The organism is Pseudomonas sp. YQ_5 (assembly GCF_043103305.1).
Lineage (GTDB): Bacteria > Pseudomonadota > Gammaproteobacteria > Pseudomonadales > Pseudomonadaceae > Aquipseudomonas > Aquipseudomonas putida_Y.
In genome coordinates this window covers 104,254-161,527 of sequence record NZ_JBICJS010000044.1, presented here as the reverse complement: position 1 = coordinate 161,527, position 57,274 = coordinate 104,254, and the positions used below count along the sequence as shown (strand labels likewise).

Here is a 57,274-nt window from a genome sequence, read left to right as displayed (position 1 = left end):
GCAGCAGTTCGAGGCTGCCACCGATACCGGACAGCAAGTTGTTCATTTCATGGCCCATGCCACCTGCCAACTGGCCAACCACCTCCATGCGCTCGTTGTTGCGCATCAGCGCCTCTGCCTGGCGCGCCGCCTCTTCACGGTCTGCGGTGATGTCCCGGCCAACCGCAGTCAGCAGGCTGCCGTCAAACCGCGCGCTCCAGCGAAACCAGTGGTAGTGGCCATCGAGGTGTCGCAGGCGGATCTCCAACTGCTCCGCCTGCCTGCATTGCAGCAGCCCGGACATTGCCAATTGGACTTCGGCACGCTCTGTCGGGTGCACCAGTTCCATCACCGACATTTCCTGCACCTGCTCTTGTGTCCAGCCCAGAATGCGGTACCAGGCCGGGTTGGCGGCATGCAGTTTCAATTCAGGGGTGAGCATCATCATCGCTTCGCGCGACAGCAACCAGAACTGCTCTCGCTCGGCCACATGGCGCTCGACCTGGCGCTCAAAGTTCTGCACCTGATCACGCCAATGGCGGTGCGCCTCGACGCTGGCTGTGGTCTCGATCACCGTATGCAGAAACCCGGCCACGTTACCGAGCTCATCGTGCAGGGGTGCATAACCGAATGCACACCATAGCGGTTCGGTGCCCTCACTGCGGACGATGCGCAGGGGTGGGTCTTCGACAAAATTCGAGTGGCCTTCCAGTGCCTTGAACACCCAGGGCCCCACTGCTGGCCAGATATCATTCCACAGGGTATCGAACGCCATACCCAGCGCATCCGGTAATGCCCGCAACGCCCGGTAGCCGTCGTTATGCACCACACACAGGTCTGGCCCCCAGACCACCGCACACGGGAAGGGCGACAAGTGCATCATGTCCACGGCAATGCGCAACGAGGCAGGCCAGCGCGACAATGGCCCAAGCGAGGTACGCCACCAGTCGAACTGGGCTATCCGCTCGCCCATCGGCTCGATCGATGGCAAAGCAGGCGAATGCAGGATGACCTGCGGTGCAGGCTCGCGTGGCGTACCGTTTGCGACCAATATCGTGACTCCAGCAATGCTCAGGGTTGACCACAGTGTCGCCAGGCCCAAGGCTCGCCCGTGGAATCTGTTCAAGTTAGCACAGCATATACTGCATGCCATGGCGTACTTGCAGGTGGCAGCTATGCTATTTAGGTTTTCCCTCGGGCCAGGGAGCACCGGCCCATTCAGGTTGCCGACGGGAGCAGGGTCATGAGCAAGAAAATTCTGGTGGTGTTGACCAATACAGCGAAGTATCCAACCCTCAAACGGGCAACCGGGTTGTGGCTGGGTGAAGCCGTTCACTTTGTCGAGAAAGTCGAAAAGGCCGGCTACACGGTCGATTATGTCAGCCCACAGGGCGGTTACGTTCCCGTCGACCCGAAAAGCCTGGAGATGGCCCCTGACCTGGACTGGCAGTGGTACGACGACAAGCGCTTCATGACGCGCCTGGGCAGTACATTGGCCCCAGGGCAGGTGAAGGCCGACGAATACAGCGTCATCTATTACACCGGTGGGCATGGGGTGATGTACGACTTCGCCGATAACCAGCCGTTGCAGGAACTGGCACGCAAAATCTACGAAAAAGGTGGCATTGTCGCAGCAGTCTGTCACGGCGTTGTCGGCCTGCTGAACATCAAGCTGAGTAACAACTGCCTGCTGCTCAAAGACCGCAAGGTGACCGGCTTTTCCAACATAGAGGAAAAACTGGTCGAATTGAACGACGTAGTGCCTTTCTTGACGGAGATCGAGCTTGTAGGTCGCGGCGGTAAGTACAGCAAACATGATGAGCCGTGGAAGCCGTACGTGGTCGACGATGATCGGCTGATCACCGGGCAGAACCCCGCTTCCACTGCCTTGCTGGCCGAAGCAGTGCTTAAAAAGCTCAACGGCAGTTAGCTACATCAATGCGCTCGATTTCCTACCGTTTCAACTGCAGCCGGACTACAGCAGCCCGGACAGCAAATACATAGGCTCAGGGCTCAGCTGTTCACCACGAACAGTTTCAGAGCGGAGAACTATTAGCCTATGTCGAAAATCATGCACGCAGGGCGCAGCATGGTGGAGCTGCTGCTGCTCATTGCAGTGGCGCTGGTGCCTGTGGTTTCCGGTTTGCTGGTAATGGCTTTCCAGCTGGAAGCGAAACTTGCGGAAAACGCCAGCATTTCCGTTCAGGAGGCGGTTTTCAGCGTCGATAATGCACTGGACAGAATGCACGAGACAGCCCTACGCACCCTGCCCTTTGCAGGGGAATCTTGCGATAGCGTCAAAAGTGCCTTGCAGGACCAGGTTGCCATTCGCTCCATGGTCAGGTCATTGACCTTACTCAAAGACAATCAACCTTACTGCAGCACGGCTTCAGGTTCGCTGGAGCATTATTCATCGTTCGCGTTGTCCGGCCAGCGGGTCGCACTGTCCTACGGCCCTCCTGACACGCGCCAGAAGCTGCTGGTCGACTTTCATCAAAAAGGCAAGAACAATGGCGTGATCGTGACAGCCTATGCCATGCAGATTCGCAACGAACTGGATGGCTTTCAGGATGGGCTGACACTGCTGGTCGAGTTTGGCGACCGCTACATATGGAGCAATGGTGACAGCCGCAGCCTTGAACGCCCTTCACAGGCCGAGTTTTTTACCAGCGCAATGTCGGCCAGATATGGCTACACGGTCAAAGGTGGCTACCCGGAGGGTTTCACCGCTCAGGAAATCCGCCAGTCGGTGCTGCAGATCGCGCCCTCGCTGATGCTGGTGGGGATCGTGACCGGCTCGATCGTTTATCTGGCCCTGTTCAGGGCACGTGCAAACAGGCGGGGTACCGCCGCCGAACGAGCATGACGACGACGGTACTCCAAGGCGGTCAGTCTGTGCTCAGCACGCCACGGCGTACCTGGTCACGTTCGATGGATTCGAACAGCGCCTTGAAGTTGCCCTCACCAAAGCCATCGTCACCTTTGCGCTGGATGAACTCGAAAAAGACCGGGCCAAGCAGGGTTTCCGAGAAAATCTGCAGCAGCAGGCGCTTGTCTTCGGGTTGCGAGGCGCCATCGAGCAGGATGCCACGCGCTTGCAGCTGGTCGACCGGCTCACCATGGCCAGGCAGGCGCTCTTCGAGCATTTCGTAGTAGGTTTGCGGTGGCGGGGTCATGAAGCGCATGCCCAGCCCCTTCAGGGCATCCCAGGTCTTGAGCAGGTCATCGGTCAGAAAGGCCACGTGCTGGATACCTTCACCGTTGAACTGCATCAGGAACTCTTCGATCTGCCCCGCGCCCTTGGACGACTCTTCGTTGAGCGGGATGCGGATCATGCCATCAGGAGCAGTCATGGCCTTGGAAGTGAGGCCGGTGTATTCGCCCTTGATGTCGAAGTAGCGGATTTCGCGGAAGTTGAACAGCTTCTCGTAGAACCCGGCCCAGTAGGCCATACGCCCGCGGTAAACGTTATGGGTGAGGTGGTCGATGATTTTCAGGCCAGCCCCCACCGGGTTGCGATCCACGCCTTCGATAAAGTTGAAGTCGATATCGTAGATCGAGCTGCCTTCCTCGAAGCGGTCGATCAGGTAGAGCGGTGCCCCCCCGATACCCTTGATCGCCGGCAGGCGCAGTTCCATCGGGCCGGTTTCGATTTCTACCGGCTGGGCGCCCAGTTCCAGGGCGCGGGCATAAGCCTCATGGGCATTGCGCACGCGGAAGGCCATGCCACACACCGACGGGCCATGTTCAGCGGCGAAGTACGAGGCGATGCTTTTAGGTTCATTGTTCAGGATCAGGTTGATGTCACCCTGGCGATACAGGTGCACATCCTTGGAACGGTGGGTGGCCACTTTGGTGAAGCCCAGTATCTGGAATACAGGCTCAAGTACGCCCGGGGTCGGCGAAGCCAGTTCGATGAATTCGAAGCCCATCAGGCCCATTGGATTTTCGAAGATATCAGCCATGTTCATGTTCTCATCTGCAGCGAAAATTATTGATTGCGTGGGATGTGGAACAGGAACGGCGGTGAGCACGGAATGCCCCGCACACTACGGGCGAGGTAGTCACCTATGATCAGCTTGAACCCATGGTATGTCATATGGACCCATTCTCGGCGGGCTTGATCCTTCGGAAGTGAAGGACCTTATTGTTGTATTCGTAAATCGATTCTACATTGCGTAAAATGGTTTGTCGCGTTTTAGTTACTCGTACGCGCCGACAAACGGCTATCCTCTCGTTTTACTTCATGATAGTCAGGTCAGCATGCCCCTTACCGTCAAACGCCGCGCCGCCCTCAGCTGGCGCACGCTGTTGCCCTGGGTCGTCGGCGTGCTGCCGGTCATGTGCGGCCTGGCCGTGATGAACTGGCAGGTCGAGCGTGAAATGCAGGCCAGCAGCCAGGCCACCACCCGCCAGGCACTGGAGCACGTCGAACACATTCTCGACGACCTGTCCCGTGCCGCCAATTCGCTGCTTCCACTGACTGACAGCCCATGCGAGCAGGTCAAGCTTATGCTACGGGCCCAGGTTACCCGCAATGCCTTCGTGCGCTCGACCAACCTGTTCAGGCACAACAACCTTTATTGCACTTCGCTGTTCGGCGAGTTCGAAGAACCGGTCAATCCTGGCGATTACGTCGACGGCAAGTTATGGCTGATGGACGGCAACTCGGTTACGCCGGGCCACCCGCTGCTGGTCTACCGTGCCAGCGACGGCGACCACGGTGCAATCACCACGGTGGATGGCGACCACCTGCTGACTGCACTACGCCTGATCGGCCCCGATGAAGAACTGCAGATCCGCGTGGGCGACGCCTGGATGGGCAAGGACGGGGTGGTACACAAAGGCGTCTCCCCCGCAGCACCCAGTGCCAACGTGCTGATTGGCTCAACCCGCTACCCTTTCAGCGTGCAGGGCGGCTACAGTGCCGACAAGCAAGGCCAACTGTTACGCAGCCACTACCCTGGCCTGCTCAGTCTGCTGCTGGTGCTGGGTGCCCTGGCGGCGCTGGTATGCCGCTGGCAGATTCGCCGCGCCACCTCACCGCGTGCCGAACTGGAGCGTGCCCTGCAGGCCGATGAATTCCTGCCGTATTTTCAGCCGGTGGTGCGCAAGGGCGATTACCGCTGGGCTGGCGCGGAGGTGCTGATGCGCTGGCACCACCCGCGAGAGGGCCTGGTTCGCCCCGACCTGTTCATCCCCTATGCCGAACACAGCGGGCAGATTGTCGCCATGACCCGCGCGCTGCTGACACATACCGCGCAAAGTCTGGCGCCCTACGCCGGCCTGTTGGAAGACGGCTTCCATATTGGTGTCAACATCACCGCTGACCACTGCCGCGACCTCAGCCTGCTGGATGACTGTCGCACGTTCCTGCAGCACTTTCCGCCTGGCCGGGTGGTGCTGACCCTGGAGCTGACAGAGCGCAAGCTGATCGAGCCCACGCCGGTCACCCTTGAGCTGTTCGAAAAGCTGCACGCCATGGGCGTGATGATCGCCCTCGACGACTTCGGCACCGGCCAGTCGAGCCTCAACTACCTGCGGCAATTCAAGGTCGACTACCTGAAGATAGACCAGAGCTTTGTTGCCATGATCGGCGCCGATGCGCTGTCAGTACACATTCTCGAGACCATCATCGAGCTATCAGGAAAGCTGGACCTGGGCATCGTCGCCGAGGGTGTGGAAACCGCCATGCAGCGCGACTACCTGGCCGCGCACGGGGTGGACTTCCAGCAGGGTTACCTGTTCGCCAGGCCCATGCCGGCCGCCCAGTTCCTCGAAGCCCTGGCCACTCACCCGGGCGCAACGCAGTTGCCGCAAGGCGCGCCCCCTGAGATCATGCGCGGCTGATCAACCCGCTCAATTCCCTTATTCGAGGCATTCGTGTCAAAAGGCATTGTTTCATCGGTCATGGCGTCCTGTTTGTTCGCTGTGATGTACTTCTATACCTCCCTGCTCAAGCCACTCGATGGCGAAGAAATCTTTGGCTGGCGTACCCTGCTGACACTGCCCTGCCTCACCTTGTTCATGCTTGTCTCGAAAGACTGGAAGCGGGTGGGCGAACTGATGGGTCGGGTGAAACGCACACCGGTGCTGTTGCTCGGCATGGTCGGCACGTCCTGGTTGATGGGGGTGCAGCTGTGGCTGTTTCTCTGGGCGCCCCTGCATGGGCGCAGCCTGGAAGTGTCGATGGGTTACTTCCTGCTGCCACTGGCCATGGTCCTGACCGGGCGGCTGGTATATGGCGAGCGCCTGTCACGCCTGCAGACGGTAGCCGTGGCCTGCGCCGCGCTGGGCGTGGGCCACGAGCTGTACCAAAATGGCAGTTTTGCCTGGGAGACCCTGCTGGTCACGATGGGCTACCCGGTCTACTTCGTGCTGCGCCGACGCTGCCGCACCGACCACCTGGGCGGTCTGTGGTGCGACATGTGCCTGCTGCTGCCGTGGGCGCTGTACTTCGTGATCCAGAGCCCACTGTCCAGCGCCGACCTGCAAGCACACCCGGGGCTCTACGTGTTGATCCCGATCCTTGGCGCGATCAGCGCTTCGGCGCTGATCGCGTACGTGCTGGCCAGCCGCATGCTGCCATTCAGCCTGTTCGGCCTGCTCAGCTACGTCGAACCCGTGCTGCTGGTGGGCGTGGCACTGCTGCTGGGCGAAACCATCGGCCCGGATCAGTGGCTGACCTACCTGCCAATCTGGGCCGCGGTACTGGTGCTGGTGCTTGAAGGCTTCAAGCACCTGCTACGTCAGCGTCGCGGTTCGGTGTGAGCCGAACCTGGCGCACCCGTCGCTCTTCAACCGCCTCTACGGTCAGCATCCAGCCATTCCAGGCCAGCCGGTCACCGACCATCGGCAGACGGTCGAGCAAGCTCATCACCAGGCCCGCAAGGGTCTGGTAATCCTCGGTAGCACGGGCACTGAAGCCAGTACGCGCCTGCACCTGGCTGAGGTTCAGCGCGCCGCTGACCACAAAGCCTTCCCCCTCCTGAACGATGCCCGGGCCTTCAACTTCGCTGGCATCCGGCAGCTCACCGGCAATCGACTCAAGGATGTCGGTCATGGTCAGCAGCCCGGTGAAGTCACCGAACTCGTTGACCACAAAGGCAATATGCGTCGACTGACCGCGCATTTGCTCCAGAGCATTGAGGATGCTGAAGCTCTCCAGTAGGTTCAACGGCGCCCGGGCCATGTTTTCCAGGTCGGGCTGGCTGCCCGAAAGCAGCTCTTTGAGCAGTTCCTTCTTGTGCACAAAGCCCAAGGGCTCGTCCACACGGCCATCGCGGATCAGCGGCAGGCGCGAGTACGGCGAATTGGCCAGGGCCTGGGCAATGGCGTCGGCCGGTTGCGCCAGGTCGATCACATCAACCTCGGCACGGGCAGTCATCACCGTACGAATCGGTCGCTCGGCCAGGTTCAGCACGCCGCTGATCATGACCCGCTCACGCCGGTCGAACAGCACCTGTTCCCCGCCGCCCTCGACCAGGTCGGCAATTTCCTCGCCTACCTCGTCAGCCTCGACCCGGCGGCCGCCCAGCAGGCGCAGCACGGCATGGGCAGTCCGTTCGCGCAACGGCCGATGCTGTTGCAAGCTGCGCTTGCGGCGGGCACGGGCCAGTTGGTTGAACATCTCGATCAGGATCGAGAAGCCGATGGCCGCGTACAAGTAGCCTTTCGGGATATGGAAACCCAGGCCTTCTGCGGTGAGGCTGAAACCGATCATCATCAGGAAGCCCAGGCACAGCATGATCACCGTGGGGTGGGCGTTGACGAAGCGGGTCAGCGGCTTGCTGGCAACGATCATGATACCGATCGAGAAGATCACCGCGATCATCATCACGGACAGCTCATCGACCATGCCCACCGCCGTGATCACGGCATCCAGCGAGAATACCGCGTCCAGTACCACGATCTGGGCAACGATCGGCCAGAATGCGGCATGGCGCAGTGTGCCACTGGCCTGGGTCACGTGACCTTCCAGGCGTTCATGCAGCTCCATGGTGGCCTTGAACAGCAGGAACACACCACCAAACAGCATGATCAGGTCACGGCCAGAGAAGCTCTTGCCGAACACTTCGAACAGCGGTGCGGTCAGGGTGACCATCCACGAAATGCTGGCCAACAGGCCCAGGCGCATGATGAGCGCCAGGCTCAGGCCAATGACCCGCGCGCGGTCGCGCTGGTGGGGCGGCAACTTGTCGGCGAGGATGGCGATGAACACCAGGTTGTCGATACCCAGCACCAGCTCGAGGACGATAAGCGTCAGCAGGCCTAGCCAGGCCGTGGGGTCGGCTAGCCATTCCATTAGCGGGTACTCACGAGGGAAACGTCACACGGACGGGGGAAGGATGGCCAGAAAAGCCGAAAACTGGGGGGCTCCGCGAAGGTGCTCATATAGACCTTGATAACAAATTGGGAGGACGATGCTACAAGCACAGCAGGTTTCTGTAGTAGCGCAAAACTATTACAAAACCTGTCCCCCTGCATCGCCATCAGCCTAGCAGGCGCGAGTTGTGCGCAGGTACTTTTGTTCAATACATCAGAACGCCAGCCACGCGAGGATAACGCCTCCCTAAACACCCGGATCTTCCTCATGAGCCTGTACTTGTCCATGGCCGCCTTCGCGCTTGCGGCTTCGATCTCCCCCGGCCCGGTCAACATCGTCGCACTTGGCAGTGGTGCCCGCCATGGCCTGCGCGCCAGCGTGGCACATGTAGCCGGCGCCACGCTGGGCTTCTGCCTGTTGCTGGTGCTGGTAGGGCTGGGCCTGCATCAACTGCTGTTGCGTTGGCCCCTGTTGGGCCTGATGTTGCACTGGGGCGGTGTGGCGTTTCTGCTGTACATGGCGTGGAAACTGGCCAGTGACGACGGCAACCTGAACAACGCACAGCCTACCCATGCCCCTTCAGCCTGGCACGGCGCAGCGATGCAGTGGCTTAACCCCAAAGCCTGGTTGGCAGCCGTTGCCGGGGTGGGAGCCTACACCGGCGGTGAACAGCACTTGCTGTGGCTGTTTACCTGGATCTACGGCCCAATCTGTTTCATCTCGGTGGCCTGCTGGGCCTGGGCCGGCAGCGTTATTCGCCAGTACCTGGACAACCCACGTCACCTGCGCATGCTCAATCGGAGCCTGGCCGTGTTACTGGTCGCCAGCGCGGTTTACCTGATCCTTTAAGGCTTGCCCGGCTCCTGCAGGAGCGCCCAGGCTAGCGACGGCGTTTCTGTAATGCCCCGGTGTCGCCGCCAGGTGCTGTTTGAATGCCCGCTGCAGGTGCGCCTGATCAGCAAACCCGGCGTCCTGCGCAACTTCAGCAATTGAGCGGCCCTGGCGCAACTGCGCCCGGGCCAGTTGCACGCGCTGGTCCAGCAGGTAGCCATGCGGCGTCAGGCCAAAGCGTTGGCGAAAGGCACGAATCAGGTAGGAACGGGACAGGCCACAGGCCCTGCAGATATCCTCAAGGCTGAGCGGGTCACTGCGATGGGCGCGTATGAACGCTGCCGCTGCATCCAGCCGTGGATTGCCCTCGCCACCCTCGCTGGCATTACCGCCAAGCATGCCCGGTAACGCGTGAAACAGGGCCGCCAGGCGGGCTTCGCGATCAGGCAGCCTGGCATCGAACAGATCGGCAAAGGCCTGCAACAGCCGCCCATACAACACAGGCGAGCGGCTCCAGGTCTGCGTGGGCAGGGTAAAACCCAATGCCCTCAACCAAGGCTGATCGACGAACAGCATCAGGTAAGACCAGGGTTCCCCGGCAATAGGGTTGCAGGTATGCACCACGCCCGGGTTCATCAACACCGTGGTACCCGCCCCAACCTCAATGCACTGGTCACTGTTGATGTAAGTGCTACGCCCCCCCGTGATGACACCGATGGAGAAGCTCTCGTGGGAGTGCGCGGCGTAGCACACCTTGCGCCCGTCCCCTACCCGTCGGGCTTCGACGAACGGCAAGGCAGGGTCGCGCCAAAACCGTGATACCTCGATCATCCTCTACTGCCCTGCCCGCCGCTGATCCATGCACGGATACTACACACTTATCGTGGGAACAGATCCAGCGTGCGCTCCACTTCGCCAATATCGATCCTGAAACCATCGCCTTCCGGCAGGCCAACCACAAAGCCGAAATGCTGGTGATCACGATCCGTCAGGTACTTGTAGTAACTGACGAAACGGTTCGGCGGCTGCAAAGTCAGCAGGCAGCCTCCAGCCTGCAGTACGTTCACGCCATGCACCAACTGGCTACCCTCCACCCCGATGACCACTTTAGCCCCGGCGCAAGCCGCGACAATACTCGGTACATCGGACTTCAGCGGGTTGACGATGCGAAAACCGCGGGTCGTGCGCAGGTGTTCGGCAAGCTCCAGCTCGTTGCGCAACAGGCGCAGGTCACCATCACCGCCCCGCAACAGGAAAACCCCCGGGTGCTGCGTGTACGACACATGCGACAGCAGTTTGTCACCCATGGCTCGGTAGCGAGCATGCCGGCTACGGTTGTTGCTCTGGTCATCGAACAGCACCAACTCGCGAAAGAACGCACTGCGCAGGCGCAAAGGCTTCATGTCCAGCCAGTCTTCATAGGCCGGTGCCTGGGTAAACAGCGGATACCTGGCAGAGGGAGCGGTGGTCACCGGGATGCCTTCGTTGCAGGCCAGCGCATAGGTCGGGCAATCTTCCATCAGCCAGGTGCCGAACCAGGCGTTACCGTTTTGTGTGCAATAGATCGCGGCGCGGTCGATTTCATTGTCGATGAGGATGGTCGGGAAGGTATTCGGCTTCTGTGACAGCCAATGGCTGGCCTTACCCTTGTACAACGCCCCATCGACCAGCCACACATCCTTGATCAGGTAGCCGCGGGTTGGTCCTTGCAACGCATTGACGCCTCCCGCCATGGTCTGCGCCGGGTGCACGTAGGGGTAAAACCGCTTGCCTTCCCAGCCCGTCACCCGCTCCAGCTGGCCGGGCAGGAAAATGGCCGGCGGCGAAACCGTGGCTTCGCCCGGGGCGATGTCCCAGCTCTTGGTGGCGAGGTTCTTGATGTCGATCGCCGCTCTTCTGCCAAGTCGTTTGCGCAGCATGTAGCGGTAGGCGGCCAAGGTCCAGGTGTGTTGCCTGGCTGCGGGCGATGCACTGAACTGCGAGATGTCGCTTCCCATGAAGCGTCCTCCCCTGATGACGAAGTCTGGACCCCGGCGCCAGGCGCCAGATCAATGCATCCCTGGCTGTCACTCAATCACTCGTGACTCTTTCCATGGTGGGCGGTGATTGCAAGTTGGCGTAACGGCTGCGCAACGTTTCCACGAACGGTTCGCCAGCCCCGCTGCCTCCATAGAGATAAATCTTGTGCAGGCCACCAAACACCATTTCGTGATAGCGGCTGGCAACTTCCTCATCGCTTGGGCCATCCGGCAGCCCCAGATGCAACGTCAGCTTGTCGCCTTCGACCGCGAACATCGGCGTATCCCACAAGAACTTTGCCGTACCGGTCTTGGGCAGACGGACAAACAGGTACGCATGGTTACCCAGCGAGTCGATATCACCACCGCGGCGGCGCTTCCACTTCAGCAGGCCGTCGTCCGGGCGCGCCAGACACAGGCCGATATCGTAATAATCGAAGCCCTGCTCCAATGCCCATTCGAGCGCCATGAAGGTGGTGATCGAATTCACCTCGCGCAATTTCTTCGCATCGGAAAACACCGCTTCACAATAACCAAAGCGCAACGTGCTCCAGTAACGCTTGCCGCCGCGCACCACTTCACACCCCAGGTGGCAGCCGATCACCTCATCGCCCAGCATGATCAAGTCAAGCCGGCCGACACTCTTGGCAATACGGAACACCTCTTCGGTAGGAAACTGCGCGGCATGAATGCCCTGCCGGGCCGAAGCATAAGGGCGCAGCAGATCCCGGTCGGCCATGGCGATTTCTTCGTCCGAAAGGGTTTGGCGCATGTGATAGAGCGGCCGGTTCTTGCGAATGCTGCGCCGCAGTTCGCTGTCGTAACGGGCAGTGATGTCTTCCAGCGAGCGCCCCAACGGCACCACGGCGCTCAGGTAATGCGGCACCGACAACGCCCCCGACGTGGGCATTTCGCTGATGACCACTACGTGGCTCGCAGCCGCCGTGGCATTTGCACCGTCTACGATCGATGCGCTGCCTTGGCCCTTGCCACCGATCAGCAGCTTGGCCATCTCCCGTTGCTGCTTGCGGCCGATGTAGAGGATTTCGTACGGGCTCTCCTGTTGCGGGCGAAACCTGGCAACTTCCCAACGCCAGAGACAGGCACGCGCCAACATTTCTCGCACTTTGCTGGACAGCAGCCTGATTTCGTAGCGCGTGGAGGGCGACAGGAGCTTGCGCGCCACAGTCGTCAAGGTCTTTTTCATTTCTTCTTCGACGTCCTTTTGAAGTGCACTATTGGCCAATCGGAACAAGAGAAAAAACCCGCAAAAACACTTAACACTTTGATTTTTATTGTTTTACTTGAAACTTAATTATCACATTCAGTAACAATTTAAGATGCCTGCAAACGCTTTGGCAAGCGGCTTCTGGCTGACTTTAGATCAAGTTTCATGGCGTCAAATTCCCCGCATCAAACCGATGCTCAGCAGCACTTTTGCTATAACCGTGCCCATCAAGCGTCCGCCGCCCACTTTGCTATCAATGAATAAGCTTTGGCGCCTTCTCTAGCATAAACGACCGTCAGGCCGCCGACTGCTTGCCGGTAGGCGTGGGCGGCCATGTTGAGCCAGACTGGTGTTTTTCCGGCAGCCAGTGCATGCTCTGGCTGAAACGATTCAACTGACTTGAAAACCGCCCTTTGATGTGAGGTGCAGTACCCATGGACCGTTTGCTCGATTCACTCTTCCCCAGCGCCGAGAACATCCCGGAAACCTGGCGCCTGGGAGCCCCACTGGAACAACGCGACTACCTGGTCAACGGTGAACTCAGGCGCTGGGACGGCCCGTTGGCCACGGTGCGCAGCCCGGTGTGGATCAAACAAGGCAACGAAGAGCATCAGGTCATATTGGGCAGCGCCCCGCTGCTGGATGCCGATACCGCGCTGACCGCCCTCGATGCCGCCGTGCAGGCCTATGACAAAGGCCGTGGCGCCTGGCCGAACATGCGCGTGGCCGAGCGTATCCAGCATGTCGAAACCTTCCTTGCACGCATGCGTGAACAGCGCCAGGCCGTGGTCAAGCTGCTGATGTGGGAGATCGGCAAGAACCTGAAGGATTCGGAGAAGGAATTCGACCGCACCTGCGACTACATCGTCGACACCATCAACGCCCTCAAGGACCTGGACCGACACTCCAGCCGCTTCGAACTGGAACAAGGCACCCTCGGCCAGATCCGTCGCGTCCCGCTGGGCGTGGCACTGTGCATGGGGCCCTACAACTACCCCCTGAACGAAACCTTTACCACGCTGATCCCGGCGCTGATCATGGGCAACACTGTGGTGTTCAAGCCGGCCAAGTTTGGCGTACTGCTGATTCACCCCTTGCTTGAAGCGTTCCGCGACAGCTTCCCGCCAGGCGTGATCAATGTCATCTATGGACGCGGCCGGGAAACGGTTAGCGCGCTGATGGCCAGCGGCAAGGTCGATGTATTCGCCTTCATCGGCACGCACAAGGCCGCCAGCGACCTTAAGAAACTGCACCCACGCCCGCATCGCCTGCGCGCCGCACTGGGCCTGGACGCCAAGAACCCGGGCATCGTGCTGCCCCAGGTCGACCTCGACAACGCTGTCGAAGAGGCCGTCACCGGGGCGCTGTCGTTCAACGGCCAGCGCTGCACAGCGCTGAAGATACTGTTCGTGCACGAGGATGTGGTCGAGGCCTTCCTCGACAAGTTCCAGCGCAAACTGGCCGCGCTCAAGCCCGGCATGCCGTGGGAGCCTGGCGTGGCACTGACGCCGTTGCCCGAGCCTGGCAAGGTTGACTACCTCGATGGCCTGGTAGCCGATGCGGCGGCCAAGGGTGCACGCGTACTCAACGAAAATGGCGGGCAAAGCCGTGGCTCATTCTTCTACCCGGCCTTGCTGTACCCGGTCAGCCGGGAAATGCGCGTGTACCACGAGGAGCAGTTCGGCCCGCTGGTACCGGTGGTGCCCTACCGCGACCTGCAGACGGTGATCGACTATGTGCTGGACTCCGACTACGGCCAGCAACTGAGCCTGTTCGGCAACGACCCGGCCACCATCGGCAGCCTCGTCGACATCTTCGCCAACCAGGTCGGGCGCATCAACATCAACGCTCAGTGCCAACGCGGGCCGGACACCTACCCGTTCAATGGCCGCAAGAACAGCGCCGAGGGCACGCTGTCCGTGCATGACGCTTTGCGTGTGTTCTCCATTCGGACGCTGGTCGCCACACGCTTCCAGGAGGCCAACAAAGCGCTGATCAGCGAGATCATTCGCAACCGCCAGTCGAGCTTCCTGACCACCGACTACATCTTCTGACCGCCGCACTTATAGACAATCGATCTAGCGTCACTGTCGATTTTCCATCTGGGCGAACGACTCTAAGCAACAGGGCGCCCTTCGGCGCCCATTGCACAGGAGAGTCGAACATGGCAGTCAAACCCATCCCCGAAGGCCAGCGCAGCATCACGCCCTACCTGGCCATCAACGACGCCGCCAAGGCCATCGAATTCTACAAGCAAGCTTTTGGTGCGAAGGAAATGTTCCGCCTCGATGCCCCGGGCGGTCGCGTTGGCCATGCCGAACTGAGAATCGGCGACTCTTCGCTGATGCTGGGCGACCCCTGCGACATGGAAGGCGGGCTCACCGCCAGCCAGAAACTCAGCGGTGCGGGTGTAGGTCTGCACTTGTATGTTGAAGACTGCGACAAGGTCTACGCCCAGGCCTTGGCCGCCGGGGGCATCCAGTTACATCCCTTGACCGACCAGTTTTACGGTGACCGCAGTGGCACCCTGAAAGATCCGTTTGGCAACATCTGGTTCGTTTCCACCCACAAAGAGGACCTGACCCCCGATGAGATTCGCGCCCGCGCCGCGAAGATGTTCGGCGGAAGCCAAGCGGCGAGTTGAAAGCCGCGCGACTTTGCTTGAAGCTTGAGGCTCGTAGCTTGGAGCTGCTTCATGCGAATCATCGACAAAACCGCCACTCAGGTGCGCAGCCTGACCCCTGCCGAAGAGGAACTGCTGGTCGGCTTTGCCACCGGCAGCCTCGCCGGCCCGCGCCTGCTACAGGCCAACCAGCTACTGATGAAAGTACGCAACGCCAACCAGTGGCTGGCTTGCGACTGCCGCAACGATGCCTTGCCGGTGCTCAATGTCACCCTCAACGGCAGCACCGGCACACTTTTCCTCAAGAACAACCCGGGCACCGCCGAGCACGCGCCTGGCTGCCCGTTCACCAAGGACGAGCGGGAAGCCGCCGAACGTGAAAACGACCCCGCACCACCCGCCGCCTGGCTGCCACCCGATACACCCTTGCGCCTGATCAGCGACTTCCGTGCTGGCCCGGCCGGTGGCGCCGGCGATGGCAACGACAAACGCGAACAGCAGCGCTTGCTGTCACTGCTGCTGACCTGGATTGAAACCAGCGGGCTCAACCTTTACGCCACCCACCTGAAAAAAGACCTGACCACACAGTTTGCCGAGTTGCGCAGCGTGGCCAGCCGCTATCCGCTGCTGGAGCGGGTGCCCGCCAGTAACTACCTGGAAACCCGCCTGGACATGAAGCACATGATGATGCTCAAGTCCCGTCTGCGCGAAGCCTCTGTGTTTGGCAACCATCGCCGCCACGGCCTGCTGCTGGACTGCGTCGACCAGATCAAAGGGCGCAAGCTGCTCAATAACCGCAGCGAGGAAGGCTTCGACTTCCAGGGGCATCACCTGTACTGGGGCGGAAGCCGCACCACCGGGCCGTTGCTGGCGCTGATGATCTACTCGCCGACCAGCGCCGGTAGCCATTTCTATGAGTTGATCCATGTGGCCAGTGTGCCCGTGCTGTCGCGCGCGCACCTGTTCCCGGTGTACCGCGATGAAGAGCGCGAACCGCTCAAGGCATTGGTGTCGCTGATCGACTGGATGGCCAGTAAAGGCGTGAAAGTGCAGATGCGTCGCCCCGTTATCGGTGGGCAGGTGATGGATGAGCTGGTGCTGACCTCGGACCAGGACCGGGTGTTGTCAGTGTCGCTGCTGGAACAACCCATCGGCCCCGAGCCGGATACCGAGAACTTCAAGCGCTACGCCGACTTCAAAAGCCTGGAAACGTTCCGCAAGTTCGTTGCCGGCTTTTTCATGCGCGAGCGCTGAAACCCGTTCATTGGCTCACGCAGCCCCTTGCAGGAGACCGCCCCGCCCTTTTTGGGGGGCGGCCACTCAGCAGACAAAGGCGGCAAGCCTTGCATTGGCCACACAGGTACGTCAGCCTAGAAACAGCTTGTACGCCGGGTTGTCAGTCTCGTCCCAATACTGATACCCCATTTCATCCAGCGTCAACGGCAAGCCCGCCAGCTCGTCCGCTGGCACTTCCAAAGCGGCGAACACCCGCGCCTGCGCCGCACCATGGTTGCGGTAATGGAACAGGCTGATGTTCCAGCGCTTGCCCAACCGCTCCAGAAACCCCAGCAACGCCCCTGGCCGTTCGGGGAACTCGAAGCGCATTACCCGCTCATCAGCCCCTGGCGCGGCATGCCCGCCCACGGTATGGCGTACGTGTAGCTTCGCCAGCTCATTGTCGGTCAGGTCCAGCACGCTGTACCCCTGCTCCCGCAAGCTGGCCAGCAACTGCTCACGTGGGTCGTGCACCGGGTGGGTCTGCACGCCCACGAACAGGCGCGCCTCCTTGCCGGGGTAGAAGCGGTAGTTGAATTCGGTGATCTGCCGCTTGCCCAGTGCCTGGCAAAAGGCCCGGAAGCTGCCCGGCTGTTCCGGAATTGTCACGGCGATGATCGCCTCGCGCTGCTCACCCAGCTCGGCCCGCTCGGCCACATGGCGCAAGCGGTCGAAATTGACGTTGGCGCCAGAGTCGATGGCCACCAGGGTCTGCCCCTGCACACCCTCACGCGCCACGTACTTCTTGATACCTGCCACAGCCAAGGCCCCGGACGGCTCGGTGATCGAACGGGTGTCGTCGTAGATATCCTTGATCGCCGCGCACAGCTCGTCACTGCTCACTGTCACCACCTCGTCGACGAAGTGGCGGCACAGCTCGAAGCAATGGGCACCGATTTGCGCCACCGCCACGCCATCGGCAAAGGTGCCGACCTGCGGCAGGATCACGCGTTCGCCGACGGCCATGGCAGCCTGCAGGCAGTTGGAATCCACCGGCTCGACGCCGATCACCTTCACTTCTGGACGCAGGTACTTCACATAGGCGGCGATACCGGCGATCAAGCCCCCACCGCCCACGGGCACGAAGATAGCGTCCAGCGCCCCCGGGCGCTGGCGGAGAATTTCCATGGCCACGGTACCCTGCCCGGCGATCACATCCGGGTCATCGAACGGTGGCACGAAGGTAGCGCCTTCGCTGTCGGCCAGCTTCAGTGCGTGGGCCAGCGCATGCGGAAAGCTCTCGCCATGCAGCACCACATGCCCGCCGCGCGAACGCACGCCTTCCACTTTCAACGATGGCGTGGTGGTGGGCATGACGATGGTTGCCTTGATACCCAGATGCGATGCCGCCAAGGCCACGCCCTGGGCATGGTTGCCCGCCGAAGCGGTGATCACGCCGCGCTGACGCTGCACATCGGTCAGACGCGACAGGCGGGTATAGGCCCCCCGGATCTTGAACGAAAACGTAGGCTGCAGGTCTTCGCGCTTGAGCAACACCTGGTTGCCCAGGGTGGCAGACAAGGCCGGAGCCGATTGCAGGGGCGTTTCGATGGCCAGATCGTACACCGGCGCGGCAAGAATGCGCCGCACCTGCTCCGACAGCAGTTGCTGAGGGGTGACGGTAGTACGAGGGACACTGAAGCTGGTCATCGATGACTCCTTGGCTATTTTCACGTTGCCCAGGAGTCAGAGAGAAGAAACCCGCCTCCAGGGCGGGTTCGGTGCACGTACGCGCTAGCCCGCCAAGCTGATAATGGCGGTAATAATAATGGCGTTCACGTGCGGGAATGTATTCATGGTGCTGGAACTTAGCCTGCCTCGCGGCCGAAAGTCAACACTTGGCCTGCTGCGCCGAAAGCGGCACATCGAACACCTTGTCGAAGCCCCACTGGAAGACAAAGGCGTAAACGAAGAAGAACACGAACAGCGCCAGGTTGGTCAGCAGTGCCGCCCACAGGCTCACATCCAGCCAGTACGCCACCAGTGGCAGCAGAATCACCACCAGCCCACCCTCGAAGCCCAGCGCATGCAGCAGGCGCCGCAAGAAGGTGCGCTCACGCTTGTGCTGACGCGCTTCCCAACGTTCGAACACCCAGTTGTAGCCCATGTTCCAGCTCATCGCGATGCCCGACATCAGCACCGACAACACGGTCGACTGCGCCATGCCGGCCCCGAACGCCAGCTCCAGCGCAGGCGCCACGCAGGCGACGGCGATGGCCTCATAGAGAATGGCCTGGACGATCTTGCGGGCCTTGCCTTGCATGTTCAGCTCCCTGAATGAACGACCTGTAAAGCTACAAGATGTAGCTCGCAAGAAAAAGCCCGAAATTTGGACAATCCTACGTTCGGCTGCTTGTATCTATTCCGTACCTGACAGTGACATCTCCTGCAACTTCGTCGAAGGAACGAGCGAGGAAAAGACGATGGCCCACTCTGCCCTGTCGGTGGCTGACACATGAGCCTGGCATTTATCGATTTTCTCACTTACGTGCTGTTCGGCCTGAAGCTCCTGGCGATCACCCTCGCCTCGCTGATGTTTCTGCTGGGCCTGGACGACCTGTTCATTGATCTGTGCTATTGGGGGCGCAAGCTGATCCGGCGTTTTCGCATCTACGACAAGTTCGAAAAGGCCGATGAGAAGCGCTTGTACGAAGTCCCGGAAAAACCTTTGGCCATCATGGTCCCTGCCTGGAACGAAGTCGGCGTGGTCGGTGAAATGGCCCGCCTGGCCGCTTCGACCATCGACTACGAGAACTACCAGATCTTTGTCGGCACCTACCCCAACGACCCGCAAACCCAGGCCGACGTGGACGCGGTGTGCCTGCACTACCCCAACGTGCACAAAGTGGTCTGCGCCCGCCCCGGTCCCACCAGCAAGGCCGACTGTCTGAACAACATCATCGACGCGCTGCTGCGCTTCCAGCAGGACGCCGGCATTGAGTTCGCCGGCTTCATCCTGCATGACGCCGAAGACGTGATCTCGCCCATGGAGCTGCGGCTGTTCAACTACCTGCTGCCGAACAAGGACATGATCCAGATCCCGGTGTATCCCTACGCACCGGAGTGGAAGGGCTTTACTGCCGGCCACTATGTCGACGAGTTTGCCGAAAACCACGGCAAGGACGTGATCGTGCGCGAAGCGCTGACCGGCCAGGTGCCCAGTGCCGGCGTCGGCACCTGCTTCAGCCGCCGCGCCATCAGCGCACTGCTCGAGGACGGTGACGGCATCGCCTTTGACGTACAGAGCCTGACCGAAGACTACGACATCGGCTTTCGCCTGAAGCAAAAGGGCATGAAGTGCATTTTCGCCCGCTATTCCATCACCGACCCAGCGCTGACACTGAAGCAGGAATGGCGCCCGGGCATGAGCCGCGAATTCTCCCAGGTGATCTGCGTGCGCGAGCACTTCCCACGTGACTGGCAGCATGCCATCCGACAGAAGTCGCGCTGGATCGTCGGCATCGTGTTCCAGGGCACCAGCAATCTCGGCTGGAGCCGAAAAGGTGCGCTCAACTACTTCCTCTGGCGTGACCGCCGCGGGCTGTTTGCCTACCTGCTGAGCTTCCTGGTCAACCTGTTACTGCTGGTGTTGCTGGCCATGTGGCTAGTCACGGTGCTTGCGCCGGAGTCCTGGCGCTTCATGTCGATCCTCAGCGACAGCTGGTTGCTGTCGAACCTGCTGTGGCTGAACGGCCTGTTGCTGCTCAACCGGCTATTCCAGCGCGCCTGGTTCGTCACCCGTTTCTATGGCATCGGCGAGGGCTTGCTGTCGGCGCCGCGGATGATGTGGAGCAACTTCGTCAACTTCTTTGCCAACCTGCGTGCCCTGCGCCAGGTAATGGAAATGGGAGATTCGCGGCGCGTGGCCTGGGACAAGACCACCCACGAGTTCCCCGCCATCGCCGCCCCGGCTCGCACACCACTGGGCCAGCGCCTGGTGGCCAAGGGCCTGATAACCGACGAACAGCTGCAGCAGGCGATCACCAGCCCGGTTCGTCGGCGACTGGGCCGCGAATTGCTACTGCGTGGCTGGCTGAACAGCGAGCAGTTGGTGGCTACCCTCGCCGAGCAACTGGATCTGCCCTGGGCACCGCTGAACCCCTTCAAACTCGACCCGCAACTGATCGCCAAACTGCCACGCAAGCTGGCCACCCATTATGGCGTACTGCCAGTGGACGAAGACGGCGACACGCTGATCCTGGCCAGTGAAAGCCCGGTCAGCCAGGTATCGCTGGGCGTGATCAGCCGCCAGCTGAAACGCCCGGTCAAGGCACGCCTGGCTCCCCAGGGCCGGGTAACGCTCGGCCTTCGCTACCACTACCCAAGCCGCTGGCAGCATCAAGAAACCCGAGACATGCTGGCCGTGCTTGAACGCCACCAGGACGACGAAGCGCTGCTGGAACGGGTCTGCCATCATCAAGTGATGCTAGGCGCGCTACTGCAGGTGCGCGGCATGGTCCCTGTCACCCTGTTCAACCAGGCGTTGATCGACTTCGACCCCGAACACCAAAGCCTCGGCGAGCACCTGATCGCCCGCGGCATCATCACCAGACAGGTGCTGGAGCAGGCCCTGATCGAACAGGCCAGTGAACAGCAAGTAGCGATTGATCTGACCCGGGAGGTGGCATGAAGCCGCGTTTTTCCCTCACCTTTACTGGCCTGCTGCTATGCTCCGCCGCCCTGCCCGTTGCCGCTTCGGCGCCGATGACCGACTTCCAGCGGTTCACCAGCTTTCCGTTCATGGACCGCAGTTATCGCGAGGCCAGGAAAGACAACTGGGCTGAAGTCGAGCGCCTGACCCGCCATGTGCTGGGCCGGGTGCCGAACAACGACGAAGCCCGCGCCCTGCTGGTCGAAGCGCTGGCCCACCAGCGCCGTTACAAGGAGGCCCAAGCGCTGGCCGAGCAGCTAGGCAACAGCCCCGAATACGCTGACGCCCTGCTGGAGCTGCGCCTGACCTGGATCGAGCAGGACCCGCCTCCGGCCAGCCAGGTGGAGCAATGGCTGGGCGCCAGCGACGGCAGCCACCGGATACACCTGTGGCAGGCCTACAGCCTGAGCCTGGCCAAGTTTGGAGGCGCTGCCAAAGCACTGGAATGGCTCAACCAGCTGCCGCCCGGGGAGGACGGCCAGGTACTGCGCCTGGCCCGGGCCAACTTTGCCGAACAGTTGCGCAACTGGAAAGAAACCATCGAGCAACTGCAGCCGCTGGCCGACACAGGCCAGTTACCTGCCGAAGACTGGCAACGCCTGGCCAATGCCTATATCCAGCAAGTCGACGAGAAGGGCCTGACTGCGCTGCTGGCCCACGCCCCCTCCGCCGCAGCGGCCAACCAGGCGCGGCTGGCCATGGCCAACCGCGCCATTGCCGTCGGCCACCATCAACAGGCCCAACGCTGGCTGCAGTCGCTACCGCCTGATCAGCTGCAGCACCCCGAACAGCGCCAACAACTCTGGCAACTGGCCCGCGAAGGCGACGATGCGGCGCTGGTACGGCGCCTGAGCAACGACCTGCAGCGCCCCTGCCTTGAAACGGTCGACTGGCTGTCACATCAAGACCCGGACCTGGCCCGGGACCAGTTCAAGGGCTGCTCCGCCAGTACCAACCCAAAGGCTTATGCCGTGCTCAGGCAGCGCCTGTATGGCGCCCCACCACCACCCCCGCAGCCGCGCACCGCCGCAGAATGGGAACAACGCTATCGGCAGACCGGCGACTTCGCCGCACTGGAGCAAACCACCTTCCTGTTGACCGAACAGGGCTACGGCGATCACGCACGGCAATTGCTGGAGCAGGCCTACGACCGCCACCAGGGCCGCCTCGACCCATCGCTGCTACAGCGTCTGGGCAACCTGTATGCCCGCAGTGACGGCCCACTGGACAGCCGCCGCATGCTCGGCCTGATACCCCGGGTAAACGCCAACACCCGCGCCCAGTTGCTCGGACGGCTGGCCGAGGCCGGCCAGTGCGATGCCGTGCGCCAGGCAGTGCCGGCCAGCCCGAGCGAACCGGGCCAGTACCGCGCCCTGGGCCGTTGCGCCATGCCCGACCAGCCGGGTGAGGCGGTGGTCTACTACCAGGCTGCCGAGCGCCTGGGCGGTCCTGGCAATCGTCTGCCGCTAGCCTACGCACTCGAAGCGGCCGGCGACTCCGAAACCGCCCGGCCCATCTGGCGCAGCCTGCCAGACAGCGCCTTTACCGATAATGCCCGCCTCACCGCCGCACGCGGCGCGCTGAATGCAGGCGACGCTGATGCAGCGCGCCGCTACTGGGACGCTGCCGCGCACCAAAGCGCCGACGACTGGGCGTTGGGCGCCGCCATCGCCCAGCGCCAAGGTGACCCGCAGACCGCGCTGGGCTTCCAGCGCCAGGCCCTGGCGCACAACCCGCGCGCCGATCACTACTACGCCGCATCCGGCACTGCGCAACTGGCCGGTAACAGTGCGCAGAGCACCGCCTGGCTAGCCGAAGCCGTGCGCCTGGCTCCCGACCAGCCGCGCTATCGCGCCGACTACGGCATGCGCCTGGCTGGCTCGACGGACAAGGCTCAGCGCATGCAATCGACCCCCTACCTTGAGCGCGCCACTCGCGACTTCCCCGAGGACTACCGCCTTGGCGAAACACTTGCCTTGCGCTACGACGAACATGCAGACAGCGCTGCGGCACGCCGCGAACTGCGCCGCATCCTCGACGTAGAGCAGAACCTGGTCGACGGTGATGACGAATACGGCAGCCTGGAGGCCCGCAAGTACCGCCAGCGCCGCGCCCACGAGAGCCTGTCGCGTCGCGACACCATTACCCTGGCCAGCACCTGGTCGCCGGCCGGCACCTCGACCAACGACAAATTTCTCGACAACGGCCAGCGCAGCGGCAGCTCGCGCCGGGCGCAATCGCAGAACGTGCAGTTGGCCATGTGGGACCATGCTCTGGGCGAGGAGCCCAGCCGCAATGGCAGCACCCTGTCAGTGTATGGCCGGGTACTGTTCGGTGGCCAAAGCCGCACCGACTATGCCCAGAGCATGGGTACCGGTGTCGGCCTGCGCTACAAACCGCTCGGCCAGGCCAACCTCAACCTGTATGCCGAGCTTTACCACCAGCGGCAGATCGACGAAACCCACTACCGCGGCCTCAGCCTTGGCCAGTTGCTGAGCCCGGCCAAGGTCGGCGGCAACTGGGGCGATTTGCGCCACCACGCCGAATCGAGCAATGACCTGCTGCTACGCGCCACCGCCTCGTTCCTCGACCAGGGAGGCTGGCGCAACGACTGGCGCATCGATGAGGACGACTGGAACGAACGGTTCCTCTACCTTGATGCTGCCTGGTGGACCCGTGCCGGCGATCATGCCTGGCTGTCGCGCTACCAGCAGGGCCACGCCTGGAAGCTGCCGGGCAGCTCGCCGCAAACCCTCATGCCCTACGGCTTTGTCGAGTTCTCCAGCCAGGACCCCAACAACGACTGGCGCCAGGACGCCCGCGCCGGGGTTGGCGTGCGCTGGCAATGGTGGTTCGACGACGACCGCTACAACGCCTACCGCGGCTCGCTGAAAGTGCGTGCCGAGTACCAGCAATCGTTGGGCGGTAACCTTTACGAGCGCGCCAACGGCGTGCTGGTCGGTGCGGAGATGACCTTCTGATGCGTGCGCTCATCGCCTTCTGCCTGCTGGCCCTGTGCCTACCGGCCACAGCTGACCAGCGCCTGTTCTACCAACCCCTGAACCGCGATGCCAGCGTCACGCCTGCCCAGTGGCAGCACCTGTGGCAAGCCACCGCGGCCCAAGGTGGCAAAACCCTGATCGTGCAATGGAGTGCCTATGGCGACAGCGATTTCGGCGGAGCCAAAGGTTGGCTGGCCAACAGCCTGCGCACGGCGCGTGCCGAAGGCCTGCAGTTGGTGCTGGGGCTGTACATGGACCCGGCCTACTACCAGCGCCTCGACGAGCTGGATGGCGAAGGCCTGAACAGCTACTGGAAAGCGCAGCTGGGGCGCTCGCTCAGCCAGTACCAGCAACTGCGCCAGGCCTGGCAGTTGCCAGTGGATGGCTGGTACCTGCCCATGGAACTGGACGACCAGCATCTACGCGAGGCCGAACGGCGTGATGCGCTGTACAGCCAGCTACAGGCCTTCAACCGCCAGTTGGACAAACCGTTGCATATCAGCGCCTTCAGCGCAGGCAAGCTGTCGCCGCGGGTCAATGCCGTCTGGCTGGATCAACTGGCCGGCTTGGGCTTGACTGTGTGGTGGCAGGATGGCGCCGGCACCGGGCGTTTGCCGGTGTTGGTACGTCAGGGCTATGAGCAGGCCCTACCGTGCCGGGTGGGAGTGGTGCGCGAGGCGTTCCGCCAGGTGAGCGCACCGGATCAGGCGTTTCGGGCGGAGCCTGCCGAGCCCAGGCTGGGTAGCGGGTGCCATGCCGAGGCTGTGTTTGCCTTGCGCTACCGGCCCTGGGCCCAAGGTGTCTTGCCACAGCAATGAGTCGCCAGGGCCGGCCTCTTCGCGGGTGAACCCACAGGCCCCCAAACCGTACGGTCCCTGTAACAGCGGGTTTGCCCGCGAAAGGTCCAGGCCTGAAAAAGTAGTAGCCTCAGGAGCCCCCGATGCTCAAGACCATCGAAGCACACGTACGCCAGCAGGTCGCGCCTGCGGCGCTGCGCGCCGAGTTCCGCCAGCACGAATTCGAGTCCATGCGCTCGTTCTGCCTGCTGGTGTTCTGCATCAGCGTCCTGATCTGGCTGGTCTTCGACCTGATCGTCAGCTTCCTCGGCGGCCAAGGCTTCACCTGGCTGTCCTTTCTGTTCATCACCCTGCTCGGCGGCCTGATCGTGGTGCTGCGTTTCACCCGCCGCAGCCATCACTTCGACGTGCTCAACCTACTGTTCATTACCGTCATCACCATGGGCATGCGCCTGGTGATCGAAGGCATCCCGATAGCCCTGCGCCCGGTGTGGTTGGTGCTTGGGGTATCCACCGTGCTGTATGCCATGTCGGTGCTGCCGGTGCGGCGTTGGTCATTCTTCTGCGCCATGGTCATCACCTGGGTGGTGCTTTGTCCGTTCTACCACACCCGCATAGCGCCCGACGGGCTCGAAGGCGCCATGCTGATCAGCTATGCCGTGTTTCTAAGCGGCCTGGTCAGCTACAGCTACCTGCAGATCCGCAAAACCAAGCTGCACAATTTCTACCTGTCCAAGGTGTTGCTGGAGCAAGCCTACGTCGATGCCCTGACCAACATTCCCAACCGCCGCTCGTTCATGGCCCAGGCCGACCGCCAACTGCGGATGGCGACGTCCGGGCAGTTCCTGGCGATGATCGATATCGACAATTTCAAGCGGGTCAATGACCGCTTCGGCCATGACGTGGGCGATGAAGTGCTCAAGCGCGTGGCCCTGCATATCAAGGCGAGCATGGCCGATCAAGCGTTTGCCCGGCTGGGGGGGGAAGAGTTTGCGATCTTCTTTGAAGGGCTGGATCAGCAAGGAGCCGAGCAGCGAGTGGCAGCGCTGTGCCAGCGCGTGCGCGAGGACGTTGGCGAGCACCCGGTCACCATCAGCATTGGTCTGGCCAGGGTTGACCGGGGAGAGAGCCTGACTACAGCACTGGTCCGCGCCGACCAGGCGCTATATGAAGCCAAACACACCGGCAAGGATCGCTTTGTATTGTGGTCCAGCCAACTGGCAGAGCAGGATTAGCAGGCCCGGTCCCTGCGCGGTTGCAGCCAACCTATCATCCGGCGGGCAAACGAATCCTGAACTGCGCCCCACCCAGCGCCGACTGCGCCAGAGTCAAGGTGCCACCCTGCCCCTCGATCGCCCGCCGGCTGATTGCCAACCCAAGGCCAAAACCACCGGTGTTGCGATCGCGGCTGCGGTCCAGGCGATAGAACGGCTGGAACACCCGCTCGCGCTCCTCCACAGGCACGCCAATCCCGTCATCCTCCACCGTCAGCAGGCAGGCGCCGTCGGCTTCCAGGCGCAAGCGCAGCAACAGGCTTTCATCGCAATAGCGCATGGCATTGCGCACCAGGTTCTGCACCGCACGCGCCGTCAGCCGCGGGTCCAGTACAAAGCGCGGCAACTCACCCTCGGCCCGCACTTCCCACTGGATACCCCGGCCATCGAGTTCCTCGGCGAAGCCGCCAAGCACACTGTCGACCAGCTCCAGCAGCGATACCTCCACCCGCTCCCGCGCCTGGTCGGCGTTGTACAACCGGCTGTAGGACAGCAGTTCCAGCACCAGCTCATCCAGCTCGCGCACATGCCCGACCAGCTCCAGCAGGCGCTTGCGGCTGGCTGGCGGCACTTCGTCGAACAGCAGCACCAGGCCGAAATCCAGCCGGGTCAGTGGCGTGCGCAACTCGTGCGATACCGCATTGAGCAGCTCACGCTGCTGGTTAACGTGGCGTTCAAGGTCACTGGCCATGGTGTCGAATACCCCGGCCAGTTCACCAATGTTGGAGTGAGGCGAAATGTGCGTGCGCTCGGCCATCTGCCCTTGGCCCAGGCGCCGAGCGGTCTCTTTGAGGCGCTCCAGATCACGCCAGTGCGGCCAAACCCACAGCAGCAGGCAGCCTAACATGGCTGCACCGATCAATACGGTTACGCCCCACGACAGCACGTTGATGTCCAGCGGGTCTGGCGGGGAATGCAGGCTTACCAGCCACTCCCCGTCCAGCGGCGCCAGCACCGTTTCGTAATAGCCCCACTCAGCAATACGCACTGCGTGCAGACCATGCTCCAGTCGCGCCTGCTCTTCATCGCTCAAACCGGCCTGGTCCATGCGCAGCAGCTGCAATTGCAGCGGCGCGAAATCACTGGCCAGCTCTTGCTCCACCGCTGGCCACTGCTCACGCGGGGCCTGGCGGAACTGGCGCACGATCAACGCTTGTACACCCTTGGCCTGGTCCAGGTTGTAGGCCATGAACCGGTCGCGGAACAGGCCGACGATGGTGTCAGGGATGAACAGCAACGCGCCAGCGTAGGCGACGATGATCACCAGGTACAGCCGCACCAGGATCTTGAGCATGGCCGGTCAGCACTCCCACTCGACACGGCTGAACAGGTAGCCCTTGCCCCACACGGTCTTGATCTTGCGCGCTTCGCCGGCGTTGTCGTCGAACTTGCGCCGCAGTTTGGAAATGGCCACATCAACGGAGCGATCGGTGCCATTGAACTCTATGCCACGCAACTGTTGCAGGATACGGTCGCGGTTCATCACCTCACCGGCATTGCGCGCCAGCACCACCAGCAGGTTGTACTCGCCGCTGGACAGCTCCACCTCTTCGCCGCGCCAGCTCACCGTACGCTCAGCCAGGTCGATGCGCAGGCCACCGATCAGGATCAGGTCGTTTTCCAGGCGCGGCTCGTGGACACTGCTGCGGCGCAGCAACGTGCGCACGCGGGCCAGCAGCACGCGTGGCTCACAGGGTTTGGTCACGTAGTCGTCGGCCCCCATTTCCAGGCCAAGCACCTGGTCATGGCTGTCGTCGCGGGCCGTCAGCATAAGAATTGGCAGGGTCTGCGACTCCTGGCGCAGCAGCCTGCACAGCTGCAGGCCATCGATGCCCGGCAGCATCAGGTCAAGGATGACCAGGTCAGGCCTTTGCCGACGGTACTCGTCCAGCACATGATCGCCCCGGGCGATCACCTGGACATGGAAGTCGTTGCGTTGCAGGTAGCTGGCGATCAGCTCGGACAGGGCGCTGTCGTCTTCGACCAGGAAAATGTTCGGCATAGGTGCTTGGGAGTCTGGGTTGAAATAAGCCTGTGCAGAATATAGAACCCGACCACTCGACAGGATCATTCTTCACACTTTTTCACACTCGCCCTACAGGTATTAACAGCCGCCCAGGCAGCGTCTGCCTTAGCATATACACGGTCATCATCGGAAGATCCGCATGCCTACTACCCTCTCCCCGTGCCTGCGCCCGTTGGCGCTCATGGCATTGCTGAGCCTGTCCCTGGCCGGTTGCAGCGACAGCGCCGAACCAGACGAACAGGCTCCCACTGCGCAGGTGCGCGTGGAAACCCTGCAACTGCAGCCACTGGCCATCAGCAGTGAACTCAGCGGCCGTATCCTCGCGCCACGCACCGCCGAAGTGCGTGCGCGGGTCGCAGGTGTGGTGCTCAAGCGGGTGTACCGCGAAGGCAGCGACGTCAAGCAGGGTGATGTACTGTTCCTGATCGACCCGGCGCCGTTCAAGGCCGACCACGACAGCGCCCGCGCCACGCTGGCCAAGGCCGAGGCCACCCGGTACCAGGCGCGCCTGCAAGAACAGCGCTACCGCGAACTGGTCGACGACAAAGCCGTCAGCCGCCAGGAGTACGACAACGCCAAGGCCAGTTTCTTGCAGGCCGATGCCGAAGTGGCCGAAGCCAGGGCGGCGCTGGAGCGCGCCCGGTTGAACCTCGGCTATGCCACCGTGACCGCGCCGATTTCCGGCCGTATCGGCCGCGCCCAGGTCACCGAAGGCGCGCTGGTCGGGCAAAACGAAACCACCCCGCTGGCGACCATCCAGCAGCTGGACCCGATCCATGCCGATGTCACCCAGTCTACCCGTGAGCTCAACGCGCTGCGCCGCGCCCTGCGCGCTGGCGAATTGCAACAGGTGGGCGACGGCCAGGCACGCGCCACGCTGATCCAGGATGACGGCAGCGCCTACCCGCTGCCGGGCAAGCTGCTTTTCTCCGACATCAGCGTCGACCCCAGCACCAACCAGATCACCCTGCGCAGCGAGTTCCCCAACCCGGACCTCGACCTGCTGCCTGGCAGCTACGTGCGGGTACGCCTGGAGCAAGCGGTGCAACCCAAGGGCCTGAGCGTGCCGCAACGCGCCATCCTGCGCGACAGCGCCGGTGTGCCCAAGGTGCTGGTGGTAGACCCGCAAGCCCGGGTCAGCGACCGCCAGGTTGTACTGGGCAGCGCCCAAGGCGACCGCTGGATCGTCAGCGAGGGCCTGGCGGCCGGCGAGCGGGTGGTGGTCGAGGGCCTGCAGCACGTCAAGGCCGGTGACCAGGTGCAGGTCGACAATACGCCCGCTGCCCCACCCATCGCACAGCATACCGGCCAGTGAGGGCCTGATTCATGCCGCAATTCTTCATCGATCGCCCGGTATTCGCCTGGGTGGTCGCACTGTTCATCCTGCTGGCCGGCGCGCTGGCCATCCCGCAGCTGCCGGTGGCCCAATACCCCAACGTGGCTCCGCCGCAGGTGGAAATCTACGCCGTGTACCCAGGCGCCTCGGCAGCGACCATGGACGAAAGCGTGGTCAGCCTGATCGAGCAGGAGCTCAATGGCGCCGACAACCTGCTGTACTTCGAGTCGCAGAGCAGCCTGGGCAGCGCCACCATCACCGCCACCTTCGCCCCGGGCACCCACCCGGACCTGGCTCAGGTCGATGTGCAGAACCGTCTGAAAGTGGTCGAGTCGCGCCTGCCACGCCCAGTCACCCAGCAGGGCCTGCAGGTCGAGAAAGTGTCCACCGGCTTCCTGCTGTTGGCGACCCTCACCTCCGAAGACGGCAAGCTCGATGAAACCGCGCTGTCGGACATCCTTGCACGTAACGTGATGGACGAAATCCGCCGCCTCAAGGGCGTCGGCAAGGCCCAGTTGTATGGCTCCGAACGGGCCATGCGCATCTGGATCGACCCGCGCAAGCTGATCGGGTTCAACCTCACGCCCAACGATGTGGCCGAAGCCATCGCCGCGCAGAACGCCCAGGTCGCCCCTGGCAGCATCGGCGATCTGCCCAGCCGCAGCACCCAGGAAATCACCGCCAACGTGGTGGTCAAAGGCCAGTTGAGCAGCCCCGAAGAGTTTGCTGCCATTGTCCTGCGCGCCAACCCGAACGGCTCCACGGTCACCATCGGGGATGTCGCCCGGGTTGAAATCGGTGCCCAGGAATACCAGTACGGCACGCGCCTGAACGGCAAACCGGCCACCGCCTTCAGCGTGCAGTTGTCGCCCGGCGCCAACGCCATGGAAACCGCCACCCTGGTGCGGGCGAAGATGCAGGACCTGGCGCGCTACTTCCCGGAAGGCGTCAAGTACGACATCCCCTACGACACCTCGCCGTTCGTCAAGGTATCGATCGAGCAGGTCATCAACACCCTGTTCGAGGCCATGCTGCTGGTGTTCGCAGTCATGTTCCTGTTCCTGCAGAACCTGCGCTACACGCTGATCCCGACCCTGGTCGTGCCGGTAGCATTGATGGGCACCTTCGCCGTGATGCTGGCCTTGGGCTTCTCGGTCAATGTGCTGACACTGTTCGGCATGGTGCTGGCCATCGGCATTCTGGTCGACGATGCCATCGTGGTGGTAGAGAACGTCGAGCGCATCATGGCCGAAGAAGGCTTGCCCCCCAAGCAAGCCACGCGCAAGGCCATGGGCCAGATCAGCGGTGCAATCGTCGGCATCACGCTGGTGCTGGTGGCGGTATTCCTGCCCATGGCCTTCATGCAAGGCTCGGTGGGGGTGATCTACCAGCAGTTCTCGCTGTCGATGGCAGTGTCGATCCTGTTCTCGGCGTTTCTCGCCCTCAGCCTGACCCCGGCATTGTGCGCCACCCTGCTCAAACCCGTGGCCAAGGGCGAGCACCATGAACGCAAAGGCTTCTTCGGCTGGTTCAATCGCCGCTTCGAAAGCATGAGCAACGGCTACCAGCGCTGGGTGGTGCAGGCGCTCAAGCGCAGCGGCCGCTACCTGTTGGTGTACACGGTGCTGCTGGCGGTGCTGGGCTACGGTTTCAGCCAGCTGCCTACGGCGTTCCTGCCCACTGAAGACCAGGGCTACACCATCACCGACATTCAACTGCCGCCGGGCGCCAGCCGCATGCGCACCGAACAGGTAGCCGCGCAGATCGAGGCGCATAACACCGAAGAACCGGGCGTGGGCAACACCACCTTGATCCTGGGCTTCAGCTTCTCCGGTAGCGGGCAGAACGCGGCGCTGGCCTTCACCACCCTCAAGGACTGGTCCGAGCGCAGCGCCGACGACAGCGCGCAGTCGATCGCCGACCGCGCGACCATGGCCTTCACCCAGCTCAAGGACGCGATAGCCTACTCGGTACTGCCGCCGCCCATCGACGGCCTCGGTGAGTCGACCGGCTTCGAATTTCGCCTTCAGGACCGTGGCGGCATGGGCCACGCCGAGCTGATGGCTGCCCGTGACCAGTTGCTCGAAAGCGCCAGCAAAAGCAAGGTGCTGACCAACGTGCGCGAAGCCTCGCTGGCGGAAAGCCCGCAGGTACAACTGGAAATCGACCGCCGCCAGGCTAACGCACTGGGGGTGTCGTTTGCCGATATCGGCACGGTGCTGGACGTGGCCGTGGGCTCCAGCTACGTCAACGATTTCCCCAACCAGGGCCGTATGCAGCGGGTGGTGGTGCAAGCCGAAGGTGACCAGCGCAGCCAGGTCGAAGACTTGCTGAACATTCACGTGCGCAACGACAGCGGCAAGATGGTGCCACTGGGCGCGTTCGTTCAGGCCCGGTGGGTCAGCGGCCCGGTGCAGCTGACCCGCTACAACGGTTACCCGGCGGTGTCGATCTCAGGCGAGCCAGCCGCCGGCTACAGCTCGGGCGAGGCCATGGCCGAAGTCGAGCGGCTGGTGGCGCAGCTACCGGCCGGTACCGGCCTGGAATGGACCGGCCTGTCACTGCAGGAGCGGCTGTCCGGTAGCCAGGCCCCCCTGCTGATGGCGCTGTCGCTGCTGGTGGTGTTCCTGTGCCTGGCTGCACTGTACGAAAGCTGGTCGATTCCGACTGCGGTGCTGCTGGTCGTTCCGCTCGGTGTGCTGGGTGCGGTGCTGGCAGTGACCTTGCGCGGCATGCCCAACGACGTGTTCTTCAAGGTTGGCCTGATTACCCTGATCGGCCTGTCGGCGAAGAACGCCATCCTGATCATCGAGTTCGCCAAGCATCTGGTTGACCAGGGCGTGGACGCCGCCGACGCCGCCGTGCAAGCGGCCCGCCTGCGCCTGCGGCCGATCGTGATGACTTCGCTGGCGTTCATCCTCGGCGTGGTGCCGCTGGCCATCGCCAGCGGCGCAAGCTCTGCCAGCCAGCAGGCGATCGGCACCGGGGTGATCGGCGGCATGCTCAGCGCCACCCTGGCGGTGGTGTTCGTGCCGGTGTTCTTCGTGGTGGTGATGCGCCTGTCCGGGCGACGCCAGGCGCATGACAGCGACGGGCAACCCGTGCCCCGCGAAAGCTGACTGGACAAGCCCCGCGTGAAATGGGAGGGTTCCCGGCAATGACTGCCCGGAACCCTTTTTCATGCCTGACGCACTCCCCCCCTGCTCCATCCTCATTCTCGCCGGTGGCCGCGGCCAGCGCATGGGCGGCCGTGACAAGGGCCTGGTGGACTGGCAAGGCGAGCCGTTGATTGCACATGTTCATCGAGTGGTGCGGCCACTGAGCGACGACCTGGTGATTTCCTGCAATCGTAACCAGGCGGCTTACCGGCCATACGCCGACCGGTTGGTGGGCGATGCAGAAGCCGACTTCCCCGGGCCGCTGGCGGGGGTGATTGCCGGGCTCAGGGTGGCGCGTCATGGGTGGGTGGTGGTGCTGGCCTGCGATGCGCCGCTGGTTGATCGCGAATTGATCGAGGGCCTGCTGCGGCTGGCAGTGACCGGTAACAGCGCGGCAATGGTGCGTCAGGGTGGTTTCTGGCAGCCGATGTTCAGCGTACTGCCCAAGCGGGTGTTGCCGGTGTTGGAGCAGGCCTGGGCAGCAGGTGAGCGAAGTTTGCAGAAGGCCCTGCTGCGCGAGGCGGTGCAAGGGCTGGAGTGCGCCGAGAGTGATCGCCGGCTAAGCAACTTCAACAGCCCGGAACGGCTGCAAGACTGAGGGCATGACACCGCACCCACAGGTAATACACAACACTTCAGGACTGTGGTGATCTTGTGGGAGCGGGCATGCCCGCGAAGAAACCACTGCGGTGGATGGCACCGGCTCTGCCGGTGTTCGCGGGTAAACCCGCTCCTACGACGGCCTGTGTCCAACCACCGATGTGTGTCCGCCACCGATCAGGTGTAGGAGCGGGTTTACCCGCGAATACGGTGGCGGCGGCAACAGTGAATGGCCAGGGATACGGGCTAGCAGGGCTGGCCCTTTCGCGGGTAAACCCGCTCCTACAGGCTACCGCGCACAAGGCTGTTGCTTTCACCTTGCGCGCGTAAGAAGGTCATCTGGAAGACAGCTCTTCGACACTGATCTCGCGCATCCGGAATTTCTGCACCTTGCCCGTAACCGTCATCGGGAACGCGTCGACAAAACGGAAATACCGGGGCACCTTGAAGTGTGCAATCCTTGCCCTCGCCCACTCACGCAATGCTTCTTCACTGGCAGTATGCCCCGGGTGCAGCCGCACCCAGGCCACGATCTCTTCACCGTACTTGCTGCACGGCACGCCAATCACCTGCACATCGGCCACCGCCGGGTGGGTGAAGAAGAACTCCTCCAGCTCGCGCGGGTAAATGTTCTCGCCGCCGCGAATGATCATGTCCTTGCTGCGCCCGACAATACACACATAGCCCTGCTCGTCCATCACCGCCAGGTCGCCGGTGTGCATCCAGCCGTCTACGTCGATGCTCTCGGCGGTGGCTTTGGGGTTGTTCCAGTAACCCAGCATCACGCTGTAGCCGCGGGTGCACAGTTCGCCAATCTCGCCACGCGGGACAGTGTTGCCTTCGGCGTCCACCACCTTGCTCTCCAGCCGGGGCTGGGTGCGACCGACGCTGGTCACGCGACGCTCCAGGTCGTCAGCGGCACCGGTCTGCAAAGACACCGGGCTGGTCTCGGTCATACCATAGGCAATCTGCACTTCGGCCATGTGCATCTCGCCAATCACCCGGCGCATCACCTCGATCGGGCAGGTCGCGCCGGCCATGATCCCGGTGCGCAGGCTCGACAGGTCGAATTCACCACGCTGCGGATGGTCCAGCTCGGCAATGAACATGGTCGGCACGCCATACAGCGCAGTGGCTTTTTCCTGCGCCACTGCCCGCAACGTGGCTAGCGGGTCGAAGGCATCGCTGGGGTAAATCAATGCGCTGCCGTGGGTCATGCAGCCGAGGTTGGCCATGACCATGCCGAAGCAGTGATACAGCGGCACCGGCACCACCAGCCGATCGTGCTCGGTAAGGCCCAGGCTTTCACCGACCATGTACCCGTTGTTGAGGATATTGCTGTGGCTAAGGGTGGCTCCCTTGGGGAAACCGGTGGTGCCTGAGGTGTACTGGATGTTGATCGGGTCGTCGCAACGCAGTTGTGCCTGGCGTGCGGCCAGGGCCTCGCTGCTGACGACCTCGGCAAGGGCCTGCAATGCGTGCCAGGCCATAAACCCTGGCGGTGGGGACAGCGCCAGGCTGACCACGCCACGCAGCTCGGGGAAGCGCTCACAGATCAGCGCGCCCGGTTGGCTGCTGGCCAGGCCCGGGAGCAGGCCCTGCAGCATGGCGTGGTAATCGGAGGTCTTGAAGGCGTCGGCACAGATCACCCAGCGGCAGCCGGACTGGCCAAGGGCATAGTCCAGTTCGCTGGAGCGATAGGCCGGGTTGATGTTGACCAGGATCGCGCCAACCTTGGCGCTGGCGAACTGGGTAATGCACCACTCGGCGCAGTTGGGTGCCCAGATGCCAAGACGGTCACCGGGCTGCACGCCCAAGGCCAGCAGCGCGCGGGCGTGCTGGTCGACGGCGTCGCCCAGTTGCCGCCACGTGTAGCGCAGGGCCTGATGGTGCACCACCAGCGCCTCACGGTCGGGGAAGCGGGCCACGGTGGCGTCGAAGGCGTCGCCGATGCATTGGGTCAGCAGGGGCTTGTCCTGGTTGCCCTGGGTGTAGCTTGGCTGGGGCATGGGCGTTCTCTTGTTGTTCTTGTGTTTTCTGTGCTGGCTTCTTCGCGGGTGAACCCGCTCCTACAAAAAGCTGCACCGGCCTCAAATGTGGCGCCGTCCTTTGTAGGTTTACCCGCGAAGAAGCACACACCGTTTTAGCGAACGAACACCTGCGGCGTCGTGGTAGACATGTCACCACCCGGCAACTTGATGTTCTTCACCTTTTCCAGCGTATCCGGGTTGAAAACCGCCAGGTCATTGAAGGTGCCACCCAGGTAAAGCTTGTCGCCCTTCTTGTCGAACGTCACGCAGTAGTAGGTGTGCTCCAGATTAGCCGCCTTGATCAGCTTGCGCTGTTTGATGTCGTACTTGGCCAGGCGGTTGAGCACGCCGTAGATCTGGTTCGGGTCCTTGGGCGAGCGCAGGCCGGTGAAGTACAGCTCGGTCAGGTCGGCGAACTCCTGGGTGTGGGTCTTGCCGGTCTTCAGGTCGATGCTCAGGTAGCCATACAGCGGTTCGGCGGTGGCCGGGTCCTGCTTGTCATCCTTGAACCTGGCAATGGTGTACAGCATGGTGAACTCATGGCGCGGGCTCTGATGCGGCCAGAAGTACAGCACATCCGGGGCGCTGTAACCTTTGCGGTTCCAGTTGCGCAACGGCAGGGCCACCGTGTATTTGCCGGTCTTCACGTCCATCTTGTAAATATCCGGCCCGGCAACGTACAGGCTGCCATCGTCGGAGGCGCGCATCAGATACACCTGGCGCGGCATCGGGAAGGTGCGTACGGGCTTGGCCTGAAGGCCATCAGCGGTGCTGAACACCTCCAGCCGCGGTGGTTTGACCACGTAATGGTCGTTCAGCATCTGGGTCGGGTTGACCGTGGCGTACACCTCTTTGCCATCGGGGCTGATGGCGAACGAGTATATCGACCGGCCAACTTCACCGGCTACGCTGGACAGGTTGGCGTGGAAGGTGTTCTTGCAGGTGTCCAGGTCAATGCCGTAGATGTCGCCGTAATGGTTGTTGAGCACGTAGGCGGTGCGGTTGTCCGGCGCCATCATTGCGGTGCCAGGGCCGAACTTGTCGGGCATCCGGCAGCTTTTGAAGACCGTGTCACTGGCCACATCGACCACATGCAGGTTGTTCGGGTAGTTGGTCACGATCATGTATTCGTGGCCAGCCTTCAGTGCCGGGCCAGTGTCGTCGGCCTGTGCCAGCCCGGCGCAAGCCATGGCGGCGATGGTGAGCGCCAATGGCGCGCAGCGTCCAGCTTTCATGCGGTTTCCCCTTGTCATTCTTGTTGGGCCGTCACTTGTCTTTCGGGAACACGGTGCCGAGGTTGCGCCAGTCCTCTGCCGAGTTGGTCGCCTGGGCGTTCCAGTCCTGGTAGGTGCTCATCATGTCCGGCACCTGGGCCGGCCACCAGCAAGGGTCCGAACAACCATAAAGGTCGGCCTCCATCGGCTGGCACAGCGAGCTCACGCCGCCAAAGGCGTCCACCTCCCAGCCCGGGTCGGTAGTGGCCGTGCAGCCTGCCACCGCGCTCATTGCCATCACTTCTTCGACACGGTCTTCGGCGGCGGCCTGCTCCAGGATGCGCGCCTTGTTGTTCAGGGGCTTCAAGTGCTTCATGTCAATGCGCCTTCCGCGGGGTGATGTAGCGATCGATGAAGGCCGGGTTGACGGCCATGATGCGGCTGTAGACTTCAATGCCGAAGTCCACCCAGTCGCGCATCAGTTCGCAGTAGTGGTAAGTCGGGTGCTGCGGGTCGCCGTAGCGCGCATAGCTTTCGTGGTAGCAGCCGCCGGAGCACAGGTTGCGAATACGGCAGCTTTCACAGCCGGTGTTGCTGCGGTCCAGGCGCTGCGACAGGAAGTCGTTGAGCTGCACCTGCTTCACGCCCTGGTGCACGTTACCGAAGGTGGGCAGGCTGGAGCCGGTGAAGCGGTGGCACAGGTTCAGCTCACCTTCGTGGTCCACCGCCAGCATCTTCAACCCGGCGCCACACGGCAGGGCCTTCTTGTGGCCTTCGTGGATGTCGGTGATCAACTGGTGCAGGTTGGAGAAGCCGATGTTGCGGTGCTCCAGTGCCGCCTCCAGGTAGCGCCGGCCGAGTGCCTTCATGTTGGCGAAGACCTGCACCAGCTCTTCGCCAGTGAGGTTGAAGTCGGCCATGTCGCCGGAGGTAACCGGGGCAAAGCCAACCTCGGCAAAACCCATTTCGTTGAACAGGTGGTTCCAGATGGTTTCAACGTCGGTAATGCCACGGGTCAGCGTAACCCGCGCGCCCACCGGGCGGCTGGTATAGCGCGACAGCAGCAGGTCGGCCTTGCGCCGCACTACGTCATAGGTGCCCTGCCCGCCCACGGTGATACGGTTGCGGTCGTGCACGGTCTTGGGGCCATCGATGCTGATCGACAGGCCGAAGCGGTGGGCGTTGAGCCAATCGATGATTTCTTCGGTCAGCAAGGTAGCGTTGGTGGTCATGATGAACTCCACCTGCTTGCCCGCTTCGGCGAAACGCCGCTCGCAGTAAGCCACCATGTGCTCGATCAACGGCCGGTTGGACAGCGGTTCACCACCGAAGAACACCACGCTGTAGCGCTGCTCGTTGGGTGATTCCTTGAGCAGCATCTCCACCGAGGCTTCGGCGGTGGCGGTGCTCATCTTTTTGCCGGCGGAAGGCTTGTCCAGGTCTTCCTTGTAGCAATAGGTGCAGCTGAGGTTGCAGCCGGTGTTGACGTTGAGCACCACGGTGTTCAGCGCGGTGCGCTCGACCTGCCTGAGGGCGATTTCCGGGGTCAGCGGCGAGCCGTCACTGACCAGCTCCAGCGCGATCAGCTCGCGCAGGGTGTCCTGGATATCGTCTCCGGCAAACTGCTGGCCAAGGCGCTGCATCAGCTCCTCGGCCGAGCAGCCTTGCTTGCGCAAGGTGTCGATGATGCCGCCGGTCACCGCATCAGCGGTGAACAGCGAACTGCTGGGGATGTGGAACAGCATGCGGTCGGCATCAACCTGTACTTCGTGCAGGTTGCGTTCGACCAGGTTCAGTAGTACGCCCATGGCGACCTCCCGATAATCGATCCGTTGGAAAACCGTTGCAGCCTGCCGTTATGGCAGCGGCGGGTTGTTCCAGCGCTGTACGGTGACGATCATGTGCCCTTCGCCGGTCTGGCCACCGTCGGCCAGCGTGGCGATGACCTTGAGGTTACCGGCGTTGTTGGTCATCATCTTGCGCTCCGGGTTGGGCCCGGCACCGCCTGGCACGAACACGCCATCGGCCTGCATCTGCCCGGCGAACTTGACGTCTTCATCCTCGACAGCACGCTCGTTGAACGGCTCGACCTTCCAACTGGCCGGCAGGTAGCCGATACGCAGCGGCTGGCCATCGGCATCCTTGCCCCAGGCTTCGGCCTCGAAACGCCCCTGCACTTTCGGCACGGAGGCGCCGTTCTCGCCAATGCGCGCGATGGAGAACGCCGGCACGACCTTCACTTCGTCGACTTTGTCGTAAACCGCCAGGTTCACGCCCTTGAGCGCACCTACCGCCACCTCGCGCAGGCCTGGCCTGGCATCGGCCGCGGCGCGGGCCTTGACCCTTACCAGGGTCGGGGTCTGCTCCAGCACTTCGGTCACTTCCACCCCGGCGCCCAGGTCCGGCTTGCCAGACAGGCCGCTGCCAACCAGGGTAATTTCGCTTTCGCCGCCGGCCTTGATGAACGCCGGTTGCACCGCCAGCAACTGCGCCTTGCCTTCCTTCACGGCGCTGAAGTCCAGGCCGCGCTCATCGTGATCGGCTTCGAACATACGGCCTTTCATTTCGCCATCCAGCGCAGCGAACACCTGGCGCAGGTTGGTATCGCCAACCTTCACATTGCCGCGCCATTCATAACCGTTGTACAGGATGGCCGAGCCGCTGCCGTTGAACGGTGTACCGTCGGCGTAAGCGCCCTTGACCTCGACCTTGAAGGTATCGCCCTCTCCGGCCGTGACGCTCATCACCCCACGTACATCGCCCTTGGCCAGCATATGGCCGCTGAATGCCCACTGCCCCGGCAGTACGTCCGCCTTGGGTTTGGCCTTCTGCCATTCGGCCCAGGCCGTGCTTTCCATCGGGTAACGCTTGGCAAGGTCCGGCACCACTTGCTGCAGGGCGATCGGCAGCCAGTCGCGGTCACGCGCCTGGGCCTGGTATTCAAGGGACGGCCATTGGCCAAGGTGGAAGTTGACCAAGTGTTCCCACTCCTTGGCCGGACGCCGTTGCAAGGCAACACGAGCACCCGAGTGGCAACGGCCACAGGTCTCGCTGAGCTGGGTGTCGAAGTGCTCGACGGTATTGAGCCGGCGCTCCATGGCGTAACGCACGCCATCGGTTTCGCTAGGCGCCAGGCCCTGCTTGTCGGCCAGGTATTTGACCAGCGTGCGACGGTCGTCGTCGCTGATCTGGAGGCCATGCATCACCTGCATGCGGGCGATGCTCATCAGCCAGCCTTCCGGCGTCTTGCGCTGGTGGCTGATGCGGCTATAGGTGTCGTTGCCTTCGGGGATATGGCACCCCATGCACTTGTTCTGCAACAGGCTCGGGCCCTGCTCGGCCGCCATGGCCTGGGTGCTCAGCAGCGCGGCGGCGACCAGCGCCAGTTTGCCCGCATGCCGCCGGAGTCGAGTCGTCTTCAAGGTCAGACCTCCACGGTTGTTGTTCTTATCGTTTTCGCACGCTTTGGTACAGCAGGTGTGCATGTGACGGTTGTGATACAGGAACTGTGCCAGTTGCGGTAAAAACGTTTCCTTTCAACCTTTTAAGCGGTTTTCGAGGTTTGGCCAGCAGCCGGGATGGCCATTTGCAGCGTGCCATTTCGCGACAGGGTGTTTCATGTTGAGACAGGGCCCGCGAAGACGCCGAACAGCCACTGTTTCACCACCGTCTCACATCGTCTCAATGTGCAACAGGGCAACCCGGCAATCGCAGCCTTGCGCTCAGACAAAACCCAACGCCCACAACGCTTTGCGGCCATCTGCCCACGTTGGCACGGCCATTGCGCCAGTGCCCGTCACATCCAATGACAAGAGGCACAGCCCCATGCTTTCCGAACTGCCCATCCTGCCTGCCACCCGCGCCTTTCTCGAACGCAAGCTGAAGATGCGCATCGGTGCCGACTGGCAGGACGCCGCCAGCGGTCGAACCCTGTCGTTCCGCAACCCGGCCACCGGCGAGGTGCTGGGTGAAGTGCCGGCCGCCGAGGCCGAAGATGTCGACCGCGCCGTGCGCGCTGCGCGCCAGGCCTTCGACGACTCGCCCTGGAGCCGCATGCGCCCACGCGAGCGGCAGAACCTGCTGTGGCGCCTGGCCGACCTGATGGAGCGCGATGCGCGTCAGCTGGCCGAACTGGAATGCCTGAACAATGGCAAGAGCGCCGCCGTGGCCCAGGTGATGGACGTGCAACTGGCCATCGACTTTCTGCGCTATATGGCGGGCTGGGCCACCAAGATCGAGGGTAGCACCGTCGAAGCCTCCATGCCGTTGATGCCCAACGACCAGTTCCACGGCTTCGTACGCCGCGAGGCAGTGGGCGTGGTTGGCGCCATCGTCGCCTGGAACTTCCCGCTGCTGCTGGCTTGCTGGAAGCTCGGCCCGGCACTGGCCACCGGCTGCACCGTGGTGCTCAAGCCTGCCGATGAAACCCCACTGAGCGTGCTCAAGCTGGCCGAACTGGTCGACGAGGCCGGCTACCCGGCCGGTGTGTTCAACGTGGTTACCGGTACCGGCCTGAACGCCGGCGCCGCGCTCAGCCGCCACCCCGGCGTAGACAAACTGACCTTCACCGGCTCCACCGAGGTCGGCAAGCTGATCGGCAAGGCGGCCATGGACAACATGACCCGCGTCACCCTGGAGCTGGGCGGCAAGTCGCCGACCATCGTCATGCCTGATGCCAACCTGCAGGAAGCCGCAGCCGGTGCGGCCACGGCGATCTTCTTCAACCAGGGCCAGGTGTGCTGCGCAGGCTCGCGGCTGTATGTGCACCGCAAGCACTTCGACAACGTGGTGGCCGACATCGCCGGGATCGCCAATGCCATGAAGCTGGGCAACGGGCTGGACCCGGCGGTGCAGATGGGCCCGTTGATTTCAGCCAAGCAGCAGGACCGCGTCACTGGCTACATTGAGCTTGGCCGCGAACTGGGCGCCACTATCGCCTGCGGGGGTGAAGGATTCGGGCCTGGTTACTTCGTCAAGCCGACGGTGATTGTCGATGTGGACCAGCGTCATCGCCTGGTGCAGGAAGAAATCTTCGGGCCGGTGCTGGTGGCGATGCCATTCGATGACATCGACGAAGTGATCGGCATGGCCAACGACAACCCCTACGGCCTGGGTGCAAGCATCTGGTCCAACGACCTGGCCGCGGTGCACCGCATGATCCCGCGCATCAAGTCCGGCTCGGTGTGGGTCAACTGCCACAGCGCGCTCGACCCGGCACTGCCGTTTGGTGGCTACAAGATGTCTGGCGTTGGTCGTGAGATGGGTTCAGCGGCCATCGAGCATTACACGGAGCTGAAATCGGTGTTGATCAAGCTCTGATCTTTTTCCTGTACCGGCCTCTTCGCGGGTAAACCCGCTCCTACACCAGGTATCACATGCCCTGTAGGAGCGGGTTCACCCGCGAAGAGGCCGGCACAGGCAACAAAAAAACAACAATAAAAACCATGGAGCAAACCCATGAGGCACACACTCGCCTGCACATTGGCCCTGCTGTTAACCGCACCCGCCACCCAAGCCTACGAGCTGTACAACCACGATGGCACCAGCCTCAACGCCGACCTCGAAGCCCTGTTCGGCGTCTTCCATAGCGACGAAAGCTTCAACCAGGCCGGCAACCGCCAACCCGGCAGCACCGCCTGGCAGGAAGGCTACGTAAAATACGGCCTCAGCGGCAGCCAGACCCTGGCCGATAGCGGCACCCTCTACGGGGCCTTCAGCCTGCTCAGTTCCGCCACCTGGGGCGATGGCGACGCCGCCGGCCTGACCTTGGGCGACGAACGTCGCACCGCCATCGAAGACCTGTACCTGGGCTGGCGCTCGGCCAACCTGTTTCCGGCGCTGGGTGAAGATGGCGTCGACATTTCCGGTGGCCGCCAGGTCGTCACCCTGGGCGATGGTTTCCTGATCCAGGGTGACCCGGTCAACCTTGGCAAGGTCGACCTGGGGGCCAACTTCGATCGCGGCGGTGCCTACTACCTTGCTGCACGCAAGGCCTTCGACCGCACCGCCGTGCTGCGCCTGGGTGGCAACCAGGGCTGGCGCGGTGACCTGATGTGGTTGAAGTCCGACAACCACTACCAGGCCGACACTTCCCTGGCGGTAGCCAACCTGGAGCACGTCACCGACACCGGTACCGTCGGCCTGAGCTGGATCCGCGGCCTCGACGTGGACCAGCGCTACGCGCAGATCATGGGTCTGGAACACCGCGACGGCATGGACACCGCCAGCCTGCGCGGGCGCGGCAACCTGGGCGTCAAAGACCTGGAGTTGGCCGCCGAGTACGTGACCCAGGACAAGACCGGCGGGCGCGAGAATGCCTGGTACCTGGAGGGCAACTGGACCTTCTCCCAATTGCCCTGGTCACCTACGGCCACCTACCGCTACAGCCGCTTCTCCGAAGGCTTCGACCCGCTGTTCTATGGCCTGAGCCGGGGTTACGGCACCTGGTTCCAGGGTGAAGTGGCAGCCAACTATGCCGGGCCGTTCAACAAGAACAGCCAGGTGCACCATGTAGCGCTGAAGGGCAAGCCACGGGACAACCTGACCGTCGGCGCACTGTACTTCGACTTCGACACGCTGGACACCGACCAGGGCAACCTTGGCGGGCGCGAGCTGGACCTGTATGTGGAATGGATGGTCAACGACCACCTGCTGATCAGCCCGGTGGTGGGGTTCTACAAGCCGGAGCGCAGTGCGGCCAATGGCGGCACGCAGCTGGGTGGGCGGGATACCGGGACTTACATGCAACTGGTCGTCGGTACCTTCTTCTGACCCATCCTGGGGCTGCTTCGCAGCCCCGACAATCTCAAACCAACCCCTGCTCCCCCAGCCACCGCCGCACTATCCTCTGCTGTTCACCCGCAAGCCCTGACAACACCGCCTCAACAGGCCGGCCACTGCGTATTTTTTGCACCACAGGTGCCAGTTCCACCCCCTGCAAATGCCACACCCCCAACGGCTGATCCGCTGTCACCACCACCTCTGCTGCATCCACCAGCCCATCACGCAGTACAGGCCGTCGCTCAACCCGCACCGCTTGCCAATCAGCCGCCTGATGCAGGGGGTGCGCATCCGGCCAACCCTGGCGCCGGGCCCAGAACGGTTGCCCCACCCGGCTTTGTTCCTGGGCATAGAAATCCCGGCCAATGCGGGCAAAACGCAGGAACAGCTGCTCGACCCGCTGCTGGTGAAACTGCCGCGCCAGCTCAGCCCGCTCAGGCCTGCGCAGCAACGTATTGATCACCACCGGCGCTTGTAATGCCGAAGAGAGCGACTGAAATATCCCGTTGCCCGACAGCGGGTCAACGGCCATGGCAGCATCCCCCACCCGGATCCAGTCCTGCCCGACACATTCACCCGCCAGAATGGCGGTACTGCTGCGTGCATGCACCTGTGCCGGGATCAATGCCTGACCGCCGAACAGCTCGGCTACCAACGCGCTGCGGCCCCGCAACGCCACGCAGTAAGCTGCCAACCCAGCTTTCCCCGGCAGCCCGGCAGCGTCCTGGGTGACTTGCCAGTAACAGCGGCCATCTTCCAGCCGTGCCATCCACGCCCAACCATCCTCCAGGCTCTCCACCGCCGACGCAGGCGCACCGGGGCTACCCTGCCAGACATTGAGCAAGCTGACCGTTTCCGGCCCACGCAGGCGGTCTGCGGCCAGGGGAGCCTGTCGGCCTCGGGCCTCAACCAGGAAATCAGCGGTCAGCACCTGCCCATCGTCCAGGCGCACATGATGACCGCCCCCCTGCACGACCTCACGCACCCGCCCCTCGACCACACGCACGCCTGCGCGCTGAAGGTCTTCGCGCAGCGCCTGGTCAAAACGTTGCCGGTCGAGCAGAAACTCCTGGTTCATGTGCAGGTGCTGGCCGTTCCAGTGCACCTGGCGGGTGGCCGGCATAGCCGCCTGGCTCAAGGCCCCGCCAAGGCCTGCGTGCCGCAAGCCCTCCAGCACCCGCTGCGAAACGCCTTCAACTGCCGCGAAACGGCGCCACTCCGACACCACCGTCACGGTGTAACCCAGCCGCCGCAAGCCAATGGCCGTGGCTGCACCCGCAGGGCCGGCACCCAGCACTACAATGCGCGGCTCAAGCATGGCTGGGCCCCCGTCGCTCTGGGCCGATGAACGCCGCGTGATCGCGCAACCAGTCATGGACCTGCTGGCGATCCCTGCCCGGCTCGTCACGCAGCAAAGCCGCAATCCTTCCGCTCAAAGCCGCACAGCCCAAGCTCGCACCCGCTCGGCCGCCCGCCCCCACATAACCGCCAAAGTCCGCCTGCCGGGTGCCAAGCCAGGACCACTGGCCGGGCGCACAACGCGCATCACCGGTCAGCCGAATCACACCCGGGTAGCTGGCCGGGTATACCGGCCCACCCTGTGCCGGGCTGGATGCACACAACAGCACGCCAGCCGCCAGCGCCTCGGCACAAGCCTGATGCAGCACGGGCCGGTCCTGCTGCAAGCCCAGGCTGAGATTGACCAGCGTGGCCCCCGATTCCACCAGCCACAGCAATGCGGCAGCCACCTGCAACGCACTGGTGCTGGCCTGGGCGCTGAACACCTGGGCCACCAGCACCGACACCGGACCGGCCTCGTGTTGCAAGCTGGCGAGCACCGCACTGCCGTGCCCAAGTTGGTCGGGGAGCATTTCACCTTCGCGCAACTGGCCGTCCTCCAGCCAGAAACGGCGGGCGCCCAGCAAACCGTTGGCCTGCGCCGGCGAGCAGCCGCTGTCGATGATGCCAACACGTACGTCAGTGCCCATGTTTGATCACCTCCTGCGCCAGATTCTGCAACTGGCCGTCATGCAGTTGCAGGTGCAGGTCGGCATCGGCCAGGGTCGAAGCCCGGTGGCTGATCAGAATACGCGTGCGGCCAGCGAACAACTGGTCGATGGCCGCGATCACTTCACGCTCGGTGGCTTCGTCCACCGCCGAAGTGGCCTCGTCCAGCACCAGGATCGCCGGGGCCTGCAATACCGCGCGGGCGATGGCAATACGTTGCTTCTGCCCGCCAGACAACTGCTGGCCACGCTCGCCCAGCAGGCCGTCCAGGCCCAATGGCAGGCTGTCGACCAGGCTGTCCAGCCGCGCCAGGCGCACCACCCGCTCCAGTTCGTCACGGCTGGCCTCGGGCACGCCATAAGCCAGGTTCTGCGCCAGGGTGCCACGGAACAACACGATGTCCTGGCTGACCACAGCGATTTGCCTGCGCAATGCAACAAGGTCAAGGTCGCGCAGGTCGACGCCGTCCAGCAGGATGCGCCCCGCGTCCGGGTCGTAGAACCGCTGCAGCAGGTCGATCAGGGTTGACTTGCCCACCCCGGAGGCACCGCTGATGGCGACTTTCAGGCCACCCGGGATGCTCACCTGCACGTTTTTCAGTACCGCACCCTGGCGCCCCTCATGGGCAAAGCTCAGCGCCTCGAGGCGTAACTCGCCGGGGCCAACGGGGATGGGCTGCGGGTTGGCGGTCTGATGTACCGCTACCGCTTCCTGCTTCAATTCCATCACCCTTCCCAGGCTGACAGCCATGCGCTGCACCGCCACGTACAAGCCCAACAGGCTCTGCACCGGCCCAACCGCCATACCCATGTAAGTAGAAAAAGCGATCAGCGCGCCCAACTGCCAGGTGCCTTGGATAACCCACCAACCACCCACCAGGAACGCGCAGGCGCGGCACCACGAGGTCAATGTGCCGGGGATGGCCTGGGTGAAGAATTCGGTCACCTGCACCTTCAGCAACTGGCGCATGTAACCTTGCCCAAGCTGGTCCAGGCGCCCTGCTTCCCGGCCTTGCTGGCCGGCCGCCTGGATGAACTTCATCGCCGGCAGGGTCTCGACCAGAAAAGACGACACATCCGCCGAGCGCTCACGCAAGTTGCGCACTTCGCGCTCCACCTTGCGCCGCATCCAGCGCAGCCACAGCACCTCGATCGGCACCAGCAGCGCCAGCAACAGCGACAACTGCCACGACAGCATCAGCATCAACGCCACCGCACCCACCAGGCCGATCACCGCCGACACCGCCGAGAACAGCGAGTCCACGGCAAAGCGCTGGATCTCTGCCACATCGCCATCCAGCCGCGAAAGAATGTCGCCGATACGCCGCCGCCCGTAGAAGGTTGGCGACAACTGCTGCAGATGGCGGTAAAGATCGTCGCGCAGGGCGAACAGGATGCGCCCCGACAGGCGCGTATGCAGGTAGCGGTTGACGCCGGCCAGCACCGTGCCCAGCAGGCCCGCGCCGATCATGATTGCCGCCATGTGCCAAAGCGTTTGGTAATCCTTGGCCAGCAGCCCTTCGTCGATCAGAGTCTTGACCAGCCAGGGTTGCGCCAGCGCCAGCAGCGATGCACCCAGCGACAAACCGAGCAACAGGCCGATGGCACGCCGGTGTGGGCGCACGAAACCATACAGCCAGGCCAACGCCTGGCGCATGAGTACAGGGTCGCTGGAGTCCACCAGCCTTGCGAACAGGCCGCCCACGTCAGCCGCGCAACTGCTTGAGCTTGCGGTACAGCGTCGCCCGGCTGATACCCAGCGTCTCGGCGGCGGCCGAGACGTTGCCCTGGTGGCGTGCCAGAGCACCGCGGATCTGCTCCAGTTCATTGTCCTTGAGGCTGCCGGAGGGCGCTGTGCTGCTCGCCAGCTCGTCCAACAGGCAGTCGGTAAGGTGATCGAGGGTCAGCACCTGCTCGTCGTCCTCGCGCATGGCCAGGGCGGTGCGCACCACCATTTCCAGCTGGCGGATGTTGCCTGGCCAGTCGAAGCCTTCGAGCAACGCGGTCAACGCCGGGTCAAGGGTTACGCCACGCGCATCGGCCTTGTCCAGCAGGCCCTGGATGATCGCCGCCAGGTCATCACGTTCGCGCAGGGCCGGCAGGCGCAACGACACACCGTTCACCCGGTAGTAAAGGTCTTCACGGAAGTGTTGTTCCTGGACCAGGCGCTTGAGGTCGCGGTGGGTGGCGCAGATCAGCGCCACGTCAATGTCCTGCTCGTCGCCCGCCCCCAATGGTGCTACGCGGCGCTCCTGCAATACCCGCAGCAGGCGTGCTTGCAGGGCCAGCGGCATGTCGCCGATTTCGTCGAGAAACAGCGTGCCGCCATGGGCCTGCATCAGCCGTCCGACCATGCCACCCCGGCGCGAACCGGTGAAGGCGCCCTCACGGTAGCCGAACAGCTCGGACTCGATCAGCCCTTCGGGAATGGCCGCGCAGTTGACTGCCACAAACGGTTTGTCGGCACGCGGGCTGGCCTGGTGCAAGGCGCGAGCGACCACTTCCTTGCCGGTACCGGTCTCGCCCAGCAGCAGCACCGGCAGGCCATTGCCCAGCCCCTGGCGGGCCATGCGCAAGTTGCGCGCCAGCCGTGGATCACCACCGGCCAGGGCGTCGAGTGCCGGCGACTGCTTGCCCAGCACCGGCTTGCTTGCCGGCGTGCTGCCATTGACCCGGCCATGGCGTGGCAACTGCAAGGCACGGAAGTGGAACTCGCCCTTGGCCGTCTGCACACTGCTCACTCCGCCCTGCCACAGGCGCGCAATGAACGCAGGTGACCGTTCACCGAGCAGGTCAGTGCTGCGCCGGCCAATCAGCTCATGGCGCGGCACCTGCAACAACTGGCAGGCACTATCGTTGGCGGCCAGCACTTCACCGTCCAGGCTCAGGGCCAACAGGCCGTGCCAGGCACTGTTGAGGTACTGCGGGCGGCTGTGGAAGGCCAGCACCAGCTGCTCCGGGTGGCACAGGCCAAACAGGCGGCTTTCAATGTTGCCGGCCGCCAGCATCAGGGTCGACAGGCTGTCCTGCGGTTGCGCCATCACCCCTTCGCGGGTGATGTCGAGCACGCCGATCACCTCGCCGCGCGGGTCGCGCAAGGGCACGGAAGTACAAGAGAACGGGCTTAGGCGGTCAAGGTAATGTTCGCCGCAGTTGATCAGCGTCGGCCGGCCTTCGACCACGGCCGTGCCGATGGCGTTGGTGCCACGCAGCGATTCGCTCCAGCAACTGCCCGGGTGCAGATCGCGCAGGCCCTCGCGCTGCAGCACGTGCTTCTGGCCTTCGATGGCCAGCACGTTGGCCTGGGCGTCGCCGAGGATGACGATGCCAGCCTTGCCCTGGCGCGCGACCAGGTAGTCAAGTTCAGGGGTGACGGCATCGATCAGCAGGCGGTTGCGCTCCAGCAGCAGGCGCAGGTCATGGCCCTGTTCCAAACCCAGGCCGACCTGTTCGCCCTGCAGGCAGTCCAGGCCGTGGCCCAGGCTTCGGCGCCAGGAGGCGTCGATCTCATCACGCAGCATGCCCAGCGGTAGTTCGCCTTCGCTGGCCAGCTTCAACCGGGCCTCGCGGGATTCGTGCAGCGGGTCGTGGGCGTTTGTTATTAGTTGTCGCGCCATTTTCTACTCCGGCTGTGCCCCGCAATGTGACGGGGTACGGGCTTGGGAATTTTCCGCAGTGTGCGGGAGAAATGGCTGGCCGTCATCTGGTTGATGGTTCGAGGGGGGTGACCAGAATCTTGGGTAGGAGCAACTGTCTTGCTCAATTTCTAAAAGCTGGCGCCATCCCTGTGGGAGCGGGCTTGCCCGCGAACAAGGGCGAAGCCCGTGCCATCCACGACGGCGACGGCAGGAATACTGCGACGATGAAGGTGCTCCTCGCCAAGACCCCGCCTTTCCTGTTTTCGGACACGGATCTGAAAGACGTGGTAATCCAGCGTGTTTCCAACGGCCTGGAGCATCTGCGTGTGAAACGCCAATTTTACCCTTGGGCAGATTCGTGAAAGCCAGCCAGGGCCAGAAGCGGGCGCTACTGGCCGGTAACTGCTGATTAATGAAGCTCTGGAGGCTAATCGCTTACCAACTGGATAACCGTCTTGCCCCTGCCACGACCTTCCGCGACCTGTCGGAATGCGTCGTTGACCTCGTCCAGTGCAAACTGGTGCGGGTCCACCCGGATCGCCAGTTGCCCGGCATCGGCCAGAACAGCTGCCTCGCGCAGGATACTTCCGTGGTGTTCGCGCCCCTTCCCGGTTAGTAGCGGTGCCAGGGTGAATACACCCGAGTAGGTGGCACTTTTGAAGGATAAAGGCGCGAGACTGTGCTGGCCCCAACCGAGGCAGCTGAGTACGTGCCCGGTATACGGTTTTACTGCCTTGAATGACGCATCCAACGTGCTGCCGCCGACGGTGTCATAAACGATGTCGAAACCTTCTCCAGCCGTATATTGTTCGACATAGGCCTCTACACCCTGCGCCTGATAGTCAATCGCCGTGGCCCCCAGCGAGCGGATGAAGTCTAGACTGCTCGCGGAGCCGGTGGCGCAGACTTCGGCACCGCGAGCCTTGGCCAATTGCACCGCAACTTGGCCGACGCCACCTGCGCCGCCATGAATCAGCACCCGCTGACCACTATGAACATTGGCGCGATCAACCAGACCTTCCCAGGCGGTGATGAAAACCAACGGCAACGCGGCAGCCTCACGCATGCCGAGCGCATGCGGCTTTGATGCAATCAGCCTGGCATCCACGGCGATGTATTCGGCCAGGGTGCCTTGGGCGCCGCCGATGCCGCCGGCCATGCCGAAGACCTCCTGGCCAGGCGTGAAACCATCAACCGCCTCGCCCAGTTCAACGACCGTACCAGCGAGATCCAGGCCGAGCACGGCCGGCAGCGCCTGGCGGGCATGAGCGCCTGCACCGACAGCGATCTTGGTGTCGAGCGGGTTGACCCCTGCGGCGTGAATCCGCACCAGGACCTGCCCCTTGCCGGGCACAGGACGGGCGATGTGGCGCACGGCCAGCGGGGTCTGGGCGGATTCGGCGATAGCGGCAAGCATGGTCTGATTCATGACGGGAACCTCTGAATGAGTGGACGCTTACAGGTTGCACCGTCTTCCTCATTCCGATAAGAAACTAAATTTGCATATTACTTATTCCCCCAAGAGGCCCAATAGCGATGGATTTGTTCGACAGCATGCGCATCTTCGTGCGCGTCGTGGAGCGTGGCTCGTTTTCGGCAGTGGCTCGGGAGCTGAACATGGGGCAGCCGGCAGTCAGCAAGCAGGTCCGTGCGTTGGAGCAGTACCTGGGCGGAGCCGTGTTTGCCCGCAGCACCCGGCACCTCGCCCTCACCGATCAAGGGCAACGTTTCTACAGCCACTGCCAGGAAATTCTCAGCCAGCTAGAGCATGCCACGCGCAGCTTCGCCAGCGGCCAGGAGCAGATCGCCGGCCCCCTGCGAATTGCCGCACCGGTCAGCTATGGGAGGCTGTGCATAGCGCCCCTGATCGGGACTTTTCTACAGCGACATCCCGATGTGCAGATCGACCTGCGCCTGAACGATTACAACGAAGACCTGCTCATGGAAAACGTCGACCTGGCCATCCGTATTGGCGTGGTGAAGAGCGAGGGACTGGTGGCCGTGCCCCTGGGCACCAGCACACGGCGAGTCTACGCTGCACCGGCCTATCTCGATCGCCATGGCCGGCCACGCGAGCCCGCCGAACTGGCAGGCCACAACTGCATCGCCTTCACCTTGCTTGAGCATTACGACCGCTGGCACTTCACCCGTCGTGGCGAAGCACTTGAGGTTGCAATCAAAGGCAACGTCACCAGCAACAACAGCGAGGCCATTCGTGAAATGGTCCTCGCCGGCCTGGGCATCTCCCTGTCTCCGCAATGGCTGTTTGCTGCGGACTTCGAGCAGGGTGGCGTGTGTAGCCTGCTCGACGAATACCAGACGACCGCGCTGCCGGTCAGCGCCGTGTTCAGCTGTGAGCGGCGACGCTCGGCAAGGACGATGGCGTTCATCGATTTTCTTCGGGAGAACGTATAAGCCACCCTGTTGGGGCACGGGACCTCGCTCATTGCCTCGCGCGCAAATCTGTCGAGCAGGCGTTATACCGCATCCTGCTGCAGCCATTGCGTCGGGCTTGCGCCCACCTTGCGGCGAAAGGTTCGGGCCAGCGCAGAAGGGCTTTCGTAGCCGACCTCATCGGCGATCAGGGCAATGGGGCGCCCTTCGCGAAGGCGTTTCTGCGTCAGGCTGATGCGCCAGTTCGCCAGGTAGTCCGCGGGGGTGATACCCACGATCTCGCGAAAGTGCGCGGCAAAGCTCGCCCGCGACATGCCCGAAAGATTCGCCAGTTCCGCCACGGACCAATTGCGCTGCGGCTCATCGTGGATCCCCACAAGCGCGCGGGACAGCTGAGTGTTGGCCAACCCGGCCATCATTCCCGAGGCGATGCTGCGGGTGGCGATGAGGTGGCGAAGCAGTTGAATGATCATCAGCTCGAACAAGCGATTGAGAATGACATCACGACCACACTCATCTCCAAAGGCTTCTTCGAACAGCCAGTGAAGGGTGCCATCAAGGCCTTGCAATTCGCCGAGGGGCTTGATGATGAAGTCCGGCAAAGCCAGGGTCAGCGGGTTGTTGGCGCCGCCATCGAAATGCAGGGTGGCGCAAACCAATTCCGCCTCATCGGCTTCGGTGGCCAGCAAGTGGTGCTCCTGCGGGCGCACCGCCAGAATCAGGCTGGGTTCGGTCAACTCGATCAGCTGGCCACGCTTGCCCCTGAAGGCCAGACGCCCCGAGCGCAGCAGGTGGGCGTGGCCGACACTGTGTTGCCCATAAAGGTGGGTTGTTCCGCAGAACCCACCCTGGTGAAACGTGGATGCGTGCAGGTTGAAGTGCTTGAGCAGTGTCGATAGTCGGTCCATAGCGCGCTCAGATTTAGACGATCTGTTGCATACCTTCGACGATCTGAAGCCGAAAGAAAAGTCTGCCTCCCTAGTATGGACTCCAGGCTTGATAGACAAGCCGTTTGATCAACCTAGTGGAGAACTACCATGACTCGCATCGCTACTCTCTCGCTGGACCAGGCCCCTACTGGCTCGCGCGCAGCCCTCGAAGGCATTCAGAAAGGTCTCGGCTTCATCCCCAATGCATTCAAGACCCTGGCTCACTCTCCGGTCGCACTCAACGGTTACCTGGGCCTCGCCCAGGCCTTGGGTAAAGGCTCACTGAGCGCCGTCGAGCGTGAAGTCGTTGCCCTCGCCACCTCGCAAATCAACGGTTGCGACTACTGCCTGGCGGCACACACCTTCTTTGGCGCCAAGGCTGGGTTGAGCGATGAGGCCGTCAGGCAAGCCCGAGCCGGCACACTCAGCGCGGTTGCCGCGCTGGCCCAGCAGATCACCGCAAGTCGCGGCCAGTTGAGTGACGAGCAGATCGCTGCAGCGCGTGAGGCGGGCCTTACGGATAGCAAGATCGTGGAGGTAGTGGCGCAGGTCACGCTGTTAACCCTGACCAACTACCTGAACAACATCGCCGCTACCGATATCGACTTTCCGCCATCGGCAAGCTAGGAAGGTAACCACCATGAGCCACGTGACGATCTACACCACCCAGCACTGCCCTTACTGCGTGAGCGCCAAGCGACTGCTGTCGAGCAAGGGCATTACCCCTGACGAAATCGACGTTGAACAGTCACCCCGGCACTTGGCGGAAATGATGCAGCGATCCCAACGCCGAACCGTCCCACAGATATTTGTTGGCAAGGTGCATGTCGGCGGCTTCGATGACTTGGCGAGTCTGGATCGCAAGGGCCAGCTCGAAGCATTGCTTAGCGCTTGAAGTGTAAAGACAAGTCGTGGACGCCAAGCCTGACCCTGTTTGCCCTCCGCTCTTGCGTGTGCCTACGTGCCGATGCTGCTGGCAGTAACGCCACAGTGGCCAAGGCCTGGCCTGCCTCAGGGACAGGGCGCAACGGCAGATGACACCGGGTCAAGGAAGATCAGTTGCAAGGGCTCCGCCAACAACTGTTCGGCCTGCTCGGCAAACCGCTGGAAGTGAGCGGTGGTCAGGTGCGCGTCCAGGGCCTGCTGGTGGTCGAACGCCTCGCGCATGTAGAACGTCCCGGGCTCGTCGCTGCGTTCGAACAGCATGTAGTCGCGGTTGCCGGGCTCCGCCCGAGTCGGTTCGATCAAGGCCAGCAAGGCCGCTTTCAGCTTTGCTCTCTGGTCTGGCTTGGCCTTGAGGATGGCGAGGGAAACGAGGGGGTAATCTTGTTGGTTCATATCAAGCTCCTGGTCAGTTGCAAGGCGCAGGCGCGGTACTGCCTGCTTCAAGGTGTGCATGCGTTTTCACCGGGCGTGGCGCCGTGAGTAAGCGCGGCGCAGAAAAACACGGTTCGTTTAACCCTGCTTGTTCCTGACGGGCCGGATCGGCCGGTCCGCCGTTGTATGTCATACGGGTTTCAGAAGCCTTCCAGGACGATCTTGCCGCGCGCCTTGCCACTCTCGACCAGCTCATGGGCACGGCGCATGTTGCGCGGCATTGATGAGGCTGGCGACTCTGATCTCCGGGTTTGAACAGGGTCACCTGGGACCCGACCTCGCGGACGATTCCGGCCGCGTCCCAGCCGAGGATTTTCGGCTCTCCCGTGAAAGTTCCGGCGCGTACCTTAGTGTCGACAGGGTTGACCGACACGGCTTTGACCTCGACCAGAAGGTCCCGTGTCCCAGGGCTGGGTTTGGGCATAAAGATGTCTTGAAGAGACGCAGGGTCTTCGATAGGCAAGCCTTTTTGGATGTAACTGATCGCTCTCATAGGCACTCACTGCTGAATGTGGTTTGATTTGGCATTGAGTCTGGCGTGCCAGGCGGCCGGAAAAAACGGGCCCTGCCCGTCAACACTTTCATTGCAGGAGTGATAATGATCCGTCTCGACGACCTGGGCATCTTCGTTCGCAGTGCCGCGCTGGGCAGCTTTACCGCGGCGGCCCATGAGGCCGACCTGCTGCCCGGCCAGGCAGCCGAGGCAGTCAAGCGCCTGGAGCGTGAACTGGATGTGCGATTGTTTGCCCGCACCACACGCAGCTTGCGCCTGACAGCCGAGGGCGAGCAGTACCTTCCCTCGGCCCTTGTCGCCCTGGAAGCCCTCAGGCACGGGCGCGACAACCTGCGTCAGGAAAGCGCCCAGCTCAGCGGAACCTTGCAGGTGGCCGCGCCCTCCGATCTGGGACGCAACGTGTTGTTGCCCTGGCTCACGGCGTTTCGCCGAGAGCATCCACAGTTGAACCTGCGCTTGTTTCTCTCCGACCAGATCGCCGATCTTTTTCGCGATCCGGTAGATATCGCAATCCGCTATGGCCTGAACGCCGACGCCAACTATATAGCCCTGCCACTGGCGCCCTGGAACCGCAAGGTACTGGTGGCCTCGCCCGAGTACCTGGCGCAGCAAGGCAACCTGCAAGCCCCTGAAGACCTGCTCGAACACCAGTGCTTGCTGTACATGCAGCAGGGCCGGGTCTACGACAAATGGCAACTGGGAACGCAGACCGTCCAGGTGCGTGGCGCCCTGCTCTGCGATGACGCCGATATCGCCCGGCGCTGGGCCGTGGCCGGCGAAGGAATAACCTACAAGTCCTGGCTGGATGTGAGCGACGATGTACTGGCAGGAAGGCTTGTCGTGCTATTGCAGGATCACCCCGGGCCGGCCATGCCGCTGAGTCTGGTGTGCCCACACCGCAAGCAGTTGTCGCCTGCGGTGAGGCACCTTCACGCCTGGCTGTCCAGCCGCTTCGCCGAACTGGAGCGCGACTGATCAGCGGGAAGCCAACCCCCCCTGATCGAAAGCATTCCGGCGCCCCGCTTGCGCGCAATCGAATAATTTCAAGAGATGCTTGACCAGGGAGAACGGTCGTTCTACTCTGACTACATGGATAAGCCAATGACCGACACACGCGAAAAAATCCTGGCGACTGCCGAGAAGCTTATTTACGAAAACGGGATTCATGCCACGGGCATGGACCTCTTGGTAAAGACCTCTGGCGTAGCACGTAAAAGTATTTATCGTTATTTTGCGAATAAAGACGACGTAGCCGCAGCGGCACTCAATGCACGCGATATACGCTGGATGAAATGGTTTAGAAGTGAATGCGAAAAAGCGCAAACGCCAGAAGCGCGCATCCTTGGAATTTTTGATGTACTCAAAAGTTGGTTCGAGTCTGACGGTTTTCGCGGATGTGCGTTCATCAACACAGCCGGAGAGGTTGGTGACGCAGACGATCCTGTTCGGCAGATCGCAAAACTGCATAAACAAAAGCTGCTGGACTACACGCTAGAGCTGACCAGCGCATTACGGATTAACGATCCGGCTGGCTTGGCCAAGCAACTTTTTTTGATGATAGAGGGCACGATAACCGTGGCCCACGTCATGGGTGACTACACCGTTCTCGATAGTGCAAGAGAAATCGCAAAGATATTACTCAAGGACGTACAGCACGCAAGCGTTTGACGTTAAAGCAACACCCACTCAACTTAACCATCCAGAAGATTGGAGGCACCACCATGTCCAACGAACACACTCGTCCGCCACTTCCTCCTTTCACTCGCGAATCGGCGATTGAAAAAGTCCGACTCGCCGAGGATGGTTGGAATACTCGCGAACCCGAAAAGATTGCACTGGCCTATACGCCGAACACCCAATGGCGTAACCGTACCGAGTTTGCAAACAATCGTGAAGAAGCTCAGGGCTTCCTCACTCGCAAGTGGAAGAAAGAGCTGGACTACCGCTTGATCAAAGAGCTCTGGGCCTTCACCGACAACCGCATCGCCGTCCGTTACGCCTACGAGTGGCACGACGATTCGGGCAACTGGTTCCGCTCCTACGGCAACGAAAACTGGGAGTTTGAAGCCGATGGCTTGATGCACCGCCGTTTCGCCTGCATCAACGACATGCCCATCAAGGAAAGCGAGCGCAAGTTCCATTGGCCCCTGGGTCGCCGGCCGGATGATCACCCAGGCCTGACTGAACTGGGCCTGTAGGTCCTGCTAAACCTGATTCTTTTACATAGAGGATCAGGTTTTTTTGTTTGCCAGAAGCCCATCTTGCTCAGGCCGTCCTCAACCGCGACCTCAGCCCTGACCGCGCCGAGCGACGGTATCAGTTCCAGCACGAAGACCCATGGCCTCGACGATCACCGGGTTAATCGTAGTAGTGGAGATCGCGTTGTACCTACGCGGCCTCACGCCTAAAGATCGCTGGATACTTCTTTAACCAGCTCGATGAACACGCGCACGGCTGCGCTCAAAAAGGCCTCTTTTCGCCGCATGAGTACGGCCGTTCGCTGCAAGCGTTCTGGCTCCAGCGTGATGGCCACCAGATCGTCATGGGCCAAGGCAATTCTGGCAGGCAATAAAGTCGACAGCGTCGTCCGGCGAATGATTTCAATCACTGCGCCAAGGGCATTGACCTCCATCTGCACTTGCGGGCGAATTTCGTGTTTGCGGAAGTAGCGGTCAATTTGTTCGCGAGTGGCAAACTCTGGACTGAGCAGAACCATAGACTCAGCACTCAGCGCCTGCGATGCAATGGACCGCTCCTCGGCCAGGCGGTGTCTGCGGCTCACCACTAAAGCGAGGGTTTCGCTCAGTAAGGAAACGGCCTCGATGTCCGGAGAATTTATTTCATCGAACGCAATACCTACGTCCAGTTCTCCCGCCAAAAGCAGCTCCTCGATGCGCTCCTGAGAGATCTCTTTCAGGTTGAGGGTGATGTTTGGATACCGGAAGTGAAACGCCTCGATCAGCGGCCCCACCAGATAGGTCGTGAATGTCGGCGTGACGGCTACGCGCAATGAGCCGCGGCTGAGGTCGCTCACGTCATGGATGGCACTTTTACCTTCCCGCAGTTCCTGCTGAGCACGGCGCGCATAGTGAAGATAGACGTCTCCGGCATCCGTCAAACGTGTTGCGCGGCCTGAGCGGTCGAACAACTGGGCGCCAAGACTTTCTTCCAACTGCCTTACCTGCTGGGAAAGGGCTGGCTGAGATACGTGCAGCGCCGCTGCAGCCTTGGTGAAACTGAGGTGCTCCGCCACCGCAAGAAAGTACTG

Annotated in this window: 48 protein-coding genes (2 of these 48 running past the window's edge); 24 read left to right on the top strand and 24 right to left on the bottom strand. The window is 62.4% G+C overall.

Annotation, left to right across the window (positions count from 1 at the left end; translation table 11 throughout):
- A protein-coding gene (locus ACF8EA_RS08955; RefSeq protein ID WP_103444473.1) for a PAS domain-containing sensor histidine kinase crosses the window boundary here: on the bottom strand, positions 1-1,030 show its 5' end (the start). It extends 1,034 nt beyond the left edge of the window; only the first 1,030 of its 2,064 coding nucleotides appear in the window; its start codon is at positions 1,028-1,030; its stop codon lies off the left edge, out of view.
- A gap of 192 nt (positions 1,031-1,222) precedes the next feature.
- On the opposite strand from ACF8EA_RS08955, the gene ACF8EA_RS08950 reads away from it, so the two are divergent.
- Together ACF8EA_RS08950 and ACF8EA_RS08945 are read left to right on the top strand one after the other, a co-directional pair.
- On the top strand, positions 1,223-1,909 hold the full coding sequence (locus tag ACF8EA_RS08950) for a type 1 glutamine amidotransferase domain-containing protein (protein ID WP_103444474.1): 687 nt from the start codon (positions 1,223-1,225) through the stop codon (positions 1,907-1,909).
- Between the two features lie 129 nt (positions 1,910-2,038).
- Positions 2,039-2,845, top strand: coding sequence for a CSS-motif domain-containing protein (locus tag ACF8EA_RS08945; protein ID WP_021782972.1), 807 nt, complete (start codon positions 2,039-2,041; stop codon positions 2,843-2,845).
- A gap of 22 nt (positions 2,846-2,867) precedes the next feature.
- Here ACF8EA_RS08945 and hppD read toward each other — a convergent pair whose 3' ends face one another.
- Positions 2,868-3,944, bottom strand: coding sequence for a 4-hydroxyphenylpyruvate dioxygenase (gene hppD, locus ACF8EA_RS08940; RefSeq protein WP_028697182.1), 1,077 nt, complete (start codon positions 3,942-3,944; stop codon positions 2,868-2,870).
- A 298-nt stretch (positions 3,945-4,242) separates the two neighbouring features.
- On the opposite strand from hppD, the gene ACF8EA_RS08935 reads away from it, so the two are divergent.
- Together ACF8EA_RS08935 and rarD are read left to right on the top strand one after the other, a co-directional pair.
- Complete coding sequence (locus tag ACF8EA_RS08935; protein WP_392521648.1) at positions 4,243-5,829, top strand: EAL domain-containing protein; 1,587 nt, start codon at positions 4,243-4,245, stop codon at positions 5,827-5,829.
- 33 nt (positions 5,830-5,862) lie between these two features.
- The gene (gene rarD / locus ACF8EA_RS08930) at positions 5,863-6,750 is read left to right on the top strand and encodes an EamA family transporter RarD (protein WP_252460093.1); all 888 of its coding nucleotides are present in this window, start codon (positions 5,863-5,865) and stop codon (positions 6,748-6,750) included.
- On the opposite strand, the gene ACF8EA_RS08925 is transcribed toward rarD, so the two are convergent.
- The gene (locus ACF8EA_RS08925) at positions 6,713-8,284 is read right to left on the bottom strand and encodes a TerC family protein (RefSeq protein WP_274147640.1); all 1,572 of its coding nucleotides are present in this window, start codon (positions 8,282-8,284) and stop codon (positions 6,713-6,715) included. The genes rarD and ACF8EA_RS08925 overlap by 38 nt on opposite strands.
- Before the next feature lie 288 nt (positions 8,285-8,572).
- On the opposite strand from ACF8EA_RS08925, the gene ACF8EA_RS08920 reads away from it, so the two are divergent.
- The gene (locus tag ACF8EA_RS08920; protein WP_021782967.1) at positions 8,573-9,154 is read left to right on the top strand and encodes a LysE family translocator; all 582 of its coding nucleotides are present in this window, start codon (positions 8,573-8,575) and stop codon (positions 9,152-9,154) included.
- Here the strand turns inward: ACF8EA_RS08920 and ACF8EA_RS08915 are convergent.
- From ACF8EA_RS08915 to ACF8EA_RS08905, 3 genes are all read right to left on the bottom strand, one after another.
- Positions 9,119-9,967: an AraC family transcriptional regulator gene (locus tag ACF8EA_RS08915; protein ID WP_392521646.1), complete on the bottom strand. Its 849-nt coding sequence runs from the start codon at positions 9,965-9,967 to the stop codon at positions 9,119-9,121. The genes ACF8EA_RS08920 and ACF8EA_RS08915 overlap by 36 nt on opposite strands.
- 47 nt (positions 9,968-10,014) lie before the next feature.
- A complete protein-coding gene (locus ACF8EA_RS08910; RefSeq protein WP_021782965.1) occupies positions 10,015-11,133 on the bottom strand; it encodes a glycosyltransferase 61 family protein in 1,119 nt (372 codons plus the stop codon).
- Between the two features lie 73 nt (positions 11,134-11,206).
- The gene (locus tag ACF8EA_RS08905; protein WP_021782964.1) at positions 11,207-12,361 is read right to left on the bottom strand and encodes a hypothetical protein; all 1,155 of its coding nucleotides are present in this window, start codon (positions 12,359-12,361) and stop codon (positions 11,207-11,209) included.
- 455 nt (positions 12,362-12,816) lie between these two features.
- Between ACF8EA_RS08905 and ACF8EA_RS08900 the strand changes: the two genes are divergently transcribed.
- The 3 genes from ACF8EA_RS08900 (at position 12,817) to ACF8EA_RS08890 (ending at position 16,259) form a co-directional block, all read left to right on the top strand.
- Positions 12,817-14,436: an NADP-dependent glyceraldehyde-3-phosphate dehydrogenase gene (locus ACF8EA_RS08900; protein WP_392521644.1), complete on the top strand. Its 1,620-nt coding sequence runs from the start codon at positions 12,817-12,819 to the stop codon at positions 14,434-14,436.
- A gap of 110 nt (positions 14,437-14,546) precedes the next feature.
- Positions 14,547-15,026, top strand: coding sequence for a VOC family protein (locus ACF8EA_RS08895; RefSeq protein WP_021782962.1), 480 nt, complete (start codon positions 14,547-14,549; stop codon positions 15,024-15,026).
- 51 nt (positions 15,027-15,077) lie between these two features.
- Positions 15,078-16,259: a hypothetical protein gene (locus tag ACF8EA_RS08890; RefSeq protein WP_103469723.1), complete on the top strand. Its 1,182-nt coding sequence runs from the start codon at positions 15,078-15,080 to the stop codon at positions 16,257-16,259.
- A gap of 111 nt (positions 16,260-16,370) precedes the next feature.
- On the opposite strand, the gene ilvA is transcribed toward ACF8EA_RS08890, so the two are convergent.
- A complete protein-coding gene (gene ilvA, locus ACF8EA_RS08885) occupies positions 16,371-17,930 on the bottom strand; it encodes a threonine ammonia-lyase, biosynthetic (protein ID WP_392472501.1) in 1,560 nt (519 codons plus the stop codon).
- A 181-nt stretch (positions 17,931-18,111) separates the two neighbouring features.
- Positions 18,112-18,543: a PACE efflux transporter gene (locus ACF8EA_RS08880; protein ID WP_003253887.1), complete on the bottom strand. Its 432-nt coding sequence runs from the start codon at positions 18,541-18,543 to the stop codon at positions 18,112-18,114.
- Positions 18,544-18,735: 192 nt separating this feature from the next.
- On the opposite strand from ACF8EA_RS08880, the gene nrfB reads away from it, so the two are divergent.
- From nrfB to ACF8EA_RS08860, 4 genes are all read left to right on the top strand, one after another.
- Positions 18,736-20,910, top strand: a complete 2,175-nt coding sequence (gene nrfB, locus ACF8EA_RS08875) for a cyclic di-3',5'-guanylate-activated glycosyltransferase NrfB (protein WP_274147631.1) — start codon at positions 18,736-18,738, stop codon at positions 20,908-20,910.
- A complete protein-coding gene (locus ACF8EA_RS08870) occupies positions 20,907-23,912 on the top strand; it encodes a phage receptor (protein ID WP_392521642.1) in 3,006 nt (1,001 codons plus the stop codon). The genes nrfB and ACF8EA_RS08870 overlap by 4 nt, the downstream gene beginning before the upstream one ends.
- On the top strand, positions 23,912-24,751 hold the full coding sequence (locus ACF8EA_RS08865; RefSeq protein WP_103469727.1) for a DUF4434 family protein: 840 nt from the start codon (positions 23,912-23,914) through the stop codon (positions 24,749-24,751). The genes ACF8EA_RS08870 and ACF8EA_RS08865 overlap by 1 nt, the downstream gene beginning before the upstream one ends.
- A gap of 122 nt (positions 24,752-24,873) precedes the next feature.
- Entirely contained in the window at positions 24,874-25,965 is a 1,092-nt protein-coding gene (locus tag ACF8EA_RS08860) for a diguanylate cyclase (protein WP_103469728.1), read from the top strand.
- A 34-nt stretch (positions 25,966-25,999) separates the two neighbouring features.
- Here the strand turns inward: ACF8EA_RS08860 and ACF8EA_RS08855 are convergent, their stop codons facing one another.
- Together ACF8EA_RS08855 and ACF8EA_RS08850 are read right to left on the bottom strand one after the other, a co-directional pair.
- Positions 26,000-27,298 (bottom strand): ATP-binding protein, encoded by a 1,299-nt coding sequence (locus tag ACF8EA_RS08855; RefSeq protein ID WP_392521639.1) that lies wholly within the window; start codon positions 27,296-27,298, stop codon positions 26,000-26,002.
- 6 nt (positions 27,299-27,304) lie between these two features.
- A complete protein-coding gene (locus ACF8EA_RS08850) occupies positions 27,305-28,006 on the bottom strand; it encodes a response regulator transcription factor (protein ID WP_021782954.1) in 702 nt (233 codons plus the stop codon).
- Positions 28,007-28,169: 163 nt separating this feature from the next.
- On the opposite strand from ACF8EA_RS08850, the gene ACF8EA_RS08845 reads away from it, so the two are divergent.
- The 3 genes from ACF8EA_RS08845 to mobA all read left to right on the top strand — a co-directional run bounded on the left by ACF8EA_RS08845 (position 28,170) and on the right by mobA (position 33,122).
- A complete protein-coding gene (locus ACF8EA_RS08845) occupies positions 28,170-29,345 on the top strand; it encodes an efflux RND transporter periplasmic adaptor subunit (protein WP_028697189.1) in 1,176 nt (391 codons plus the stop codon).
- Positions 29,346-29,356: 11 nt separating this feature from the next.
- The gene (locus ACF8EA_RS08840) at positions 29,357-32,485 is read left to right on the top strand and encodes a multidrug efflux RND transporter permease subunit (protein WP_392521637.1); all 3,129 of its coding nucleotides are present in this window, start codon (positions 29,357-29,359) and stop codon (positions 32,483-32,485) included.
- Between the two features lie 61 nt (positions 32,486-32,546).
- Positions 32,547-33,122 carry a molybdenum cofactor guanylyltransferase MobA gene (mobA, locus tag ACF8EA_RS08835; protein WP_392521636.1) on the top strand — a complete coding sequence of 192 codons (576 nt, stop codon included), beginning with the start codon at positions 32,547-32,549 and terminating at the stop codon, positions 33,120-33,122.
- A gap of 337 nt (positions 33,123-33,459) precedes the next feature.
- Here mobA and ACF8EA_RS08830 read toward each other — a convergent pair whose 3' ends face one another.
- The 5 genes from ACF8EA_RS08830 to peaA all read right to left on the bottom strand — a co-directional run bounded on the left by ACF8EA_RS08830 (position 33,460) and on the right by peaA (position 39,790).
- Positions 33,460-35,133: a fatty acid CoA ligase family protein gene (locus ACF8EA_RS08830; protein ID WP_392521634.1), complete on the bottom strand. Its 1,674-nt coding sequence runs from the start codon at positions 35,131-35,133 to the stop codon at positions 33,460-33,462.
- Positions 35,134-35,267: 134 nt separating this feature from the next.
- On the bottom strand, positions 35,268-36,389 hold the full coding sequence (gene peaD, locus ACF8EA_RS08825; protein ID WP_103469733.1) for a quinohemoprotein amine dehydrogenase subunit beta: 1,122 nt from the start codon (positions 36,387-36,389) through the stop codon (positions 35,268-35,270).
- A gap of 31 nt (positions 36,390-36,420) precedes the next feature.
- Positions 36,421-36,744, bottom strand: a complete 324-nt coding sequence (qhpC, locus tag ACF8EA_RS08820) for a quinohemoprotein amine dehydrogenase subunit gamma (RefSeq protein WP_014590799.1) — start codon at positions 36,742-36,744, stop codon at positions 36,421-36,423.
- 1 nt (position 36,745) lies between these two features.
- Entirely contained in the window at positions 36,746-38,176 is a 1,431-nt protein-coding gene (gene peaB, locus ACF8EA_RS08815; protein ID WP_392521633.1) for a quinohemoprotein amine dehydrogenase maturation protein, read from the bottom strand.
- 48 nt (positions 38,177-38,224) lie between these two features.
- Positions 38,225-39,790: a quinohemoprotein amine dehydrogenase subunit alpha gene (gene peaA / locus ACF8EA_RS08810; protein WP_031322210.1), complete on the bottom strand. Its 1,566-nt coding sequence runs from the start codon at positions 39,788-39,790 to the stop codon at positions 38,225-38,227.
- 403 nt (positions 39,791-40,193) lie between these two features.
- Here peaA and ACF8EA_RS08805 point away from each other — a divergent pair, with 403 nt between their 5' ends.
- Both ACF8EA_RS08805 and ACF8EA_RS08800 read left to right on the top strand, forming a co-directional pair.
- Positions 40,194-41,687 (top strand): aldehyde dehydrogenase, encoded by a 1,494-nt coding sequence (locus ACF8EA_RS08805; protein WP_020192690.1) that lies wholly within the window; start codon positions 40,194-40,196, stop codon positions 41,685-41,687.
- A 138-nt stretch (positions 41,688-41,825) separates the two neighbouring features.
- Positions 41,826-43,139, top strand: coding sequence for a hypothetical protein (locus tag ACF8EA_RS08800; protein ID WP_392521632.1), 1,314 nt, complete (start codon positions 41,826-41,828; stop codon positions 43,137-43,139).
- 34 nt (positions 43,140-43,173) lie between these two features.
- On the opposite strand, the gene ACF8EA_RS08795 is transcribed toward ACF8EA_RS08800, so the two are convergent.
- The 4 genes from ACF8EA_RS08795 to ACF8EA_RS08780 are packed head-to-tail and all read right to left on the bottom strand — an operon-like array spanning position 43,174 to position 48,771.
- Positions 43,174-44,466, bottom strand: coding sequence for an NAD(P)/FAD-dependent oxidoreductase (locus ACF8EA_RS08795; protein ID WP_392521630.1), 1,293 nt, complete (start codon positions 44,464-44,466; stop codon positions 43,174-43,176).
- Entirely contained in the window at positions 44,459-45,136 is a 678-nt protein-coding gene (locus tag ACF8EA_RS08790; RefSeq protein ID WP_392472519.1) for a peptidase S8 and S53 subtilisin kexin sedolisin, read from the bottom strand. The genes ACF8EA_RS08795 and ACF8EA_RS08790 overlap by 8 nt, the downstream gene beginning before the upstream one ends.
- On the bottom strand, positions 45,126-46,859 hold the full coding sequence (locus ACF8EA_RS08785) for an ABC transporter ATP-binding protein (RefSeq protein ID WP_021782936.1): 1,734 nt from the start codon (positions 46,857-46,859) through the stop codon (positions 45,126-45,128). Before ACF8EA_RS08785 ends, ACF8EA_RS08790 begins: the two co-directional genes overlap by 11 nt.
- Position 46,860: 1 nt before the next feature.
- A complete protein-coding gene (locus ACF8EA_RS08780; RefSeq protein WP_392521628.1) occupies positions 46,861-48,771 on the bottom strand; it encodes a sigma-54-dependent Fis family transcriptional regulator in 1,911 nt (636 codons plus the stop codon).
- A gap of 182 nt (positions 48,772-48,953) precedes the next feature.
- Between ACF8EA_RS08780 and ACF8EA_RS08775 the strand changes: the two genes are divergently transcribed.
- Positions 48,954-49,154: a hypothetical protein gene (locus tag ACF8EA_RS08775; protein ID WP_392521627.1), complete on the top strand. Its 201-nt coding sequence runs from the start codon at positions 48,954-48,956 to the stop codon at positions 49,152-49,154.
- Between the two features lie 65 nt (positions 49,155-49,219).
- Here the strand turns inward: ACF8EA_RS08775 and ACF8EA_RS08770 are convergent, their stop codons facing one another.
- On the bottom strand, positions 49,220-50,221 hold the full coding sequence (locus ACF8EA_RS08770; RefSeq protein WP_392521626.1) for a zinc-dependent alcohol dehydrogenase family protein: 1,002 nt from the start codon (positions 50,219-50,221) through the stop codon (positions 49,220-49,222).
- Between the two features lie 107 nt (positions 50,222-50,328).
- Between ACF8EA_RS08770 and ACF8EA_RS08765 the strand changes: the two genes are divergently transcribed.
- Positions 50,329-51,207 (top strand): LysR family transcriptional regulator, encoded by an 879-nt coding sequence (locus ACF8EA_RS08765; RefSeq protein WP_392521624.1) that lies wholly within the window; start codon positions 50,329-50,331, stop codon positions 51,205-51,207.
- Positions 51,208-51,269: 62 nt separating this feature from the next.
- On the opposite strand, the gene ACF8EA_RS08760 is transcribed toward ACF8EA_RS08765, so the two are convergent.
- The gene (locus tag ACF8EA_RS08760; protein ID WP_338444862.1) at positions 51,270-52,094 is read right to left on the bottom strand and encodes an AraC family transcriptional regulator; all 825 of its coding nucleotides are present in this window, start codon (positions 52,092-52,094) and stop codon (positions 51,270-51,272) included.
- 129 nt (positions 52,095-52,223) lie between these two features.
- Here ACF8EA_RS08760 and ACF8EA_RS08755 point away from each other — a divergent pair, with 129 nt between their 5' ends.
- Positions 52,224-52,742 (top strand): carboxymuconolactone decarboxylase family protein, encoded by a 519-nt coding sequence (locus ACF8EA_RS08755; RefSeq protein WP_392521622.1) that lies wholly within the window; start codon positions 52,224-52,226, stop codon positions 52,740-52,742.
- Between the two features lie 13 nt (positions 52,743-52,755).
- Positions 52,756-53,010, top strand: coding sequence for a glutaredoxin 3 (grxC, locus tag ACF8EA_RS08750; RefSeq protein ID WP_021782929.1), 255 nt, complete (start codon positions 52,756-52,758; stop codon positions 53,008-53,010).
- Positions 53,011-53,126: 116 nt separating this feature from the next.
- On the opposite strand, the gene ACF8EA_RS08745 is transcribed toward grxC, so the two are convergent.
- Complete coding sequence (locus tag ACF8EA_RS08745; RefSeq protein ID WP_028697196.1) at positions 53,127-53,453, bottom strand: putative quinol monooxygenase; 327 nt, start codon at positions 53,451-53,453, stop codon at positions 53,127-53,129.
- A gap of 13 nt (positions 53,454-53,466) precedes the next feature.
- Positions 53,467-53,985 carry an alcohol dehydrogenase catalytic domain-containing protein gene (locus tag ACF8EA_RS08740; RefSeq protein WP_392521621.1) on the bottom strand — a complete coding sequence of 173 codons (519 nt, stop codon included), beginning with the start codon at positions 53,983-53,985 and terminating at the stop codon, positions 53,467-53,469.
- 105 nt (positions 53,986-54,090) lie between these two features.
- Between ACF8EA_RS08740 and ACF8EA_RS08735 the strand changes: the two genes are divergently transcribed.
- The 3 genes from ACF8EA_RS08735 (at position 54,091) to ACF8EA_RS08725 (ending at position 56,204) form a co-directional block, all read left to right on the top strand.
- Positions 54,091-54,981 carry a LysR family transcriptional regulator gene (locus ACF8EA_RS08735; protein WP_101196012.1) on the top strand — a complete coding sequence of 297 codons (891 nt, stop codon included), beginning with the start codon at positions 54,091-54,093 and terminating at the stop codon, positions 54,979-54,981.
- Positions 54,982-55,107: 126 nt separating this feature from the next.
- The gene (locus ACF8EA_RS08730; protein WP_202962486.1) at positions 55,108-55,674 is read left to right on the top strand and encodes a TetR/AcrR family transcriptional regulator; all 567 of its coding nucleotides are present in this window, start codon (positions 55,108-55,110) and stop codon (positions 55,672-55,674) included.
- 53 nt (positions 55,675-55,727) lie between these two features.
- Entirely contained in the window at positions 55,728-56,204 is a 477-nt protein-coding gene (locus tag ACF8EA_RS08725; protein ID WP_274147618.1) for a nuclear transport factor 2 family protein, read from the top strand.
- A gap of 206 nt (positions 56,205-56,410) precedes the next feature.
- Here ACF8EA_RS08725 and cynR read toward each other — a convergent pair whose 3' ends face one another.
- Positions 56,411-57,274, bottom strand: partial view of a transcriptional regulator CynR gene (gene cynR / locus ACF8EA_RS08720; RefSeq protein WP_028697198.1) — the 3' portion only. The gene runs 18 nt beyond the window's last position; the window shows 864 of its 882 coding nt (coding positions 19-882); its start codon lies beyond the right edge, outside the window; the stop codon is at positions 56,411-56,413.

Coding starts and splice junctions, on each gene's coding strand:
- ACF8EA_RS08905 (WP_021782964.1), bottom strand. CDS start 12,361: ATGAAAAAGACCTTGACGACTGTGGCGCGCAAGCTCCTGTCGCCCTCC.
- ACF8EA_RS08880 (WP_003253887.1), bottom strand. CDS start 18,543: ATGCAAGGCAAGGCCCGCAAGATCGTCCAGGCCATTCTCTATGAGGCC.
- ACF8EA_RS08850 (WP_021782954.1), bottom strand. CDS start 28,006: ATGCCGAACATTTTCCTGGTCGAAGACGACAGCGCCCTGTCCGAGCTG.
- peaD (WP_103469733.1), bottom strand. CDS start 36,389: ATGAAAGCTGGACGCTGCGCGCCATTGGCGCTCACCATCGCCGCCATG.
- ACF8EA_RS08780 (WP_392521628.1), bottom strand. CDS start 48,771: ATGGCGCGACAACTAATAACAAACGCCCACGACCCGCTGCACGAATCC.
- ACF8EA_RS08870 (WP_392521642.1), top strand. CDS start 20,907: ATGAAGCCGCGTTTTTCCCTCACCTTTACTGGCCTGCTGCTATGCTCC.
- ACF8EA_RS08755 (WP_392521622.1), top strand. CDS start 52,224: ATGACTCGCATCGCTACTCTCTCGCTGGACCAGGCCCCTACTGGCTCG.
- ACF8EA_RS08915 (WP_392521646.1), bottom strand. CDS start 9,967: ATGATCGAGGTATCACGGTTTTGGCGCGACCCTGCCTTGCCGTTCGTC.
- ACF8EA_RS08910 (WP_021782965.1), bottom strand. CDS start 11,133: ATGGGAAGCGACATCTCGCAGTTCAGTGCATCGCCCGCAGCCAGGCAA.
- ACF8EA_RS08795 (WP_392521630.1), bottom strand. CDS start 44,466: ATGCTTGAGCCGCGCATTGTAGTGCTGGGTGCCGGCCCTGCGGGTGCA.
- ACF8EA_RS08855 (WP_392521639.1), bottom strand. CDS start 27,298: ATGCTCAAGATCCTGGTGCGGCTGTACCTGGTGATCATCGTCGCCTAC.
- ACF8EA_RS08770 (WP_392521626.1), bottom strand. CDS start 50,221: ATGAATCAGACCATGCTTGCCGCTATCGCCGAATCCGCCCAGACCCCG.
- ACF8EA_RS08840 (WP_392521637.1), top strand. CDS start 29,357: ATGCCGCAATTCTTCATCGATCGCCCGGTATTCGCCTGGGTGGTCGCA.
- ACF8EA_RS08945 (WP_021782972.1), top strand. CDS start 2,039: ATGTCGAAAATCATGCACGCAGGGCGCAGCATGGTGGAGCTGCTGCTG.
- ACF8EA_RS08735 (WP_101196012.1), top strand. CDS start 54,091: ATGATCCGTCTCGACGACCTGGGCATCTTCGTTCGCAGTGCCGCGCTG.
- grxC (WP_021782929.1), top strand. CDS start 52,756: ATGAGCCACGTGACGATCTACACCACCCAGCACTGCCCTTACTGCGTG.
- qhpC (WP_014590799.1), bottom strand. CDS start 36,744: ATGAAGCACTTGAAGCCCCTGAACAACAAGGCGCGCATCCTGGAGCAG.
- ilvA (WP_392472501.1), bottom strand. CDS start 17,930: ATGACCAGCTTCAGTGTCCCTCGTACTACCGTCACCCCTCAGCAACTG.
- ACF8EA_RS08760 (WP_338444862.1), bottom strand. CDS start 52,094: ATGGACCGACTATCGACACTGCTCAAGCACTTCAACCTGCACGCATCC.
- ACF8EA_RS08860 (WP_103469728.1), top strand. CDS start 24,874: ATGCTCAAGACCATCGAAGCACACGTACGCCAGCAGGTCGCGCCTGCG.
- ACF8EA_RS08920 (WP_021782967.1), top strand. CDS start 8,573: ATGAGCCTGTACTTGTCCATGGCCGCCTTCGCGCTTGCGGCTTCGATC.
- ACF8EA_RS08725 (WP_274147618.1), top strand. CDS start 55,728: ATGTCCAACGAACACACTCGTCCGCCACTTCCTCCTTTCACTCGCGAA.
- hppD (WP_028697182.1), bottom strand. CDS start 3,944: ATGGCTGATATCTTCGAAAATCCAATGGGCCTGATGGGCTTCGAATTC.
- ACF8EA_RS08740 (WP_392521621.1), bottom strand. CDS start 53,985: ATGAGAGCGATCAGTTACATCCAAAAAGGCTTGCCTATCGAAGACCCT.
- ACF8EA_RS08865 (WP_103469727.1), top strand. CDS start 23,912: ATGCGTGCGCTCATCGCCTTCTGCCTGCTGGCCCTGTGCCTACCGGCC.
- ACF8EA_RS08935 (WP_392521648.1), top strand. CDS start 4,243: ATGCCCCTTACCGTCAAACGCCGCGCCGCCCTCAGCTGGCGCACGCTG.
- ACF8EA_RS08900 (WP_392521644.1), top strand. CDS start 12,817: ATGGACCGTTTGCTCGATTCACTCTTCCCCAGCGCCGAGAACATCCCG.
- ACF8EA_RS08950 (WP_103444474.1), top strand. CDS start 1,223: ATGAGCAAGAAAATTCTGGTGGTGTTGACCAATACAGCGAAGTATCCA.
- ACF8EA_RS08925 (WP_274147640.1), bottom strand. CDS start 8,284: ATGGAATGGCTAGCCGACCCCACGGCCTGGCTAGGCCTGCTGACGCTT.
- ACF8EA_RS08805 (WP_020192690.1), top strand. CDS start 40,194: ATGCTTTCCGAACTGCCCATCCTGCCTGCCACCCGCGCCTTTCTCGAA.
- ACF8EA_RS08890 (WP_103469723.1), top strand. CDS start 15,078: ATGCGAATCATCGACAAAACCGCCACTCAGGTGCGCAGCCTGACCCCT.
- nrfB (WP_274147631.1), top strand. CDS start 18,736: ATGAGCCTGGCATTTATCGATTTTCTCACTTACGTGCTGTTCGGCCTG.
- ACF8EA_RS08790 (WP_392472519.1), bottom strand. CDS start 45,136: ATGGGCACTGACGTACGTGTTGGCATCATCGACAGCGGCTGCTCGCCG.
- ACF8EA_RS08845 (WP_028697189.1), top strand. CDS start 28,170: ATGCCTACTACCCTCTCCCCGTGCCTGCGCCCGTTGGCGCTCATGGCA.
- ACF8EA_RS08730 (WP_202962486.1), top strand. CDS start 55,108: ATGACCGACACACGCGAAAAAATCCTGGCGACTGCCGAGAAGCTTATT.
- ACF8EA_RS08830 (WP_392521634.1), bottom strand. CDS start 35,133: ATGCCCCAGCCAAGCTACACCCAGGGCAACCAGGACAAGCCCCTGCTG.
- ACF8EA_RS08745 (WP_028697196.1), bottom strand. CDS start 53,453: ATGAACCAACAAGATTACCCCCTCGTTTCCCTCGCCATCCTCAAGGCC.
- peaB (WP_392521633.1), bottom strand. CDS start 38,176: ATGGGCGTACTACTGAACCTGGTCGAACGCAACCTGCACGAAGTACAG.
- ACF8EA_RS08800 (WP_392521632.1), top strand. CDS start 41,826: ATGAGGCACACACTCGCCTGCACATTGGCCCTGCTGTTAACCGCACCC.
- ACF8EA_RS08765 (WP_392521624.1), top strand. CDS start 50,329: ATGGATTTGTTCGACAGCATGCGCATCTTCGTGCGCGTCGTGGAGCGT.
- mobA (WP_392521636.1), top strand. CDS start 32,547: ATGCCTGACGCACTCCCCCCCTGCTCCATCCTCATTCTCGCCGGTGGC.
- ACF8EA_RS08895 (WP_021782962.1), top strand. CDS start 14,547: ATGGCAGTCAAACCCATCCCCGAAGGCCAGCGCAGCATCACGCCCTAC.